Source organism: Nostoc sp. (genome assembly GCF_036917555.1).
Lineage (GTDB): Bacteria > Cyanobacteriota > Cyanobacteriia > Cyanobacteriales > Nostocaceae > Nostoc.
In genome coordinates this window covers 1-40,940 of the sequence record NZ_JBALDD010000010.1, presented here as the reverse complement: position 1 = coordinate 40,940, position 40,940 = coordinate 1, and the positions used below count along the sequence as shown (strand labels likewise).

The following is a 40,940-nucleotide window of genomic DNA, read 5'->3' as shown; positions in this document are numbered from 1 at the left end:
TTAATTTAAGCAAGAGCCTTTTTGGACGTTCACTCTCAGTAATATATATGTACTGTTAAATGGCGATCGCTGTGCCAGTTGCGTAAGTCCTGTAAATAAATACTTTAAGTCAATTTTCTAGCGATCGCTCTTAACTATAGCAATTCTAAAACTTTAGTATAAAATATTACATTTATCTTGTAGAGTAGAGATTGCAATTTGTCAGAAATATTGAACTAGTGGTGTATTGAAGTTAACAACTCTAAGATTTATGGTTGTAAAGCCTACTTATAAGTTATGATTTATGAGTTTTATTTTTAACTCCTAATTTCTAACTTTTTACCTGTACCGATCGTGAATCTACGCCGCCTGATTCCAATTTTTGATAGTTCAGTCTCCAACTGGGCATTAGAAGCGCGGTTGTTGCGCTGGTTAACCTTGATTTGGCTGTTCGTCGGCTTGATCATGCTATTTTCAGCATCATATCCTGTTGCTGATGCCCGTCAGAATGATGGGTTGTACTACTTTAAACGTCAACTGCTTTGGGTCTTAGTTTCCCTAATTGGATTCAATATTATTGTTAATTCGCCGTTGCAGAAAATTTTGGGATTATCCCATTGGTTTTTGTTGCTGTTTTTGGGGTTAATTTTTGTCACACTGATCCCAGGATTGGGAAAAAAGGCTTTTGATGCAGCGCGTTGGATTGCGATCGGGCCAATTCCGATTCAACCTTCAGAACTAATTAAACCCTTTTTGGTGTTGCAAAGTGCGCGGCTTTTTGGTCAGTGGGAACGAATTACTTGGCGGGTTCGCTTCGCTTGGTTAGGTGTTTTTGGTCTGGTACTTTTAGGAATTCTTGCCCAGCCTAACTTGAGTACAACAGCACTTTGCGGCATGACTATCTGGCTAATTGCTTTAGCAGCTGGCTTACCTTACAAGTATCTGGGAGGAACAGCAATTGGTGGAGTAATGTTGGCACTACTCAGTATTAGTATTAAAGAGTATCAGCGTAAGCGGGTGATGTCATTCCTCAATCCTTGGGCGGATGCTACGGGAGATGGCTACCAGTTGGTGCAAAGTTTACTCGCTGTCGGTTCTGGGAAAACTTGGGGAGCTGGATATGGGCTTTCTCAACAAAAGCTGTTTTATTTACCAATTCAAGATACCGATTTTATTTTTGCGGTGTTCGCCGAAGAATTTGGCTTTGTTGGCAGTATGGTGTTGTTGGTACTTTTAGCTACATTCGCCACTCTCGGATTAGTTGTGGCGCTGAAGGCTAAAAATATAGTACATAGATTAGTAGCGATCGGCGTGACGACTTTGATGGTAGGACAATCATTGCTCCACATCGGTGTTGCTACAGGTTCTCTTCCGACTACTGGCTTACCCTTGCCCATGTTTAGTTACGGTGGTAATTCCATGATTGCTAGCTTAATAGCTGCTGGGTTGTTGATTCGGGTAGCACGTGAGAGTAGTGAAGCTCAGGTAGTACCGTTGCGAAAACCTCTGCTTGAAAATGGGAGCAGACGCCGAGCTTTTCATAAAACCAGGAATTGAGTTAGCAAAAGCTACGATAGACAAAGTTTTACGCTCTTTGCAAGAATTGAATAGATTATGGAAGACTTAAAACAAGTAATAATCAGTTACTCTAGCACAGACCTCGAACAGCGCAAACATTGGTATTCTCCGGCAGCAGAAGCTTACAATCAGGCAAGACCACGTTATCCTCAAGATTTGATTCACCAAGTTGTGGAACTTGCTCAACTCTCTACTAACTCAAAAATTCTGGAAGTGGGATGTGGCCCTGGAACTGCAACAGTAGGCATCGCTCAATTGGGTTGCTCTATAATCTGCTTAGAACCCAATCCAGATTTTTTCCGGTTAGCTCAACAGAATTGTCAGCCGTATACCAATGTAGAGATACAGAACACATCCTTTGAAGAGTGGGAACTCAAGGCACTTGAATTTGATGCCGTTTTAGCCGCCAGTTCTTTTCATTGGATATCACCAGAAGTTGGATATCCAAAAGCAGCAAATGCCCTCAAAGAAAATGGCAACCTAATTTTATTGTGGAATAAGGAACTTCAACCCAGCTACGAAATATACCAAAGTTTATCGCAAGTTTATCAACTACATACTCCATCTCTTGACCGATATGAAGACCAAAAAACTCAAGAATATATCTTGAGGCAATTAGGAAATATGGCCATTGATTCGGGGCAATTCCAAAACTTGAGAACAGGACAAGTTATATCAAAAGTAACCTACACTGTCGATGAATATTTAACACTTTTGAACACTTACTCGCCATACATAAAATTAGATCCAGAAACTAAAAAGTCTTTATTTTTGGGATTGAGGCGTTGCATAGAAGATGATTTTGGAGGCAGTCTGCAACTTTCATATATTTCTGCTTTTCATATTGCCCAAAAAGTTATCTCTGAGATAAGGGAGTCTTAAATGGGCTATTGTTAGGTAGCAGAATATTATTTAAACCAACAGCAGCACGATTATTCTGTAATGGCATGAAGTGCAAGACTTCTACAGCGTCATCGGTAATCGCCATCAAGCCTTTGGGCTGTTGCAATTGATTGCAAGCAAGGGGCTGCCCAGCGTATCTTACTGTATCATCAGGGTCTAAGCTATCAGCACCAATTCTCCAAAGTCTTAAGGTGCAATCATCTGAGCCACTGACTACAGATAAACTAATGCCACTAAAACGCACTGAGTTGACAGAACGGGTATGTATTACACTTCTTGGTTGCAGGATTAATGCTAGGAGTGCGGCTAATAGTGCGATCGCAGCTAATTGTAGCTATAAAGGTATAATTTGTAGAGTCTTACTTCTAATGTCTGCGTAGCTATGTCTGTACTCCCTAAACGTTTTTTTCCATGCTATTATTTATAATATTTTTTTATATTTTGCATGACTAGCACTATTAAAAAATTAATGTCTCGTGAAAACGTGACAATAGCTTTTTTCCTTTAATTATTGAAATTTATATACTATTAAATATTGTGTAATAAATTGGCCAATTTATAAAAGTCATTTTCAAAGGCGATCGCTAACAGAGATATGAGCCAAAAAGAATATAGAAACGGTAATTGCTACCGTCTTTACAAGGGTTCTGGATAACGCATATTTAATTTCAGGATATGACCTCTCAGCAACGTCTTAACTCAAATTAAAATCGCTGCCCAATTCCTAGATGCACTTTGCTTTCTCCCTGGTCGTTAATACCATAGTCAGCCCGAATTAATCCTAGTGGTGAATTTAATCGCACTCCTGCCCCATAACCAAAACCATAACCTGGTTTATTCCGTACACCTGCCGGATCTCCTAATACAGTATCACCAGAGCCTAAATCTGAGGCGAAGTCGGCAAACAATACACCGCCTACGATTGGTAAAACGGGAAAGCGGTATTCTGCAGAAGCCAACACATAACTGCGACCACTGCCAACTTCTCCAGAATCGTAACCGCGCACTGAGTTGGAACCACCTAAGTTAAAGCTTTCGTAAGGCGGTAAATTCCCAACGACAGTACCAGCTTGCACATTCATCGCAAAGACTTGTGGCTGTTTGCTGTTAAATAACTGCACTGGTAAATATTGGCTGTAGTTAGCTTTGAGGCGATTGAGGGAAATATTACCTTCACCAATGGGCACAGATTGTTCTGTACTCAGACTCAAAACGGAACCTTGAGTTGGATTGAGGGGATTATCACGTTGGTCTTTGGTGGCGGTGAAGGATACGGTAGTTAGGTCGTCAATACCAGTTCCACTCGCAGATAGGGGATTGCCCTGAGCGTCGGTTGGGGTAATATTGCCTTGGCGATCGCGAATACTAGTTCGGGTATAATTTAATCCTAATGAGGTATTCCAGTCATCGATTGGTCGCTGCAAGCTGACACCACCGCCAATTTGACCTTCTCGCACTTTGTCGCCGTTAGCTAACGTAATCTTGTCATCAAAAGTTTCCGAAAGTTCCTGACTACGAAAACCATTTACAGTGTAGCCCAAGCGATCGGGGTTAGTTGTGCGATAAGGACTGGTAAATTTGGTATTAAACTGCAAATCTCGGCTACTTACACCAAGATTCACACCGAAAGTATCATTAATACCGCCGGCATTCTGATCTTGATAGTTGATTGTACCTACCAATCCCTGATCAGCATTGTAATTACCACCCAAGTTAACACCACGTGCCCCAGTTTCTTTGAGTTGATAGACTAAATCAAGTTTTGTCGCATCTCCTTCTAAGGCAACATTCACAGTCTCAAATAAACCGGTACGATATAGCTGTTGGATGTCTTGTTTAACGACATTTTCTTGGAAAATTTGACCGGGTTTCAACTTGAGTTGTTGTTGGAGGAAATCTACTTTGGTGCGTCCTCCAACGGGATTACCCTTGCTATCAACGCTTTTACCCTCATCGTTGACAAAGCGAAATTTGATATCACTCACCAAACCTTCAGCGACATTCACAGTGAGAATGCCTTGAGAACTGGGTTTAATTGATAGCACCCGTGCTAAGTTATAACCATTGTCGGCATACCACTTGTAAATTTGTGCTACTGCTTGTTGCAGTCCACTGGGACTAATGGTGGTTCCAATCTGAGACTGCAAACGTTGTTGAGCGACTTGATAGGTAAGTACTTTAGCACCAGATAATTGCAGCGATTGCACAATCACTGGCTGGACTTGGTATACTAGATTCAATCCAGCCTGTGTGCTAAAGCTATTTACACTGACACTGCTAAATAAACCTGTATTTAAAATTGCTGTTACATCTCTTTGTAGCTGGCTTTGACTGGTTTCTCCACCCACCTGGGTTTTAATTACCTGGCGAATGATTTGCTGTAATTCTTGATTGGCTCCCACCACCTGTACATCTGTAGCTCTGACTACCAAATCGCCTTCAATCGCAGGAGTTTTGGAGGATGAAGGGGAAAAAGAGGGAGTGGGAGGAAGCGTTACTGATGAATTTCCCTTGTCTGTTGATTTTAAGACTACTGGGGAATTTTTATTTGCACCTGTTTGCACGGTGACGGGATTTTGGGAAAATTGTTGTGCAACTATAGTTTCTGGGGAAGCAATTGTCTCTACCCGTGCAGGAGTGTCTTCAATTATCGGCACCACCAAGTTACCAGCTTTTGCAGTTGGAGTAACGGTTTTAGTAGGTGCAGCCGTTGCTTGCTGAGTAAAATTGCCAGTAGCTAAAGTAGCTAAAGTAAAAATTGCAGTAGCAGAAACTCGCATAAATATTTAACCTAATTAACTGGGAGTTAGTTGTAGAGACGCTAGCGAATAGGGATAATACTAACTTCCAGCTTCCTCATCGATTTCCCTATTTATACCTCTTACCCAAACAGACAGTTAATTTTGATATTTTGTTTCTTATGAGTAATTTATCTCGGTCATCCCTAGCTTCTAACTCCCAATCTGCAACTTCTCCTTTGCGGTTACTTGTATTAAGTAATGGTCATGGGGAAGATATGATTGCAGTTCGGATTTTGCAAGAACTCCAACGACAACCAAACCCACCAGAGATATTTGCTTTACCTCTGGTGGGTGAGGGACGTGCTTATGAACAGTTGGATATCCCCTTTATCGGTTCAGTCCTGACTATGCCTTCTGGCGGCTTTATTTATATGGATGGCCGCCAATTGGCGCGGGATGTACGCGGTGGTTTATTGCAACTTACCCTCAGCCAAATTAAAGCTATCCGCCGTTGGGTAAGTTCTCAAAAAAAATTAGGTAATAAAAGAGCGATTTTAGCAGTAGGAGATATTATCCCGCTGTTGTTTGCAACATTCAGTGGCGCTAATTATGCTTTTGTCGGTACGGCAAAATCTGAATATTATGTGCGAGATGAAGCTGGATTATTACCACGGAAATCTAAAGACGCAGGTTGGGAAAACTTTTCTGGTTCAGTTTACCATCCTTGGGAACGTTGGTTAATGAGTCGTCGCCGTTGTCAGGCAGTGTTCCTTAGAGATGCACTGACGGCGGAAATATTAAAACAATGGCCAATTCCAGCTTTTTCTTTGGGTAATCCCATGATGGATGGTCTAGAACCGACGTTTTCACGCCAACAATTTTATAGTCAGAATATCCAACAGCAAGAGACAGTTCGACCTTTTGTAGTGACTCTTCTTCCTGGTTCTCGTCTGCCAGAAGCATACACGAACTGGGAAACAATTATGATTGCCGTATCTGCATTGATGGCAAGCTTTCAACAGCGAGATTCAATCTTCTATACTTCTAACAAAGTAGTGTTTTTAGGTGCGATCGCTCCTGGTTTAGACTCTAATATTTTATCCCAAAGTGTGCAATCCCAAGGCTGGCGCGCTGAATCAGCATCTCCTATCAAACTTAGCGATCCAAATGTCTTGACATTTAAACAGAGAAATGCTTATCTGCTATTTACACAACAAGCCTACAATGATTGCTTGCATTTGGGAGATTTAGCGATCGCAATGGCAGGTACAGCCACAGAACAGTTTATCGGTTTAGGCAAACCTGCGATCGCTATTCCCGGTAATGGACCACAATATAACCCTGGCTTTGCTGAATCTCAAAGTCGTCTTCTCGGATCGTCTTTGATTTTAATCGATCAACCAGCAGAAGTAGTGAAGGTTGTACAATCCCTATTTAAAAACCCGGATAATTTGCAAATTATTGCTGAAAATGGTGGGCGACGCATGGGCAAACCGGGAGCCGCACTACGTATTGCTAATTGCTTGCGGGAAAAATTTGGATAATGGGGCATTGTGGCAGGTTATTCTCCTTATCCCCTTGTCCCCCTCATCTCCCTTGTCCCTAGTCCCTCACGCTACCAACCCAGAACGTAAGGCCCTCACAGCAGCTTGAGTACGGTCATCAGCACATAGTTTATTTAGAATATTACGAACATGGGTTTTTACAGTACCAACTGTAATATAGAGTTTCTCGGCAATTTGCCCATTACTACACCCAGCTACAATCAACTCTAGGATTTCCAGTTCCCGTTGAGTCAGAGGGTATGTTTCCAAAACTTGCTCGTATTCTGTTGCAAGTGCCTCAATTTTTACAGTCTTCGGCTTGTCAGAACCTTGACTTTCTCCTGGAATACCTTGGCGCATCTTCCGCAATACCACGTTGGCAATTGCCGGATCAATCCAAGAGTTACCGCCGTGAGTTGCTTGAATTGCCTCAGTTAATTTACTGATGCTGGTTTCTTTCATATAATAAGAATCAGCGCCAGCTGCGAAGGCTGCAAGTACAGCATCTTCTGTATGATCCATTGTCAAGATGAGAATCTTTGTAGTAGATTGCCCATTTTCAGCCTGGGAGCGTTTAAATTTACGAGTGAGTTCGATGCCATCCATGTCAGGCAAGCCGATATCTACTACCGCTACATCTGGCTTTGCCGTTTCTAAAAGTTTTAATCCTTGGGTAGCATTTGCGGCTTCCCCAATTACTTTCAATGCACTATGAGACTGTAATGCTGCTCGTAACCCCATTCGCGTTAAGTCATGATCTTCAATTAAAATAATACTAATCTCATTCATCGCTACACTCACTCTTGCGCTGTTTGCATCTTTCAAAGTATTGCCTTTTGTAACTATTATCTCTTATATCTCTTATTTTACCAAACTAAAGATAGATGATATTTTAACCTGTCTGCATCCACCGATAGAAATAACAAGTATCCCAAATTTTTATATTTAGATAGAGGACAAATCTAGCTGGAGATATATAGATACTTACACAAAAAGTATGAAATATTGAAACGAATGCCAAATTTCTCCTCCTTGCTGATAATTCAGCTTTGAGTTGCCATGTTCCATTCGTTAATTAGTATTATTTTGGATCAAACTTAAAAAAAGCTTACGAAGATGAAACAATTACAGCGGGTGAAAGTTGCTTTCTGAGAAAGTGAACGATGGTTTCGAGCGATTTTTAATCAAACCTTAGGATTCATCCGATTGATAGAGCCAATAGAGATCCTCATGGAAAGGAATCAGGTAGCGTTAAAATTTGGTGGAATCACCAACAGCAAAGTAATTCGTAGTTGTTGGTGGCGAACTTGTTCGTCTGACTTATCACAGGATATAATACCAACCCTCTGTGCGAACTTCTCCCCTTTTAGGTTTTGAATTTTTGCTTAACTTTTGTCGGGAACCTTTCTTCGGCATTAAGGTTTGGTGATTTGGCGAACATCTATAAGTTCGATATACCTCGATAAATACTAATACAGATGTGGCGATCGCTAATAAAATTGTTGAAATTTCAGGAGGTAGGATTACTTCAGATTCACAAATAGCTATAGATATTACTTTTTTATTTACCTGGTCTAACCAACCTGATAGGTAAAACTGTTCAAGCTTATGGTAGACGATAATGGGATGCAACTCTCACCAATGACTGACGACGGTGGCTTGTTCACTCATCTACAATTGTTTTAAGCTTGTTAAAGTATTTTATCTTACTTTAATATCAGCTGTGTCTGCTTGTTAATTACTAATTATTTGCAGGACATTGGTCATCTGCTATGAGTTTAGTTACCAAAGTCTGGTCAATTAACCAGATTGAAGATACAACAGACTGAATTCAACCCAACGAAAGTCCCGAAAGAGCGATAAACATATTACTAATGGAGGATAACAAAGTTGATATGATCAATGTCAAGTAGACATTAAAGTGGATATTATGCAAAATATCTTAATCAATCAAATTACAGGTTTTAGATATCCGAAAATCTTATATTCTTTAGTTGGATAATCTGAAAGAGAAAAAAATTATACATCAACATATGTTTGGCGGCGAAAATAAAAACCGATGGAAGAGACGCTGAAAATTTTGGTTGTAGACGATGACGAAGTAAACCGGATAGCAATCCGTTCGGCTCTGACTACAGCAGGTATTCAGATGGAACTGTCTGAAGTAGGCAATGGTAATGATGCGTTCTCTGTCTTAAGCATTACTGCTTACGATTGTGTTTTCCTTGACTATTGCTTACCAGATCGGGATGCACTAACCTTGATTCAACAGCTACGTTCTTTGGAAATTAAAGTTCCTTTAGTAATCTTAACTGGTCAAGGAAATGAACAAATTACTTTACAATTATTAAAAGCTGGTGCTACAGATTATCTCTCTAAGTCTAGAATATCCCCAGAAACTTTGTCGCAGGTTTTGCGGAATGTGATTCGGATTTATCGGGCGGAAATGCAGATACATTTGGCAAACCAGCAGATTAGAGAAACTCATGAACAACTCATTTGTAAGAACCAAGAATTGGAAAGACAACAGCAACAGATTCAAATGCAAAACTTCAAGCTATTGGAGGCATCACGTCTAAAATCACTTTTTTTAGCAACTATTTCCCATGAACTTAGAACGCCGATGAATGCGATTATTGGTTTTTCGCAAATACTCCTGCGTCCTAAGTTTGGTCAACTAACGCACCAGCAAGCAGATATGGTTGAGCGCATTTTGAATAATGGGAAGCATTTACTAATGCTACTCAATGAAGTTCTCGACTTTTCCAAGCTGGAGGGAGGAGGATTAGATTTAAAAGCAGAAATATTTGATATATCAAAGGTAATCAATCTCGTTGTCGGTGAAATGCGTTCCTTAGCTGAGGCTAAAAATCTTTCATTGTTAGTACAAACCGATTTGCAAAACCCTTTGGTATTTAACGATCCGGTTCGCGTTAAACAGATTTTGATTAACCTGCTTTCCAACGCCATTAAATTCACAGAGTCTGGTGAAATTTGGGTTGAGGTTAAGGAACTATCGGCAAATCGAGTAGTAATTATCGTTCAAGATACAGGTATTGGCATAGCCCCCAGAGATTTTAAACATATTTTTGAAGCATTTCGGCAAATCGATCAAACTATCACTCGCAAATATCCAGGTACAGGTCTGGGTTTGGCAATTACAGATTCGCTAGTGCGAATGATGGGCGGTAAAATCTTTCTTGAGAGTAAATTGGGGGTAGGTTCAATTTTTAAAATTGAATTGCCACGTCAAATTATATTACCGACTGTCGCAGCCAATGCTCCAGCTTCACAGTTAGATAACGACGATTTTTTTTGTCCGGCAAAAAATCCTCATCAGTCATCTTCTCAAGCCAGAAAAGCACCAATAGAATATCCTAAATTTAAAAATTACTTCCAAAAAAACTGATAAAAATTTATAAATCATGTCTGTAGTTGAAAATAATAAAATTTATCGGATCTTAGCAGTTGACGACACTCAAGATAATCTCATTTTGGTTCAAGCAATTTTAGAAAGTGAAGGGTATGAAATTGATTTGGCTTCAGATGGAATAAAGGCTTTACGGCAAATTGAGCAATCTCCACCTGATTTGATTCTGTTAGATGTAATGATGCCGGGGATAGATGGCTATGAAGTCACACGTCGGATTCGGAACAACCCTGCAATCTCTTATATTCCAATTCTGTTGATTACTGCCTTTCACCAATCCAGCGTTGTCGAAGGTTTGGATGCTGGTGCTGACGATTTTATTCGTAAACCATTTGATACTGATGAACTACTGGCAAGAGTGCGATCGCTATTACGTCTCAAGCACAGTCTGGACGAACAACAAAAAATGGCCCGCCAACGGGAAGATTTTGTTTCCCGTCTGACTCATGACTTGCGGACTCCCCTAGTAGCCGCCGATCGGATGTTGAATTTGTTTGAAATGGAAACATTCTGCAAAATTTCGCTGGAAATGAAACAGGCGATCGCAGTAATGATTCGCAGTAACCAAAATTTGATGGAAATGGTGAACACGCTGTTAGAAGTCTATCGCTTCGAGGCAGGTAAAAAAACGTTGAATTGGGAGGAATGCGATTTATGTGAGATATCTCAAGAAGTAGTCAGCGAACTAAGTCCTCTAACTAATGAAAAAGGCTTGACTCTGGAAATTGATACCCGTGAATTAGATCTACTGAGTCAAAACGCTGGTATGATCATGGGCGATCGTTTAGAATTACGGCGAGTGTTAAACAACCTGATTGCAAATGCCATCAAATTTACAGATACAGGAGGCATAATAATTCGCATTTATGAAACATCATCTAATCCAGGAGATCCAGATTCGGTAATAATTGAGGTACAAGATACAGGATATGGGATTGCGCCAGAAGATCAGGCAACAATTTTCGAGCGATTTCGCCAAGGCAGAAATAAACGCTCAGGGAGTGGCTTAGGACTACATCTATCCCATCGTATTGTAAAAGGGCACGCAGGAACTATCAAGGTCGTTTCTGAACTAGGTAAAGGTAGTTTATTTACTGTGCAACTACCTAAAAGCACTTAAGTTATTCTTGTTCACCACTGATTATTTTACGGATATCTCCCAAGAAATTACATTTAATTTTTGATCTATTTTTATGCTCCCAACAAAAATTAAATTAGCTTAAATTATATGGATTAATTACAGTATCATTTGAAGGTTAATCCAATCAGAATATTGCCAGATAATTTGGCTCTTCTAATATTTGTATACTCCCAACGACAGATGTCTTGATAGACTGAGATAACTAAATCTATTTTTGTATCATTCTATAGATAGTAGAAATAACTATTTTACAAAGTTATTATTCAACCTATTAATGCCTGAAAAACGTGTATGCACCCTGGAATCATAACCCAGGGTCTTTTTTATAAAAACCTAGATAATCATCGTTTTTTGATCGTTGACTACTGTCCATGTCCACCCTCAAATTTTAATAGGGTGGACATGGACAGCGGTTAAAAAGGATTATAGAGTAAACTAAAATACAGACCGTTTTCTTGTAATGTTCTCTCATCATTTGAGTTGACAGATACTAAAGGAATGCCCCAGTCAAGACGAACGGTGAAGCGATCGCCCTGTGCCCAACGCAACCCCAGACCAACAGCAGCTAAAGTATTATGGTCGGGATTGTCTTTACCAGAAGTATTCCAGCCAACACCAAAATCCACAAAGGGGATAACTTGTAAGGTGCTATCTATCTGGGGTAAGCGCAGAATCGGTATTTGAACTTCCGCAGAAACAAAAGTGCCATTATCTGTCAGCAGGTAATCTTGACGGTAGCCGCGAATGCTATCCTGTCCACCTATGCCAAATTGCTCTATAGGCAGAAGTTTTGTAGATGCTAGTTGCGTATTTAAACGTAATAACAATAAAGTTTCAGGAGCTAAAAGGCGTGCCCACTGTGCTTGCCCTTGCCAAGCAAAAAAACGGCTATCAGGAGCATCTTGATTAACTGTGGCATCCAACACATCTATGCCCAAACTGAATTGAGAGCGTAGGGCGATGACTTCACGACTGTTACGATTCGTCCATTCTTGAAAAAATCGCAACGCAGATACCCTAGTGCGTCCCTCTTCATCAGCACCAGGCGAAAGTTGCGGAGCGGGAACCCTATCTCTGTCTAGTATCCATGAGACATCGCTTTCGCGTCGGGAAGCTGTTAACCCCAGAGCGAATTCTTGTGTAGGAGTTTGAATTATTGGCTGGCGGAATGTCAGTTCGTAGTAGCGAGAAGCCGATTTGATATTTAGGAAGTCGAAAGGAGGTTCAATGACATTACTCGACGTAGTACCATAGTTTAAGCTAAGAGTTCCATTGCGGGGATTGAGAGGCAATGTGTAACTGCCATCAAAGGAGTTGCTACCATCAGTGTTAGTGTATCCTAAACTTAGACCATCTCCCAATCCGAGTAAGTTGGCTTCATTCAATCGTAATCCGCGTCGAAAACTGCCAACACTAGGCGATCGCCCATTATCAAGAACTATTTGGCTACTAAAGGTTTTTGCCTCGCTGACTTTAACTTCTAAAAGACTCGTACCCGTCCCTGATCCTGCTGAGAGTTCAGCAGTCACGTTTTGAATCAAAGGATTAAGTTGCAAAAGTTGCAGGGCTTCTAATAGACGCTGGCGATTCAGAGGTGGTGATGTTGCTATTGCTAATCGGCTGCGAACATAATTCCGATTCAGCCGCCGAGTTCCAGTTACCTGGATATCTTCTAATTTACCTTCGACCACCTGAATTTTGATCACACCGGATTGGATTGTTTGAGGTGGAATATAGGCACCAGAAGTAATGTAACCATTTTTAACGTATAAATCAGTGATTTTAGAACGTGCTTGATAGACTTCAGACAGTGAGATCGGTCGTTTAGTAAATTCAGCAGTGGCGAGGGCTAACTCTTGGGCACTGAAAACTGTGCTACCAACAACTTCAAAGCGTTCAACAACAATAGTTTGAGGAAAGTTGCTAGAGGGTGGTTCATCAGGTGTGGGAGTTGGGACAGAGGGTGGCAATATTTCTGCTGGTGGGGGGAGTGGCTGTGGCACTTCAGGTGAGGGAAGTGGCGTAGGTAAGGGTGGTTGGACATCCTGTGGTCGTGGAATTTGTTGTGATAAAATGAAATTACTAGTTGGTAATTGTGTAGTATCAACAGCTTGAGCTTTCAGTAGACTTAAAGATGTACTGCTGAGTAATAGAAGCATACTCAGCGGTAAGCAGGACACTATAAGATTTTGAGGGTATTTATCAATCATCGCACTGGACTATTTTTTGTCAGTAACTATGGGATTATAAAGGGACTGCTTCAGATGTGAATCTTACTTCATCTTTTGTCGCTAAAGTTGATATCTTGAGCAAATCTCAATTTAAAAGCTAAATCATCTGGTTATTGCAGACTTAAAAGTATCAATAAGATACAGCAGTTTTTTTTTGCATAAAGTACAAAGCTACGCATTTTGAGGCAGGAGGTAGGAACTCTTTATATCTGATGCGTGAGTCCTGCATTTTATACCTCAGTTACTTGTAAACTCCTGTCTCTTGTGAAATCAATTATGCGTTGCCCAAAATCCTTGGTAGGTAAAATTCATGTAGTCGAAGGTTTCCCGTTAGCGTAGCGTCTTTGTTAAGAGAAGGGTATTGTGCCTACGTCATTTTCAGTCCTATATCTCATTCTTCACTCCATACCGCTTTCCTTAAACATTCCCATCAATTTACGTTTACGAGCGTGGGTTTGCATCAAGTTTTCCCGATAGCTTAACCAGTCAGTTTTCTTCCCAGATTCCAGATAGGCATTACGCGCCTTTTTCAACCATTCAACCGCGTAATAGTAGTATTCGGCTTTACCTGCATCCATAATCTTTTCGGCACGGCGACGAGCATTAACAATCACCCAACCAGGATTATGAGGGATAGCAGCATCCATAACTCGGTGAATTAACTCTGAACGATCAGAACTTAGTTCATTAGCGATCGCAATTGCATCATCAATTAGCCCCTCATGCAAGAATATATCCACCTTGGCTAATTCTGTTCCCCAACCACTATAAGTACGGACAATTCTCAGCAGGTCTGTTTTGACACTTCCCCAGTTTTCCCCAGCCAATTCTGCCATCCTTTGGTAGTCCACAAAGGAGGGCTTCACTTGAAAAGCCGCTTTGATTGCTAATAAGGCAGCTTCACTATTACCCAACTCAATAGCTAAATCACTTGTCCAAATTCCTAATTCGTACTGACAATTACCCGATAAATTTAATCCACTCTGGGCTATATCTAGTGCTTGTTGTAATGCTCTCTGAACGCTGAGTGTTTTCGCTAGGGCAAAGGCTTCTTCCATTGAGTTCATCTGGCTTTGAGCAGCATCGACTGCTTCTTCTACCCTGCCTAAACGCCCCAACATTGTCAGATATTGCTGAGTTTGCCCTTCCGCTTCTGCTAAATACAGGTATTCTTGATAACGTTCTTGACGTTCGAGAATTTTCAGGCGAATTAATGCCAAATCATCAGCATAATCTGGTACGTCTTCTTCCCAAGCTCCCCTTTCAGTAATGTTACCCTGGAGAACTTGTAGCAATGGTGGATAATCCCAACCTTGGCGTAAAGCTTCCATAACTAGACCAAAATCAGCATTCCACTCATCTTGCCAAGCTTCTAAATTTATTTGAATATCAACTTTTTCTTCTGGAGTAAGTTCGGTGATTAGAATTGCTTCACACCAAGCATTATTTAATTCCCCGACAATTTCATCATTTTCAGCGCCGTATTCGGCAACATCATTCCAATTTTCGACACAGGTAGAAGTAATCGCTGACAAAATAGCGATCGCATTTTCACCTTCTCCTCGTTCGCTAAAATTTACCGCAGTTTGCACTACACTTAGCAAATCTTCACCAATCGGGTCTTCTTCGTACCCCTCCTCAAAGTAGCGCACAGTATCCTTGAGAATCTGCCGTACTTGCCGCCGAAACGGAGCGGGATCAAGAGTATTGCGGCGCACGAATTTTATGGTTGTTTGGTTGTCAGCAGGATTCGTCATCCAACTTACATGACGGTCAATTGCCTCAATTAGAGGGGGGTATTCTGCTACCAACTCTTGCAGCAGCCTTTGAGTTTGGATATGATCCAGGCGATTTAATAGTTCTTCAAGGGTGGGGCGCTGCTCAATATTTTCTGAGTTACGCGCACAAACGAGCATCGTCGCTACAATGTGTTTGCACCACCCTTCATAGTCGTAGGCACAGGTGCATTTTACTGAGGTTAACCCACTGCTATCGAAATTCAGGTTGACATGATAAGGTCTAGCTTCGGTGCCTACAACATCTGCCTGAAGCAGATGACCACGTTGGATAATGGCATTAACAGCACCAGCGTTATAATATGCCTCGCCCCGCTGGAAAGATTTGGCGTTGGCATGACGGCGGATAGTAAATTCACTAATTTGGGGAATAGACATCGAGCGATCGCCTGCGTAAATCAAATCTTCTGGATCAATCCTAAATCCAGCTTAGTGTTAGGCTAACGCGCTGTAAAGAAAAAGGTGTAGAAAGTGGAAAATGGGGAGTCTAGATGAAACAGCAATTTCTATTCATTAACTAGCTCAGAACTGGAATCAGCTTGAATAACAGGCAAATACTCACCTAATTTATTGTCGATTTTCTGGGAAAACCAACCCATATAATGAAAATATCCATATTTTCGCCAGAAGTGAGTGAATCATAATTTGAGTTAGCAATACCCGAACCTGAAATCAGTGAACAGTCAACAGTAAACAGTCAGGGTAATGTAAGGTGAGGGATTTAGAGGTCAGCGATAAAACTGATAACTGATAACTGTTAAAAGGGTTGCGCTGATTGTCGGTCAAGTTGAGAATAAATAGGCGAAGCACGCGGGGAAACTAACGTGAGTCAAGGATATGATTACGATTTAGTAATTATCGGCGCTGGTGTAGGCGGACATGGCGCAGCCTTACACGCCGTGAGTTGTGGTCTCAAAACAGCGATTATTGAAGCTGGTGATATGGGAGGAACCTGTGTTAATCGGGGCTGTATTCCTTCTAAAGCGCTGCTGGCAGCATCTGGACGTGTGCGGGAGTTACGCAATGCCCACCACCTCAAGTCACTGGGAATTCAAATTGGTAGCGTGGAATTCGATCGCCAAGCGATCGCCAATCATGCTAATAATCTCGTCTCGAAAATTCAAGGCGACTTAACCAACAGCCTCAAACGTCTAAAAGTTGATATTATCAACGGTTGGGGAAAAATCGCTGGGGCGCAAAAAGTCTCTGTTACCGGAGACGGGGGTGAAAAAACCATCACAGCCAAAGATATCATCCTTTCGCCAGGTTCAATTCCTTTTGTGCCTCCAGGAATTGAAATAGACGGCAAAACTGTCTTTACCAGCGATCAAGGCGTTAAGTTGGAGTCCCTACCAGATTGGGTGGCGATTATTGGTAGTGGTTACATCGGCTTGGAATTTTCTGATATTTACTCAGCTTTGGGGTGTGAAATCACCTTGATTGAAGCCCTAGATCAGTTAATGCCAGGATTTGACCGCGATATTGCCAAACTTGCCGAACGGGTGCTAATTACTCCCCGCGATATTGAAACGAAAGTCGGGATATACGCCAAAAAAGTCATTCCCGGTTCACCTGTGGTGATTGAGTTAGCAGATTTCAAAACCAAGGAAGATGTAGATGTCATCGAAGTAGATGCTTGCTTGGTGGCTACAGGACGCATCCCGGCGACCAAAAATCTTGGTTTAGAGTCAGTGGGTGTAGAACTCGATCGGCGGAATTTTATCCCAGTAGACGATCGCATGGCAGTGCTATCAGCTGGTGAAGTTGTGCCGCATCTGTGGGCAATTGGCGACGCTAATGGGAAGATAATGTTGGCACATGCGGCTTCTGCTCAAGGCGTCATCGCGGTAGAAAATATAGTTGGGAGGGAGAGAATAGTAGATTATCGCAGCATCCCCGCAGCGGCGTTTACCCATCCAGAAGTCAGCTATGTAGGCTTAACTGAAACAGCAGCGAAAGAGTTGGGACAAGCCGAAGGATTTGAAATCGCCACCAGTCGGAGTTACTTCAAAGGAAATTCCAAAGCGTTGGCAGAAAATGAAGCTGACGGTATTGCCAAGGTGATATATCGCAAAGACACCGGAGAAGTCTTAGGAGTCCATATTTTTGGACTGCACGCCTCAGACTTAATTCATGAAGCGTCAGCAGCGATCGCAAACCGTCAATCTGTCCAAAGTCTCGCACATCTAGTTCACGCGCACCCGACACTTTCGGAAGTCCTGGACGAAGCTTATAAACGAGCGATCGCAATTTAGTCATTTGTTCTTTGTCATTTGTCCTTTGCTAAAAAACAAGGACAAATGACCACCGATCAATGACTAATGACCAATGACTAATGACCAATGACTAATGACTAATTATGCAAATCCGTCGCCGTTCACCTAACCCTGCTATTTCTGTGTCCATATTACGTTATCAGGCTGCCGTACCTGATGCAGCGCCAAACAACATTTTGGAAGAAATTGTCTGGCATAAAGAAGTAGAAGTTGACCAAATGCGTGAAAGGCTGCCTTTACGGGAATTGCAACATCAGGCACTCTCCGCGCCACCAACCCGTGATTTTGTTGCTGCTTTGCGTCAAGGTAAGACAAAGCCAGCATTGATTGCCGAAGTTAAAAAAGCTTCACCGAGTAAAGGCGTTTTACGAGCAGATTTTGACCCAGTAGCGATCGCCCTGTCTTATCAGCAAGCCAAAGCTAGTTGTCTTTCTGTACTAACAGATGTCAAGTTCTTTCAAGGTAGTTTTGACAATTTAGCCAAAGTTCGGGCTGCCGTAGATTTACCATTACTATGCAAAGAGTTTGTCATTTATCCTTACCAGATGTACTTAGCGCGAGTTCAGGGTGCAGATGCTATTTTGTTGATTGCAGCTATCCTAGGCGATCAAGATTTGCAATACTTTCTCAAAATTGCTAATAACCTGAAAATGGCAGCCTTAATTGAAGTCCATAGCTTGGCAGAACTTGACCGTGTGTTAGCCTTAAATGGAGTCTCCTTGGTAGGAATCAATAATCGCAATTTGGAAGATTTCTCTGTTGATCTGCAAACTACTTGCCAACTTTTAGCTGCAAGGGGTAGTCAATTGCAAGAGAAAAACATCCTAGTTGTCAGCGAGTCAGGACTACACAACCCAGAGGATTTGAATTTGGTGTTGACAGCAGGTGCATCTGCTGTACTCATTGGAGAATCTTTGGTAAAACAACCAGATCCCGGCGCTGCAATCGCCCGTATATTACCGAGTAATTTTTGAAAGAAACACCCCATCTGCCCTAAAATGTGCAGGGCAACTGTACAAAAGAGTTGAACAATTGGACACACTATGCGTACACACGCAGCACTTTGCCATCAAATATCATCAATATTTTGCCAAATCTTCATTGCTAATCAAATCAAAGCCACAAGTAACTAGTTATTTAGTATGTAACAATTTATTCAAAAGAAACAAACTGTGACTAATACAAAATCCCAAATATGAAATCAAAATTTAACTTCATGGAGCAAATTCCTCTACCTTCGCCTATTCACTACGAACTTATACTTCAACTCTTAGAAAGACAAACTATGTTAGCAGTCAATGATAACCCAGATTTACGGAATCAGGTAAATCAGCTAATTATTACTCTCCGTAAAGCTGCTGTACAGCAAAAGCGACTAGAAGAAATTTGTGAGTTTTCCTCTGTAACTATCGATCACCGTTGGTCAATCAACCATCATAACGGTAGTAAAGTTGTTACTCCTGATTGAAAAAAGTTGTCATCTTTATAATATTTTAGTTCTGAAAAAGTTCATCTTGATTTAAACAAAACTGTAGATCGGTTAAAATAAAATATTGATGAGATTCTCTCTCGAATTTGACGAAAGATGAAATACAACAGCATTGATGAACTCCTCAGAAATAATCAGGCTTGGGTTGCCGAAAAGCTAGCTCTAGATCCAACTTACTTTCAAGAATTATCTAATGGACAAACACCACCTTTTCTATACATCGGGTGTTCTGATAGTCGTCTAGCATTAACAAAGTTTACCCGTACAGAACCAGGAGAGTTATTTGTACATCGTAATATTGCCAATCAAGTCTCTCTAACGGATATAAACTTTTTAGCCATTTTAGAATACGCAATTTTACACCTGAAAGTGGAACACATTATAGTTTGTGGTCACTACGATTGCGGAGGAATTAAGACAGCTTTAGAAGGGAGAACTATCGGAATTCTTGATAACTGGGTAAATCCGATTCGGGAACTGTATTTAGAGAAACAAGAAGAAATTGATGCCTTGCCAACAAGAGAAGAACGTCTGAATCGCTTGGCAGAAATCAATGTTGTGGCGCAAGTGAAAAATATTTACCAAACTTCCATCATGCGTCAGGTACTTTATGAGCGAAAAGCGCCTATGGTTCATGGCTGGGTACTAGATATACGCACTGGCTTAATCAAAGATTTAAAGGTTCCAACTGTGCAATGGCAATTGCACATCTGCCCCTTGCTTCTAGAGTTTAGACTCTATGCCATGTTAAAAACTTAGAGTTAATTCGGTATTTTCCGCCACACAAAAGCTTACATTAGAGACTTGATAAATATTGTTTTTACAACTTTTATTTAGATATCAGGTTTTATTGGGCAGTGTCTATGTATATTTCAAAAATAAAGTAGTATTCTTAGAGATTTTTGTTTAATTAAAGTTACGAATACAAAATAGTTAATCTTATGAACTTTATTATAGAGGCAATTCATGAATTGCCTCTATAATAATCACCAATACAGACATTGGTACGCTTAACCTACTTATACAAAAAATTATTTCTTAGCAATTATCCATATTGCATGAATAATCCCAGGAATGTAACCAAACAGCGTCAAAAGTATATTAATCCAAAAGTCTATACCAAAACCTACTTGTAAAAAAACTCCCAAAGGCGGCAGGAAAATGGCACACAGAATCCGAACTAAATCCATTTAAACCTCCTATTCATCTTAGAAAAGACAGCTTGTTGGTAAACTAATTTACCACTGTTCAAGCATATTTGTACCTCTCAAAGATAACATTCCCTCTTTTAATCTAGATAGCGGTTAAGATACGGTAAACCGCACTTAAGATTAGCCACCGCTAATTTTGGCTTTGTAACCTAGCTTGGTCAAAATCTCGACAATTTTCTGTTTGTGTTCGCCCTGAATTTCAATTTCGTTGTCTTTAAGTGTCCCACCTGTCCCACACTGGGTTTTCAACTGCTTCACCAAATCTGCTAAGGTTTCCGGTTTCGCTTGAAAACCGCTAACGACTGTGACAGTTTTACCTTTGCGTCCTTTGCGGGAAGCCTGTACTTTCAGATTTTGTTGTTGTGGGGGCAGTTCTGGAATTGGTCTTTCTGTGGCAGCGGAGTTATCGTTGCCAAATTCGCGGTAGACAAAGCTTTTGTTAGAAGATTGAGAATTGGAAGAAGCCATAAAATGAATGTTTAAGAAAATTTCAAAGGCAGTGGAAACTTCTACGCAACCATTCTGCTGGGATATCAATTTCTAGGCTAACATTAGACAATCCATACATCATAACCAAACTGACGTAATACTTGAGCTAATTTTCCTTCTGTGGAAAGTAGATTCAAATGGTTGAACTGATTCAGGAAAATGGCTTGTCTATATCTATAACTAAACATAATCTTACCTAAACCATCTCAAACTCTAATTGATGACTCTTGAGAAAATCATGGGTAAAATGATCCACCATATTTGTATCAGCTAGTTCCAAATTATAAAAATCCACAACTTTATGGTCAAAATGGGGTCCAGCGTGCCAAGTACCCTCATGTAGCTTGATAAAACAATTTCCCGGAATGCGGAAAGCAGCAATCTCTTCTAATGCTGGTTCATTCACATCATTCTGAGGAGGACAAACTGCAATTAACCAATCCTTCCCTTCCAAAGAACCCAGACATTGAGTGCATTGCACATGGCGAGTAATTTTGTGGAACTTTCGCCCTATCTTCTCCAACCGCATAACATAAAATCGTGGAATCCCATTTTGCAGGTTTAACTGGGCATCTTCCCCATCGTAAGTTTTGCCATCAAAACTTGCAAAAATCACCTGTCCATAACGCCGAAAGTTTTCAGAAGTCACCCATTGTACCTGCAATTGTTGCACTATCTTTGGTGTACTCATATCAAATCTTTAAGAGAGATTATTTAGGTTTATTTTCCCCCAGAATGACTGAATTTTATACAGCCATTATGGTGATTTCCTAAGTTTCAATGTCTTAAATTATGAAAAAATAACTTTAGCTAGCTAGATAACTACGTACTTGTTCCTTTTGGCGTCGGAGGAGACTGAGAGCTTTTTGTTCTATCTGACGCACCCGTTCTCGACTAATACCCATGCGATCGCCAATCTGTGCTAAAGAAAGTTCATAGCCATCCGTTAGACCAAAGCGCAGGGTTAATATTTCTCGCTGCTGTGGAGACAGCTTTGCCAATAAGTCTTGTAAGTCCTGGTGGAGAGATTCTTCAACAGCATAATCTTCGGGGGAAGGGCCATCATCCTCCAATATGTCCTGCAATTCTGTATCTTGTTGTTCACCAACTCGTGCCTCTAAGGAGAAGGGTTGACGAGCTAAGTACAAACACTCTCGAACTTGGCTAGGTGTCAAAGATAAGGCAGTGGCAATTTCAGCAGTAGTAGGAACGCGACCCAACTGTTGAGATAATTCTCGCTGCACCCGTTTAATTTTGTTTAGTTTTTCAAAGACGTGGATAGGTAAACGAATTGTACGTCCTTGTTGAGCGATCGCCCGTGTAATTCCTTGACGAATCCACCAGTAAGCGTAGGTAGAAAATTTATAACCAAGGGCAGGATCAAATTTATCCACCCCTCGTTCTAAACCTAAAGTACCTTCTTGAATTAAATCCATAAATTCTAGGTTCCGGTGCTGATATTTCTTTGCCACAGCTACCACTAACCGGAGATTAGCCTGAATCATTTTCTGCTTGGCCTGGTGTCCTAAATTTAGCTGTTGCTCTAGCACCTCTACACTTAACTCCACCCGATCTGCCCATTCTTGCAGCGCGGGTTCGTGGTTTAATTTCACAGCCAATTCTTCCTTAGCAGCTAATAAATTCATCATCTGCTGCACTTGTTGGGCAAAAATAACCTCTTGTTCGCGAGTCAACAAATCTACACGCCCGATCTCTTGCAGATAACTACGCACAATATCATCTGTAGCTCGAGGCTTTTTATCTGCGGCTAAACTTTTTTTCTTCGTTTTTTGAACTTCGGTATGTGGAGATGTTAAGTTGCTCATGGTTATTTGCTCCTCTGTAACCTCATCAATTTATTGGTATCAAGTCTAGATATTCAGACCCACAGCCATTTCATACTGCTAATCAATAGATATCTTGCGAAAATGCTTAATACCCCATCCCTTAATCTCCTTCCCGCTTGCAAGGAGGGGATACAAAGCTACGCTTTGGCGGTGTGGGGTTCTTAATTTGTAATTTATGCAAGAGGTCTAATCAATTTGCAACATTGATGAATTCTGGTCTATGATACATTACAAGTTAATTGTTGGAGATAATAAACCCAAAATCAACCCACCCCTTAATAATAACATCATCACTAGTCACAAATCAATTATCTAAAGTATCATTCGCATATCCTTTGAAGTAATTTCATTCCTTATCATTGATTTTTGCATATTTTAAAATACAATTAACAATTAAATTGAGTCTAGTTATCCAATGCGGTTACTGGAAAAAGTAAAAAATACCGAGCAACGATTTCATTATCTAAGAGATAAGTTATTAATATGAACTCTGAAAATATTACAAAAAGCTCATTTATTGAATTGTTCTTAGTCTGCTTATCAAGAGATGTAATCTCATTAAATAAAAACTTATTAAATATAAAATATCCATTTTTCACCTCATTTTTTGTCAGACAATCTAATCATATTAAGCCAGGTGCATAGCGGGCGATCATTAAACATGAAAGAAAGAACTTCTCCTGCTCCCCTTCTTTAATAACAGCTTTCTTTAAAAATCTGGTCAAATACTTAGTAATTGGGCGTCTGGTGAAATTAATTACGCGGTATCCAGAACACTTGCACAACAGACGTAGCACTCCTACATCTCTACATTCATTCTTACTCATATCTCTTTCCTGGGATTTAGGATAACCAAGAAGACGCAGATATCTGTGACAATTGCACTTGTGTCATAATTGCACGCAGACATCTGCACTGGATGTAGTATTATCAATTTGATTATTCCAAAAGACATTTTATGGACTAAAAGTACTAACAGTGGTAACACTAACATCAAGGATAATACTTGGCAAGACAGCAACACTCACGATCGCCCTAATATCCTCTTAAAGCGAAAAGATTTTTGTGTAAGGGTGCTTAGTTGATTGTTATGCACCATAGCTTGAAGAACAACATTCCCACTTTTTGGATAAGTCGGGAATAGTTTAAAACTCCTAATTAAGCAATATCTCACAGCTTTCTTGCTTACTAGTTTCAACTTTAAGTTGACACAACAGCATAGTTGTGAACTTATACAGATGATTGGCTTATTACAAAGATTTTTGGAAAAATTGTACTATATTAAAGTTTTAATCTAACTCTTCAACCATCACCTTAGTAGATATTGGTTAAGAAAAGCATTTACCTCATTGGCGCATAACCCGACATTAACTATCTTTCCTGCTTTTCTGAGAATGTCTAATCCTTTACCATTATTGCGGGGGTCTGAATCAAGTATAGATATATATATTTCATGTATCCGACGATCTTCAGCGATCGCTAAAGCACATGCAGGTGTGCGTCCATGAAAAGAACAAGGTTCAAGAGTTACATACATTTTCAAGAAGTTGAAAGCTTTGCCTTGAATCTGTTTCAGTGCGTCAGCCTCAGCATGGTGTTTTCCTAATGTTCGCGTGTATCCTTGAGCTACTATCTCTTGGCCATCTATGATCGCACAACCTACTGGTGGATTCGGCAAACATTCCGGCAAAGCTTTTCTGCTTTGAGCTAAAGCAGCCAGCATAAATATTTCATCCATGTTTGAGCGTAAATTATCTAGATAAATCACACTACCAAGAATTAGCTATCTATTGTTAAAAAAGTTCCTATATCAAAACTTAGTAACTGTTACACTAATACCAGAATCTAGTTTAGGAACCTTGAGATACTCAATTGGCTCACTACTTGGAGTCTTGGTTGGCTCCTGACATTGCTTAAAAAAAGCGCTTGGGTTTTGATGAACTCAATCAGGTTAATTTTTTAGCATCCTCGCTCCTGAATTAGCAAAATTGATTCAGCAGTTTGTTTTGGATTATTAGTGTGTCCGAGAAAATTTCTCCATGTAGTATTAATCATAGCTGGTTCTGTCAATAAAACTCCAGCCTGATTGCGATCGCCTATTGTTATGGGAACATTCTCTTGGTTAGCATAAGTACTCTGACTAAGAGTGAGTGCGCTAATCACAACGGCTAAGATAATAGAAGAAGATTTCATAATTCAATCTCTCAACATTTAATTTCAGTTTAATAATTACAATTGCCTAGATACAGAAAACAAGAAATAGTAGGCTAGCTTGAGTACTTCAGATTAACACAGGTATAAAAAATATAGCTAAACTTCATTAAAAATGTGGTTAAATCTAGTAAAATCAAGCGGAAGTTTGCCTACCTTGAATAAGTAGCTTGAGCTACTTGTCTAGTTAATTAAGATAGTAGCTGGATTTCTTGTCATGTACTAGTCTGATCTAGACCAATTTCTTGTTCTAATCACGTTGGCATTTGATACTCTCCTCTTAGGCTACATTAAATTAAAGCTGGATAGGGCTTCAGCTTCAATTTTGTGTAAATTAATTTTGTCTTACTACTTGTCTTCTAATTATTTGCGCCGACTTACTTACCTATACTAACAGGGTTAGCGCATCTCAAACCCTATTGACAAGCGGACTTGCATTGGTAATTGGGTTTGAAACAAAGTGGTATTATCCGAGCTAGAGAGCCAGTCCCCTAGAAATAGTTGACGTAAAACACAGGATATGGGTGTTGTTAAAATCGAGAATTTTGATGCTCTGTTTAAATGCGTAGGCGTAGCCCGTCGTAGACATCGTTAAAAACCAGACCTAAATATTTCGACCAGAATAGGCGTTTTATTCTTTTACACAAAGTTGAGTTTTTGTCAAAACCTTCTACTGGACTGGCGCTCTAGGGTAAGATTTAATCCATCTAGCTGCAACCTTACACAGAAATCGATTGCAAAAAAAATCATCGAAGCTGATGCTGATTATGTTTTCAGCCTCAAAGATAATCATCCTATACTGCACCAACAAGTGAAGAATTGGTTTGAAATAGCACAATCTCTTGGGTTTAAAGATGTTGATGTGAATATTAGTCAACGGGTATCTAAGGGGGATCACCGAATTGAAAACCGTCAAGTTTACCACGTTGGAATTTTCATACCTTAAGCCACATAAAAAAGTCTTTTACCAGACTGGGCAAATTAAACTGCTTGCGAGTTATTACAGACTCAATACTCAAATCATACAATTTGATGATTGCCAGTTCCGTATTATTACTAAAATTAACTATTTTCAGAGTCAGAATTAATTGTTACTAAAAGTTTGGAAGCAGCTTAAGTAAACATCCATTGAGTCTTTATAGGTCTCTCTTTTCACTGTACAAAGCCTATCTCTGAAGTGCTTCCATTGCTTATAGCTTATAGGCTGGCACAATTGTTCTATTCCTTACCCTGAAGCAATTAACTTCTTTCATCGTTTTAAAATTATCAAACCGACAGCGAATATATTAGTCTTTTATATAAATTTTTTGTAAAGTTCTCGAATTCAGTGTTCTCACATAATATGATAGTGATTGTTAGTTTACAAATCAATACTTGCATTAGTAGTAACACAAAACTAAGTTAACTAAAATTAAGCCCTAAAAATGGAAAGCCACTAAATCAGCGAGAAAATGGTGAGTTATCTGGTTTTTGCTGCCAGTAGAATATCAATCTAAGTTAAAATTGCGACTTGCAAAACTATTAGTTAACTTCAGATATTGAAGAATCTCAGCAACAAGGTATTAGCTAATAATCAAGGCGAATATTAATATCGTAAAGTAGATTACAGTACTACTGTATTACAAAATACTGAGAACAATCTGCTGTAAATAAATAGTCTTTTTTATAAAACTTTACATAATATTATGACGATGGAATCTTTACCAAACTTTGAAGAAGTAAATATTCAGAAATACTTAGAAGTTCTTCAACGGCGTTGGCTACCTCTAGTTGGAATTTTCGCCATATCTGTTAGCCTTGGATGCTTGTATGCATTTTCACTAAAACCTTCATACAAGGCAGAAGGAAGTTTGATGATTAAAACAAATCGCTCTTCCTCACTCACGGGCTTATCGGATGATATAGGACGCCTAGAAGCTTTGAATGTGAACGACAATCCCCTGGAAACTCAAGTGAGAGTTATTGGATCAAATCCAGTAATTGAGAAAACGATTAATTCCCTCAACCTTAAAGATAGTCAAGGCAAACTGCTCTCGATTCCCGACTTGGCAAAACAACTAAAAATAGAAGGAATTAAAGGCACTGATGTTGTACAACTTTCTTATAAAGGTGGCGATCCAGAACTAGCTGCCAAAATCATCAATGAAGTTATTGACAGTTATATCGATTTAAATATCAAGGCTAATCAGAATGAAGCGCGGACAGCCAAACAGGTTCTCGTAACGGAAGTACCTAAAGCTGAGGAAGTTGTCAGAAGAGCCGAATCAAAACTGCGGCTATTTAAAGAAACGAATAAAGTTGTTGTCCTGGAACAAGAAGCAGCCGCAGCAGTCGATACAATTTCTAAGTTAGGAAACCAAATTTCTCAAGCTTTAGCTCAACTAGATGATGTGAAGGGTCGTTTAGAACAGTTAAGCAGTGAAGCTCAGGTAGATTCACGGCAAGGTGTAATCGAATCTGAATTGAGTCAAGCACCTGGAGTTCAGAAAGTGCTAGCCCAACTTCAAGAAACAGAAAGCCAACTTGCACTAGAGCGTACCCGTTTTTCACCTGAACACCCTACAATTACTAGCTTAGAAGAAAAAGTCGCAGCTCTTAACAACTTGCTAAAAGAACGGACAGGACAAGTAGCGGGTAAAGCGCAGATAACACAGGGAAGTTTACAGGTTGGACAACTGCGACAAAGCCTAATTGCAGATATTACTCGTGCTCAGGCAGAACGCGTTGGTCTGGAGAGACAAATTGCCACACTCAAACAACAGCAAAATGCTTACATCAAACGAGCAAATAATTTGCCAAGGTTAGAACAGAGTCAACGAGAGCTAGAACGGAAACTGCAAGCAGCTCAAACGACTTACGAAACACTCTTAAAGAAACGTCAAGAGATTGATATTGCACAGAACCAAAAGATTCCTAATGCTCGTGTCATTTCCTATGCTTTAATCCCTGATAAAGCAGAAGGGCCTCGGAAAATGCTGTTTATTGTTGGTGGAGCAGGAGTTGGTTTCTTCTTAGGTATCATTGTTGCCTTTACTTTAGACTTGATAGACCGCTCAGTGAAGACCGTCAAAGAAGCCAAAGAAGTCTTGAGATACAGTGTTTTAGGAGTAATTCCTACACAAGGTAGAAATGGTAAAGATCATTCTTCTATAGCAGGACTGGATAGAGCTATTCCCAAAATTATTGGCAGAGATATTCCTTACTTCCCTGTTGGTAATGCATATCAAATACTACAAGTGAACTTGAAGTTCCTCTGTTCTGATAAACCGCTCAAAAGCATTGTAATTACAAGTTCCGTTGCCAAAGAAGGAAAGTCTGACGTATCTGCAAATTTAGCTGTAACTATGGCTCAGGCAGGGCGTAGGGTGTTGTTGGTGGATGCAGATATGCGTCATCCCATACAGCATCATATCTGGGGGCTAACAAATACAATAGGGCTAAGTAATGTCCTAGTTAATCAAGTTTCTTTAGATACAGTTGTTCAGGAAGTAATGCCTAATCTGGAAGTTCTTACTTCTGGAGTTTTGCCTCCCAATCCAGTGGCAATGCTAGATTCTCAACGCATGGCGACATTAATTAGTAACTTTGGGAGAGATTATGATCTTGTAATTTTTGATACTCCTCCATTGTCAGGAATAGCAGATGCTGCTGTTTTAAGCACCTTGACTGACGGTATCTTATTAGTCGTTCGTCCTGGGGTGGTCGACTTGAACAGTGCAAATGCAGCTAAAGAGTTTTTAACTCAATCAGGTCAAAAGGTATTAGGGATAGTCATCAATGGTGTGAATACTAAAAATGAACCTAATAATTATTTTCATAACACTAAAAAACGACAAATTGAACAAGATTTGGTATCTAGCAGCTTAACTAAATTTCGCAAAGAGCGTTAAGTTCTCTTATAAATTGTGAAAGCTACTATCACTATAACCATTTAAACCCAATTTTGTGAATGTAGGAATAATGAATAAAACTAAAATTAAAACTTCTTGTTTAATTAATAATTACAATTATGCTGAATTTCTTTCTGAGGCAATTGATAGCGCTTTAAATCAGACAGTTAAATTTGATGAGATTATTATTGTTGATGACGCATCCACAGATAATTCTGCAGAAGTTATCAATAATTTTACTCAATTAGCTAATGTTAAATCTATCTTGAAAGAAAAAAATCAAGGACAATTATCATCTTTTAATGAAGGTTTTTTAGCTGCTACTGGTGACATTATATTTTTTTTAGATGCCGATGATATTTATGAACCTCAGTATTTAGAAAACGCCCTAAATTTTTATAATAGACGCAGTGAATATGATTTTATATTTTGTGCGTATAAAAAGTTTGGAGCAGTAGAAGGGACATTTCAAGATGATGCAGTTGATTTAGATTTGGGTTATTCAGTAATTAGAACTTTATATAATGGTGAATGGATTGGTTCCATAACTTCAACATTATCTATACGTAGAGAGATAGTCAGAAAATTTTTACCTATTCCAAATATAGAAGATTGGCGTGTAAGGGCTGATGACTGTTTGGTATGGGGAGCTTCTTTGGTGGGGGCTAAAAAGTTTTATATGTCTAAACCTTTAGTGATGTATAGAATACATGAGAATAATCAATATCATAATAAGAACTTTTTAGATGTAGACAAAAACTATGAATATAAAAGATTTTGGAAACGCAATTCTCTCTTTAATTACATTCTGCAAAAAAACAATTTTAGTTCTCCATTATTCTTAGCTTTCACATCTATTAATGAGCTACAAACAATACCATGCCCAAAATATCAAGATTTTGTTACTTATTTGAAAATAATATTTTTATTTGAGCATAGTTTTTACTGGAAAATCAAGGGCATTATTTTCTTATTTAGCTATTTTTTGAAAACTTTGATTAGTGGTAAATTAAAACCCCTGTAGATGATAAATCATGTGAGTTACTGAATAAATACACTTTATTCTGTATTTGATGAAATGAAAAAGTTGCATGAGCGAGATTGATAGGTATAAAGAATGTCAGATGATTAATTCATAAAAATAATGTTAAGTAAATTAAAAATTAAAAACTTATCGAAATTTAAATCTCGTTCTGGACTGCGCGCAATTATTGCTAATACAGGTTGGTTATTTGCTGACCGCATTCTACGTATGGGTGCAAGCTTAGTTGTAGGAGTATGGGTAGCACGTTATTTAGGAGTACAACAGTATGGTTTATTTAACTATGCTTTAGCTTTTGTTGCCTTATTTAGCCCAATTTTTACTCTCGGACTAGACGACGTAGTAGTTCGCCATCTTGTTCGTCAATTATCAAACAAAGAGGAAATTTTAGGAACTACTTTTTGGCTAAAATTTTTGGGTGGGATTGCTTCTGTTTTATTGGCAGTTAGCACGATGTTTTTCTTAGGTGAGCATGAAACACTAAAGATATGGCTAGTTACAATTTTAGGAATAGCAGGAATTTTTAGGGCGTCTGATACTATTGAACTGTGGTTTCAATCACAGGTACAGTCAAAATACACTGTAATCGCTAAAAACACAGCGTTTCTACTAAATACTGTCATCAAAATCGCACTAATTTTAACAAAAGCACCATTGTTAGCTTTTGCTTTGGTAACATTAGCAGAATTTGCAATGAGTGCAATTGGCTTACTGATTGTTTACCAAATCAAAGGGTCTTCATTGTGGTTATGGCGTTGGAGTTTTGCTTCTGCCAAAACTCTTATGAAAGAGAGTTTACCTCTAATTTTTTCGGGGTTTGCCATCATGATTTTTATGAGAATAGATCAGGTGATGTTAGGTCAAATGATCGGAGATAGTGAGGTTGGAGTTTATTCTGCTGCTGTGCGTATTTCTGAAATTTGGTATTTTATTCCAGGGGCTATTGTTTCTTCTGTTGCTCCGGCAATTTATGCAGCAAAGGAAAAATCAGAAAGTCTTTACTATCAGCGAATAGGACAATTACTCAGTCTAATGACATGTATATCTTTAGGAATTGCTCTTCCAATGTCCTTTTTATCTGACAAGATAATTATAGTGATGTTTGGAAGTGGATATGCAGAGGCAGGAGCAATATTAGCAGTTCATATTTGGACTTCTTTGTTTGTATTTATGGGTCTTGCAACATCACCTTGGTTTATTGCTGAAGGTTTAAACCACGTTTCTTTAGGTAAGACTTTATTTGGGGCAATACTAAACATTATCCTCAATTTATTACTGATTCCTAAATATGCAGGACTTGGAGCTGCGATCGCAACAATAATATCTCAAGCCGCTGCTGCTTTTATATGCAACGCATTTGATTCAAGAACACAAAAACTCTTTAAAATTCAGGTGCAATCGCTTATTCATTTTTACAAATACTGATCGTTATTATTAAACTTTTATATCATGCAAACACCAGTAACTTTTATTATTTTTAAACGCCCACAAACAACAGAAAAAGTTTTTGAAGCTATTCGCAAAGCCAAGCCAATAAAACTTTTTGTAATTGCAGATGGTCCTCGGACTGAGCGCGAAGATGAGGCAGAAAAGTGTGAAGCAACTAGGGCAATTATTGAGAGAGTTGATTGGGATTGTGAAGTAATCAAGGATTATTCTGATATTAACTTAGGTTGTGCCAAACGGGTATCAAGTGGTTTAGATTGGGTTTTTAATAATGTCGAGGAGACAATTATTTTAGAAGATGATTGTATCCCTCACTCAACTTTTTTCAGATTTAGTCAAGAACTGCTGGAAAAATATAGAAATGATACTAGAATCGCCACAATCTCTGCTCAAAATCTTCAACTTGGACAAAAACGTACAAATTACAGTTACTATTTTTCTCGCTACAACCACTGCTGGGGTTGGGCAAGTTGGAGACGTGCTTGGCAACATTATGATTTGACTATCAAACTCTGGAAAGAGGTGCAAGCAGAAAACCTTTTACATGACATTCTTATAGACCAAAAAGCAGTAAATTTTTGGCAACGAATATTTCAGTCTGTTTATGACAATCCTACAGGTATAACCTGGGATTACCAATGGACATTTGCTTCTTGGATGCAGGGAAGCTTAAGTATTATTCCGAATGTCAATTTAATCTCTAATGTTGGTGTTGGTGCAGATGCAACTCATTTCACTTCAAATCAAGAATTTTCCTTCATCAATATGTCCATGCAGGCAATGGAATTTCCCTTAAAGCATCCACCATTTATTGTCAGGAATGTAGAAGCAGATAATTTTATACAGAAAACAGTCTATAAAGCAACTGTATTGGATATTTTTAAAGAGGAAGTAAAGAAAAGATTGAATTACTCAACGATAAAAAAATAGATAAATAAAATCTCAAAAATGAAAGTAAAATTAACAGAAAAAATATTAACTATCTTGCTATTACTGATTGCTGTAGGTGCATTAACAATACACCCCGCACAAGAAGTTTCCATGTCTACACTTGGAGGCAATAAGCTAGATACTTTGTTCAATATAGTTTCATATTTAATCCTATTTTATTTCCTAATTTTATACTGGAAAGGTTTTATTTATGTAATCACTAGAAGTCCATTACAGTTTTTTTTACTAGCAATAGTTATATTTTCTCTTTTATGGTCAGAAGACCTAAGTTCTAGTCTTACTTATCTAAGAGGTCTAATCCGAATATATTTTATTGCCATCTATTTAGCAATGCGTTATCCGCTTAGAGAACAAATTAAGCTGATAGCTTGGGCACTTGGCGTAGCTGCATCATTATCTATGCTATTTTCTGCATTCGTACCAGGTTATATTCACGAATCACCTGAATTACTAGGTATGTGGAGTGGAATTTATGGTCATAAAAATGAATTAGGTTACATGATGGCTTGGAGTGCAGGAGTTTTTTTGCACCTTGCTCTTAGTGGCCATCGATATCGCTGGTTGATGTGGGCACTATGTGGGATCTCTATATGTTTAATTATCCTCTCACGTTCAACAACATCTTTAACGATTTTGTTGACAATGATATTACTTTTACCTTTCTACAGATCCCTGAAGAAAACTAATTATAAATTACAAGTTATTATGATTACTTTAACTTTGATGTTACTAATGATTTCTTCAATATTACTTCTCAATAATGCCGAAACTGTAGTTGGTACTTCTGGTAAAGACCTTACCTTCAATGGACGCTCTGACCTCTGGGAGCTAGTGATTTCCAAGATTTTGGAAAGACCTTGGTTAGGTTATGGATTTTCAGGATTTTGGACTAGTAATGCTGCATCTAAGTTAAGAGCTACTTATGATTGGGCAAGTAATGCCCATAATGGTTTTTTAGAATTATTGTTAGAATTGGGATTCTTAGGTTTTTTGACTTTTGCAGCAGGGTTTGTCCGGTTTTTTGTAATGGCATTGACTCGAATTATTTCTGTCGCTAAAAAACCGGAAGATTATTGGCCAATGCAGATGCTACTTATCATAGTCATAGTTAATTTTTCAGAAGCCAGATTATTAACTCCTAGCTGGAATTGGTTAATGTATGTCACCACGTCATTATCTTTGACTGTTGAATATCAACGAAATCTTAAAAATCTTTTAGTCAATTAGTTTTTATGAAAGTTAGAAATAGTTTTAGTGATTATTAAGTGAATAAAAATGAAAATTTTACATATTAGTACTCATGATATTAGTGGCGGTGCAGCGAGGGCTGCATATCGTTTACACACAGGTTTACAAGATATAGGACTACAGTCACAAATGTTAGTTCAAGAAAAATATAGTAATGATAAAACAGTAATTGCACCTAAAATTAGACTGTTTCAGGGCATCGCTAAGGCAAAGTTGACAGTTGAAAGTTTGCCATTAAAGCTTTATCGTCAAAAGAGAAATACTCCATTTTTTACCCAATGGTTGCCAGATAGAGTTATTCCTAAAGTTGCTCAGATTAATCCAGATATAATCAATCTGCATTGGATTAGCGGAGGTTTTATGCAAATAGAAACCTTTGCTAAACTGAAGCGTCCTCTAGTTTGGACTCTCCATGATATGTGGGGGTTTACTGGAGGGTGTCACGTTACTGGAGAATGCGATCGCTACAAAGTATCCTGTGGGGCTTGTCCTCAACTCAACAGTAGTAATGAATGGGATTTATCCCGTTGGGTATGGGAGCGCAAAATAAAAGCTTGGAAAAATTTGAATTTAACTCTGGTTTCACCAAGTTCTTGGTTAGCAGAGTGCGCTCGTTCCAGTTCTTTATTCCAGAATTTGCGAATTGAGATAATTCCCCACGGACTAGATACTCAAAAATATCGACCAATTAATCAACATTTTGCACGACAAGCACTTAATCTACCCCAAGATAAAAAGCTAATACTCTTTGGAGCGATAGAAGCAACAAGCGATAGAAATAAAGGATTTCATTTGTTACAACCAGCTTTACAAGAATTGAGTAAATCTGGCTGGAAGGATAACTTGGAAGTTGTGATTTTTGGAGCATCTCAACCCGAAAATCCACCTGATTTGGGCTTCAAAACCCATTATTTGGGACACTTACATGATGCTATATCTTTAGCAACTGTTTACTCAGCAGCAGATGTGATGCTTGTACCCTCTCTTCAAGAATCTTTTGGACAGACAGCTTCGGAATCATTTGCTTGTGGTACTCCAGTTGTGGCGTTTAATTCTACTGGCTTAAAAGATATTATTGATCATCAGCAGAACGGCTATTTGGCTAAACCTTATGAAGTTGAAGATTTTGGCAAAGGAATTACCTGGGTTCTTGAAAATGAACAAAGGTTGCAAAAACTGTCATTTTATGCTCGTGATAAAGCCGAGCAAGAATTCACTCTGGAACTTCAAGCACGTCGTTATTCAGCCTTGTTTCAGGAAATATTGATGATAGCAAAGAAATCTTCATTGAGTAATTAACTTAGTAAATCAATACTTCATAATATGTCAATACCTATAGCTTTTATAATTTGTACAGAACCTGGTCGTTTAGAAGGTCAATCTTTGATGCTTGCACAAAGTATTCGTAAGTTCTGTGGCGAATTGAAAAATACACCTATATATAGTTTTCATCCTAGAGCAGGTGAACCGATATTAAAGCAAACCCAACAAGCGTTTGAAGCATTGCAGGTGATTCATCAACAAATTCCAATAAATCGAGAATTTCATGAATATTATTTAGCCAATAAACCCTTAGTTTGTGCCTATGCAGAACAAAATGTCAATGCAGAAATATTGGTTTTTTTAGACAGTGACAAATGCTTTTTTTCTGAACCAAAAGAATTTTTATTGCCAGTAGAGTGTAACGTACGGATGCGTCCTGAGTATGGTCAAGGAATTGGTTCTACAGGTCTGCAAGATCCTCAAGAATGGTATTGGCAAAAACTATATGAAGTGCTGGGAGTAAAACATGAGGTATTTATTAACACACCAATAGGTAATAAAAGAATCAGAGCCTACTGGAATTCTGGTTTGATTGCTGTAAGAAGAAGTGCAGGTATATTTACAACTTGGAAAGAGAACTTTGAAAAAGTAATGCGCTTGGATATTACTCCTCCTCAGGGCATTTATTTTGTTGAGCAGTCTGTTTTGTCTGTAACTTTATGTGCCTTGGAAGAAAACGTTGAACATCTTCCTCCTAATTATAGTTATCCATTACCTTTACATAACCGTTTATCAAAAGAAATACAAATTAAACATTGGGATGATATTATATCCATTCATTATTTCAACTTATTTTTTTATAACGATTGGAATGGTCAAATAAAAAGATTAAAAAAAATTAATAGCAATTCAGATAAATATCAATGGTTGTGTGAAGAGGTTGTTAGACTTAATATGCCTTGTGTATCAGTTTGGCATCGATATCTGTTGGGAGTCAGAAGAATGGAACAAAAACTAAAAAGCTTTGATTTAGATATTAATTTCAGTGGTTGGATAGAAAAGATGGTTAAGTTTTAACCTGATATAACAATATATTGAAAGCAAAAATTTGATAATTTAGATTATAAATAAAATCTGTCAAAATTGCGTATAAGTTTATTGTTTTAATTAATCATTTCTGTACATATTATATTGAGGCAAATAAGATGAAAAAAGCAAATTTAGCTGTAATTATGACATGTTATAACAGACGTAATACAACTCTTGCCTGTCTAAATGCTTTATATCAGCAAAAAAATCATTGTGATGTTTATTTAACTGATGATGGAAGTTCTGATGGTACTACAGAGGCTGTTAAAGCAGAATATCCAGAAGTACAAATTCTTCAAGGTAATGGCAATTTATTTTGGGTTGGAGGAATGCATTTCGCTTTTAGTGAGGCAATAAAATATCAATATGACTATTATCTATGGTTGAATGATGACACATTTCTGGAAGCCAATGCTGTGAGTAGACTATTGCAGGTTCATCAAAATTTGACGGAACTTGGTTATCCAGACTCAATTGTAGTTGGTTCAACTAAAGACTTAATTACAGGAAAAGCAACCTATGGAGGAGCAGTAAAATCTAAAAAGTGGTATTCTAATAAGTTTGAATTTTTAGAACCAAGTTCCGTTATCCAAAAATGCGATGCTATGTATGGTAACTGCGTGCTAATTCCTAAAAGTGTTACCGCTAAAGTTGGCAATATTGATACAGCTTTTGTTCATAGTTTAGGAGATTTAGATTATGCCCTGAGAGCGTGTAAATTGGGTTGTAAAATATGGGTGGCTCCTGGGTATATTGGTACTTGTACCAAAAACTCTATCCACAATAGTTGGGCAGATACCAATTTAAATCTATTGGAACGCTTAAAAAAAGTACTACAAATTAAAGGATTTCCATTAAAATCATGGACTATATTTTGTAGCAGACACTCTGGACCATTCTGGATACTTTACTGGTTCTTACCCTATATCAGAGCAGTTATTGGTTACAAAAATTTGGCAACCTCCCCCACATTTTCTGAGGATATCAATCAAACTAACTCATAAGTTTAATACTTGTATGAGGTCATGAGTGGATGATATTTGGATAAGTTAGAACTCTCTAAAGAATTTGACAAATGTAGTTTCAAACTATAAAATAATAATCAGCAATCATTTTATGGGTAAACGCTTACTGATTGTCTCAACCCTCGATTCTAGTCAGCCATTTGGTGCATTTACTAGACCTTTTTATTTAGGACAATATCTTACTAAACATTTTGATGTTTTTCAGCTAGGTTTGGATTGTTCATCTGTTAATTATGCACCTTCTCTTTCTATTGGATCAAGAAGCTTGAAGTCATATATTCAATCCATAGAAAAGTGCATAGACGAGTTTTGTCCAGACATTGTGTATGCTCAAGAAACATTACCTGGTTTGGCTGCTCTAGTTTCACTAAAGCTTAGAAAATACAGTAGTTCCTCTCTTGTCTTAGATTTTCATACATTTTCGCCTTATGAATACTGGATGCGCTTGTTTTCAGTTGCCAATCCTTTCAAAGAGTTTGCACAATGTATTAAGACATATATTGCTCAGGGAATTTTAATATTCTCTGGTAGTCCAATTATTGCAGCAGGTGAATCAATTCCTAAACTAATTTTCCAATGGTATGGAAAAACTCCACAGCAAATTTATTTTATCGGGAATGGAGTGACTGAAGACTTACTCAATACTGAAGTTTTTCCAGATAAAGACCCCTATCAAGTATTCAGACCAGCTAAAATAGTGGTTATTATTGCTCCCAAAACATTTCAATTTCCAACTAATGATATGTCTGTATCAATGGCTATCGAGGTTGCTAAATCCCTTGAAAGTCATCAAGAAAAAGTACATTTTGTTGTGATTGGTAGGGATAGTAATGATATTTCAGAAACAATACCCTCTAACATTTCTTTTCTAGGCTTTTTACCTAAAAGAGAAGATTTTGTCGCCCATTTGAAATATGCAGATATTGCTTTATTGCCATTTTCAAAACAAGCAGTAGCAGGTGGTGCTCGTAATAAAGCACTAGATTATTTTGCTAGTAAAAAATTAGTTGTATCAACACCAGAAGGCTTGCGAGGTTTAGAAGAATTTCGCAACTTAGAACATCTGTTGGTAACAGGATACTCTAGCGAAGAAGTCGCTAACACAATACTTGATGCTGCTTCAAATCTTGATAAATATCAATCACTTGTAGAGACAGCATATACTTTAATTACAGAAAAGTATTCCTGGAATGCAAGAGCACAGAATATTGCGGAAATCCTCATGAAACCAAATGTTTTTTAGTTAGATTTAGATAATAATTTTTAACTAAAAAACTTAACTATTTCAATATTTCAGTACTTCAGTATTGAAATATTGCTAATTAATTTTACAATACTCACCTTTACATTGAGATAACATCTCAATATTTATCAAAATAAAAACAAAATATGAAAAAGCGATTTTCTTATAAAGTTATTGGTGCTCAAGTGGATGCACTCTCTATCCTTGACTTAAATTTATTGATTGAGGAATCTATTGATCGGGATGAAAAATGGATTATTGCTAATCATAACTTACATAGTCTTTATCTCTTCCATAACGATCTAAAAATGCAAGCTTTTTATTCCAAGGCAGAATATACCCATATTGATAGTATGCCTTTAGTATTTATTGGAAAGCTGTTGGGTTTTCCAATTAAACGTGAACAAAGAGTAACCTATGCCGACTGGGTATGGCCTCTGATGGCAGAAGCTGCTACTAAAGGTTGGCGTGTATTCTATTTAGGTTCAAAGCCAGGAGTTGCTGAAAAAGCAGCAAATATTTTATGCCAGAAATTCCCTGGTTTACAGATTGCTTGCGCTCATGGCTATATTGATATAGATAAAGATAGTCAAGAAAATCTTGCCACTGTAGCTGCAATTAATGCTTACAAACCCCATATATTAATGGTGGGGATGGGTATGCCACGCCAAGAGTATTGGGTTTACGAAAATCTTGAACATCTTCATACCAACACTATTTTGACTAGTGGAGCCTGTATGGACTACATAGCAGGAGCAATACCTACTCCTCCTCGCTGGATGGGAAAGGTGGGGTTAGAATGGTTGTATCGTTTGTTATCTGAACCGAAAAGGCTTTGGAGACGTTACTTACTTGAACCTTGGTTTGTTGGCACATTATTTTTACGAGAAATTTGGAGTATCTCAAGTAAACGAAAAAAAAATAACCTGCTGGTATTTCTAAGCACGAAATTTCACAAGTTCGTAGCTTGATTGAGTCTCTCAAAGCCTTACCAGTAGGTTGCTCAATTCGTCACGAATTTATGAAATGTTGTACTAAGGTTTAATGATTAATTAGTAAAGTAAGTCTTATTCAACTTTCATAATCGTGAATAGCGAAAAATCTCTCCATCTATTTTGCTTAGAATAATACTTAAAAGTACTATAGCAGTTCCCGACCGAATAAGGTACATTTTCAAAGTTACTAAGCTTGGTAAACAAGATTTGGGTGTACCTCAGTTGCTGAGGAAATGCTATATTTACGCCTGGGTGGAGTATTAAGTTGATTCCTGAAAAGCCTGGGCTATAGCATTGCGGGCTGGTTTAGATTGCAAATTGTCATCGAAGGGAAGCGGACGCAGAAATTTCCAGAGACTTGGATTGTTTCTAAAGGTTTTTCTTGGCATCCACTCGGTATGACGTATCCAAGTATGACGGTCGGTAAGTCCCCATGTAATCACAGTATCGACTTTAGCTCCAAAGCACAGGTCAAGATATCGCTTGTAACTGTCGGCTACCATTTGGTCTAGGCTTTTGATACTATTGGGTAGTGGGGTATCAATGATAATATCTAATTCCGTGATTATTGGTTTAACTTCAAGATCGTTAAGCCGTTTTAAAACGGAATTAAATCCTTTCTCGTCAAAACTATAGGCAGTAGAAAACCATAGATGTGACTGGATACCTGCCCCGTCAATTTTAACGCCACTATTCTTCAGATATTCGACCATTCTTAAGAAACGTTCTGATTTCCATGTAGTGCCTTCAATACCAAAATCGTTTAGGTAAAATTTCTTGCTGCTATCAACTGAAGCGGCAATTAAAAACAAGTCTCGAATCAATTCTGGTTTTACCCCTTTACGCAAACCGGTTGTTGGGTTATCAGTTTCATTTTCACTATCAGCGATAATTTCATTGGCAATATCCCAAGACTTTAAAACGGGACTATTGTGATAATGCCCCATGACTCCTTTAACATGGCGTTCGATCATCTTAAGTGTGGGAGGATAAGGAACCCAGTCTGGTTTTCCCATGTGCCAGAAAAGGGTATGCCCGTGCATTTCTATCTTATGTTTTTGGCAGAAATCAGCGATCGCATCTGCTGACTCAAAGGTAAATTTTCCTGGCTGTGGTTCAGTAGCATCCCATTTTAATTCACCATTCGGTGTCACAATCGAACATTCACGAGCCATCAGGTTAGCGTAATCTTTCTCTGTTTGCAAAAATTCACTAGAAATTGCTGCGCCATAACGCTTTCCTTTGGCGGCAGCTAATTGTCGAAGGGGAGAATTTAAATTTTTGCTTGTATGATTTGCTACAGATGCATTCGTACCTTGGTCTTCTTTTTGGTCATCCTTTTGTAAAAACCCCATAGTTAATAAGGCAGAAAGGGTTGTGTATCCTGCTCTCCTTAAAAAATTTCTCCGATAAGGCATAAATTGTATTTAATACAAAACATATAAGATTATTATATTACATAATAAGTTTTGATACTTTTGGAGGTGTAGTAATGATTACCACAGTCATTGCACCCAAAAAGACAAAGTTACCGTTTGTCTTACCCTTGCGTAATTTTTTGTATGAAATGCTACGCATTTACTAATACATAATTACAAGTATTTATCAATCTTCACCCAGATATACAGGGTTTTTTCCAAAATCAAGTCACAGTCTCATACTTAAGCGGCAAAGATGAAAATTGACATTGGCCCAAGAAATATGTGAGCAAGATTTAAATGCAGCATTGGCTGAATTAGAAGGAGCACAAACACTAGAAGAGGGAATGGAAGTACTAGGAAGATATCTACAGGACTTACGCAACTGGCACAGCGATCGCCATTTAACAGTACATATATATTACTGAGAGTGAACGTCCAAAAAGGCTCTTGCTTAAATTAAT

General features: G+C 38.5%; 35 protein-coding genes. 21 read left to right on the top strand and 14 right to left on the bottom strand.

Going from position 1 to position 40,940, the window contains the following annotated elements:
• The first annotated feature begins 333 nt into the window (after positions 1-333).
• On the top strand, positions 334-1,536 hold the full coding sequence (locus V7K60_RS04165; RefSeq protein WP_334923173.1) for an FtsW/RodA/SpoVE family cell cycle protein: 1,203 nt from the start codon (positions 334-336) through the stop codon (positions 1,534-1,536).
• Positions 1,537-1,593: 57 nt separating this feature from the next.
• Positions 1,594-2,439 carry a class I SAM-dependent methyltransferase gene (locus tag V7K60_RS04160; RefSeq protein WP_334923171.1) on the top strand — a complete coding sequence of 282 codons (846 nt, stop codon included), beginning with the start codon at positions 1,594-1,596 and terminating at the stop codon, positions 2,437-2,439.
• Here V7K60_RS04160 and V7K60_RS04155 read toward each other — a convergent pair.
• Complete coding sequence (locus V7K60_RS04155; RefSeq protein WP_334923169.1) at positions 2,414-2,704, bottom strand: hypothetical protein; 291 nt, start codon at positions 2,702-2,704, stop codon at positions 2,414-2,416. The two genes, V7K60_RS04160 and V7K60_RS04155, sit on opposite strands and share 26 nt — an antisense overlap.
• Before the next feature lie 460 nt (positions 2,705-3,164).
• Positions 3,165-5,240, bottom strand: a complete 2,076-nt coding sequence (locus V7K60_RS04150; RefSeq protein WP_334923167.1) for an outer membrane protein assembly factor — start codon at positions 5,238-5,240, stop codon at positions 3,165-3,167.
• Positions 5,241-5,380: 140 nt separating this feature from the next.
• Between V7K60_RS04150 and V7K60_RS04145 the strand changes: the two genes are divergently transcribed.
• Positions 5,381-6,745, top strand: coding sequence for a lipid-A-disaccharide synthase-related protein (locus tag V7K60_RS04145; protein WP_334923165.1), 1,365 nt, complete (start codon positions 5,381-5,383; stop codon positions 6,743-6,745).
• A gap of 66 nt (positions 6,746-6,811) precedes the next feature.
• On the opposite strand, the gene V7K60_RS04140 is transcribed toward V7K60_RS04145, so the two are convergent.
• Positions 6,812-7,534 (bottom strand): response regulator transcription factor, encoded by a 723-nt coding sequence (locus tag V7K60_RS04140; RefSeq protein ID WP_104908003.1) that lies wholly within the window; start codon positions 7,532-7,534, stop codon positions 6,812-6,814.
• Positions 7,535-8,068: 534 nt separating this feature from the next.
• A complete protein-coding gene (locus tag V7K60_RS04135; RefSeq protein ID WP_334923163.1) occupies positions 8,069-8,377 on the bottom strand; it encodes a hypothetical protein in 309 nt (102 codons plus the stop codon).
• 427 nt (positions 8,378-8,804) lie between these two features.
• On the opposite strand from V7K60_RS04135, the gene V7K60_RS04130 reads away from it, so the two are divergent.
• Positions 8,805-10,154, top strand: coding sequence for an ATP-binding response regulator (locus tag V7K60_RS04130; RefSeq protein ID WP_334923161.1), 1,350 nt, complete (start codon positions 8,805-8,807; stop codon positions 10,152-10,154).
• Positions 10,155-10,170: 16 nt separating this feature from the next.
• Positions 10,171-11,295, top strand: a complete 1,125-nt coding sequence (locus tag V7K60_RS04125) for a hybrid sensor histidine kinase/response regulator (protein ID WP_334923159.1) — start codon at positions 10,171-10,173, stop codon at positions 11,293-11,295.
• A gap of 434 nt (positions 11,296-11,729) precedes the next feature.
• Here the strand turns inward: V7K60_RS04125 and V7K60_RS04120 are convergent, their stop codons facing one another.
• Positions 11,730-13,475, bottom strand: a complete 1,746-nt coding sequence (locus V7K60_RS04120; RefSeq protein WP_442944333.1) for a ShlB/FhaC/HecB family hemolysin secretion/activation protein — start codon at positions 13,473-13,475, stop codon at positions 11,730-11,732.
• A 470-nt stretch (positions 13,476-13,945) separates the two neighbouring features.
• Positions 13,946-15,721, bottom strand: a complete 1,776-nt coding sequence (locus V7K60_RS04115; RefSeq protein WP_334923156.1) for an SWIM zinc finger family protein — start codon at positions 15,719-15,721, stop codon at positions 13,946-13,948.
• Between the two features lie 446 nt (positions 15,722-16,167).
• Here V7K60_RS04115 and lpdA point away from each other — a divergent pair, with 446 nt between their 5' ends.
• From lpdA to V7K60_RS04095, 4 genes are all read left to right on the top strand, one after another.
• Entirely contained in the window at positions 16,168-17,598 is a 1,431-nt protein-coding gene (lpdA, locus tag V7K60_RS04110) for a dihydrolipoyl dehydrogenase (protein ID WP_334923154.1), read from the top strand.
• A 104-nt stretch (positions 17,599-17,702) separates the two neighbouring features.
• Positions 17,703-18,593 (top strand): indole-3-glycerol phosphate synthase TrpC, encoded by an 891-nt coding sequence (trpC, locus tag V7K60_RS04105; protein WP_334923152.1) that lies wholly within the window; start codon positions 17,703-17,705, stop codon positions 18,591-18,593.
• A 242-nt stretch (positions 18,594-18,835) separates the two neighbouring features.
• Positions 18,836-19,087 (top strand): DUF5340 domain-containing protein, encoded by a 252-nt coding sequence (locus V7K60_RS04100; RefSeq protein WP_334923176.1) that lies wholly within the window; start codon positions 18,836-18,838, stop codon positions 19,085-19,087.
• Positions 19,088-19,204: 117 nt separating this feature from the next.
• The gene (locus tag V7K60_RS04095) at positions 19,205-19,867 is read left to right on the top strand and encodes a carbonic anhydrase (protein WP_334923150.1); all 663 of its coding nucleotides are present in this window, start codon (positions 19,205-19,207) and stop codon (positions 19,865-19,867) included.
• A gap of 272 nt (positions 19,868-20,139) precedes the next feature.
• Here V7K60_RS04095 and V7K60_RS04090 read toward each other — a convergent pair whose 3' ends face one another.
• From V7K60_RS04090 to V7K60_RS04060, 7 genes are all read right to left on the bottom strand, one after another.
• Complete coding sequence (locus V7K60_RS04090; RefSeq protein ID WP_334863801.1) at positions 20,140-20,298, bottom strand: YqaE/Pmp3 family membrane protein; 159 nt, start codon at positions 20,296-20,298, stop codon at positions 20,140-20,142.
• A 141-nt stretch (positions 20,299-20,439) separates the two neighbouring features.
• Positions 20,440-20,787: a translation initiation factor gene (locus V7K60_RS04085; protein ID WP_292784886.1), complete on the bottom strand. Its 348-nt coding sequence runs from the start codon at positions 20,785-20,787 to the stop codon at positions 20,440-20,442.
• Between the two features lie 83 nt (positions 20,788-20,870).
• On the bottom strand, positions 20,871-20,996 hold the full coding sequence (locus tag V7K60_RS04080; protein WP_334923147.1) for a hypothetical protein: 126 nt from the start codon (positions 20,994-20,996) through the stop codon (positions 20,871-20,873).
• An 8-nt stretch (positions 20,997-21,004) separates the two neighbouring features.
• On the bottom strand, positions 21,005-21,499 hold the full coding sequence (locus tag V7K60_RS04075; RefSeq protein WP_334923145.1) for an ureidoglycolate lyase: 495 nt from the start codon (positions 21,497-21,499) through the stop codon (positions 21,005-21,007).
• 115 nt (positions 21,500-21,614) lie between these two features.
• The gene (locus tag V7K60_RS04070; RefSeq protein ID WP_334923143.1) at positions 21,615-22,634 is read right to left on the bottom strand and encodes an RpoD/SigA family RNA polymerase sigma factor; all 1,020 of its coding nucleotides are present in this window, start codon (positions 22,632-22,634) and stop codon (positions 21,615-21,617) included.
• 1,330 nt (positions 22,635-23,964) lie between these two features.
• A complete protein-coding gene (locus tag V7K60_RS04065; protein ID WP_334923142.1) occupies positions 23,965-24,393 on the bottom strand; it encodes a bifunctional diaminohydroxyphosphoribosylaminopyrimidine deaminase/5-amino-6-(5-phosphoribosylamino)uracil reductase RibD in 429 nt (142 codons plus the stop codon).
• Positions 24,394-24,614: 221 nt separating this feature from the next.
• Positions 24,615-24,848: a hypothetical protein gene (locus V7K60_RS04060; protein WP_334923140.1), complete on the bottom strand. Its 234-nt coding sequence runs from the start codon at positions 24,846-24,848 to the stop codon at positions 24,615-24,617.
• A gap of 667 nt (positions 24,849-25,515) precedes the next feature.
• On the opposite strand from V7K60_RS04060, the gene V7K60_RS04055 reads away from it, so the two are divergent.
• From V7K60_RS04055 to V7K60_RS04005, 11 genes are all read left to right on the top strand, one after another.
• Positions 25,516-25,812, top strand: a complete 297-nt coding sequence (locus V7K60_RS04055; protein ID WP_334923138.1) for a hypothetical protein — start codon at positions 25,516-25,518, stop codon at positions 25,810-25,812.
• A gap of 739 nt (positions 25,813-26,551) precedes the next feature.
• Positions 26,552-28,756: a GumC family protein gene (locus V7K60_RS04050; protein ID WP_334923136.1), complete on the top strand. Its 2,205-nt coding sequence runs from the start codon at positions 26,552-26,554 to the stop codon at positions 28,754-28,756.
• A gap of 70 nt (positions 28,757-28,826) precedes the next feature.
• On the top strand, positions 28,827-29,780 hold the full coding sequence (locus V7K60_RS04045; RefSeq protein ID WP_334923134.1) for a glycosyltransferase family 2 protein: 954 nt from the start codon (positions 28,827-28,829) through the stop codon (positions 29,778-29,780).
• Positions 29,781-29,900: 120 nt separating this feature from the next.
• Complete coding sequence (locus tag V7K60_RS04040; protein WP_334923132.1) at positions 29,901-31,223, top strand: flippase; 1,323 nt, start codon at positions 29,901-29,903, stop codon at positions 31,221-31,223.
• A gap of 24 nt (positions 31,224-31,247) precedes the next feature.
• Positions 31,248-32,174: a glycosyltransferase family 2 protein gene (locus tag V7K60_RS04035; protein ID WP_334923130.1), complete on the top strand. Its 927-nt coding sequence runs from the start codon at positions 31,248-31,250 to the stop codon at positions 32,172-32,174.
• 18 nt (positions 32,175-32,192) lie between these two features.
• Positions 32,193-33,422, top strand: a complete 1,230-nt coding sequence (locus tag V7K60_RS04030; RefSeq protein WP_334923128.1) for an O-antigen ligase family protein — start codon at positions 32,193-32,195, stop codon at positions 33,420-33,422.
• Positions 33,423-33,470: 48 nt separating this feature from the next.
• The gene (locus V7K60_RS04025) at positions 33,471-34,742 is read left to right on the top strand and encodes a glycosyltransferase family 4 protein (protein WP_334923126.1); all 1,272 of its coding nucleotides are present in this window, start codon (positions 33,471-33,473) and stop codon (positions 34,740-34,742) included.
• 24 nt (positions 34,743-34,766) lie between these two features.
• A complete protein-coding gene (locus V7K60_RS04020) occupies positions 34,767-35,783 on the top strand; it encodes a hypothetical protein (RefSeq protein WP_334923124.1) in 1,017 nt (338 codons plus the stop codon).
• A gap of 128 nt (positions 35,784-35,911) precedes the next feature.
• Positions 35,912-36,799, top strand: coding sequence for a glycosyltransferase family 2 protein (locus V7K60_RS04015; RefSeq protein ID WP_334923122.1), 888 nt, complete (start codon positions 35,912-35,914; stop codon positions 36,797-36,799).
• Between the two features lie 112 nt (positions 36,800-36,911).
• Entirely contained in the window at positions 36,912-38,063 is a 1,152-nt protein-coding gene (locus V7K60_RS04010) for a glycosyltransferase family 4 protein (protein WP_334923175.1), read from the top strand.
• A 146-nt stretch (positions 38,064-38,209) separates the two neighbouring features.
• Positions 38,210-39,034 carry a WecB/TagA/CpsF family glycosyltransferase gene (locus V7K60_RS04005; protein ID WP_334923120.1) on the top strand — a complete coding sequence of 275 codons (825 nt, stop codon included), beginning with the start codon at positions 38,210-38,212 and terminating at the stop codon, positions 39,032-39,034.
• Positions 39,035-39,318: 284 nt separating this feature from the next.
• Here the strand turns inward: V7K60_RS04005 and V7K60_RS04000 are convergent, their stop codons facing one another.
• Positions 39,319-40,413 (bottom strand): endo-1,4-beta-xylanase, encoded by a 1,095-nt coding sequence (locus V7K60_RS04000; RefSeq protein WP_334923118.1) that lies wholly within the window; start codon positions 40,411-40,413, stop codon positions 39,319-39,321.
• A gap of 326 nt (positions 40,414-40,739) precedes the next feature.
• Here V7K60_RS04000 and V7K60_RS03995 point away from each other — a divergent pair, with 326 nt between their 5' ends.
• Positions 40,740-40,904, top strand: coding sequence for a hypothetical protein (locus tag V7K60_RS03995; protein ID WP_334923116.1), 165 nt, complete (start codon positions 40,740-40,742; stop codon positions 40,902-40,904).
• Positions 40,905-40,940 lie beyond the last annotated feature (36 nt).

Bases quoted from the DNA above. Each gene is read 5' to 3' on its own strand.
- V7K60_RS04090 (WP_334863801.1), bottom strand. From the start codon at position 20,298: ATGGATTTAGTTCGGATTCTGTGTGCCATTTTCCTGCCGCCTTTGGGA.
- V7K60_RS04120 (WP_442944333.1), bottom strand. From the start codon at position 13,475: ATGCTTCTATTACTCAGCAGTACATCTTTAAGTCTACTGAAAGCTCAA.
- trpC (WP_334923152.1), top strand. From the start codon at position 17,703: ATGCAAATCCGTCGCCGTTCACCTAACCCTGCTATTTCTGTGTCCATA.
- V7K60_RS04025 (WP_334923126.1), top strand. From the start codon at position 33,471: ATGAAAATTTTACATATTAGTACTCATGATATTAGTGGCGGTGCAGCG.
- V7K60_RS04050 (WP_334923136.1), top strand. From the start codon at position 26,552: ATGACGATGGAATCTTTACCAAACTTTGAAGAAGTAAATATTCAGAAA.
- V7K60_RS04040 (WP_334923132.1), top strand. From the start codon at position 29,901: ATGTTAAGTAAATTAAAAATTAAAAACTTATCGAAATTTAAATCTCGT.
- V7K60_RS04075 (WP_334923145.1), bottom strand. From the start codon at position 21,499: ATGAGTACACCAAAGATAGTGCAACAATTGCAGGTACAATGGGTGACT.
- V7K60_RS04125 (WP_334923159.1), top strand. From the start codon at position 10,171: ATGTCTGTAGTTGAAAATAATAAAATTTATCGGATCTTAGCAGTTGAC.
- V7K60_RS04020 (WP_334923124.1), top strand. From the start codon at position 34,767: ATGTCAATACCTATAGCTTTTATAATTTGTACAGAACCTGGTCGTTTA.
- V7K60_RS04140 (WP_104908003.1), bottom strand. From the start codon at position 7,534: ATGAATGAGATTAGTATTATTTTAATTGAAGATCATGACTTAACGCGA.
- V7K60_RS04145 (WP_334923165.1), top strand. From the start codon at position 5,381: ATGAGTAATTTATCTCGGTCATCCCTAGCTTCTAACTCCCAATCTGCA.
- V7K60_RS04030 (WP_334923128.1), top strand. From the start codon at position 32,193: ATGAAAGTAAAATTAACAGAAAAAATATTAACTATCTTGCTATTACTG.
- V7K60_RS04035 (WP_334923130.1), top strand. From the start codon at position 31,248: ATGCAAACACCAGTAACTTTTATTATTTTTAAACGCCCACAAACAACA.
- V7K60_RS04015 (WP_334923122.1), top strand. From the start codon at position 35,912: ATGAAAAAAGCAAATTTAGCTGTAATTATGACATGTTATAACAGACGT.
- V7K60_RS04085 (WP_292784886.1), bottom strand. From the start codon at position 20,787: ATGGCTTCTTCCAATTCTCAATCTTCTAACAAAAGCTTTGTCTACCGC.
- V7K60_RS04095 (WP_334923150.1), top strand. From the start codon at position 19,205: ATGAAATACAACAGCATTGATGAACTCCTCAGAAATAATCAGGCTTGG.
- V7K60_RS04115 (WP_334923156.1), bottom strand. From the start codon at position 15,721: ATGTCTATTCCCCAAATTAGTGAATTTACTATCCGCCGTCATGCCAAC.
- V7K60_RS04130 (WP_334923161.1), top strand. From the start codon at position 8,805: ATGGAAGAGACGCTGAAAATTTTGGTTGTAGACGATGACGAAGTAAAC.
- V7K60_RS04045 (WP_334923134.1), top strand. From the start codon at position 28,827: ATGAATAAAACTAAAATTAAAACTTCTTGTTTAATTAATAATTACAAT.
- V7K60_RS04065 (WP_334923142.1), bottom strand. From the start codon at position 24,393: ATGGATGAAATATTTATGCTGGCTGCTTTAGCTCAAAGCAGAAAAGCT.
- V7K60_RS04005 (WP_334923120.1), top strand. From the start codon at position 38,210: ATGAAAAAGCGATTTTCTTATAAAGTTATTGGTGCTCAAGTGGATGCA.
- V7K60_RS04070 (WP_334923143.1), bottom strand. From the start codon at position 22,634: ATGAGCAACTTAACATCTCCACATACCGAAGTTCAAAAAACGAAGAAA.
- V7K60_RS04150 (WP_334923167.1), bottom strand. From the start codon at position 5,240: ATGCGAGTTTCTGCTACTGCAATTTTTACTTTAGCTACTTTAGCTACT.
- V7K60_RS04080 (WP_334923147.1), bottom strand. From the start codon at position 20,996: ATGTTTAGTTATAGATATAGACAAGCCATTTTCCTGAATCAGTTCAAC.
- V7K60_RS04060 (WP_334923140.1), bottom strand. From the start codon at position 24,848: ATGAAATCTTCTTCTATTATCTTAGCCGTTGTGATTAGCGCACTCACT.
- V7K60_RS04010 (WP_334923175.1), top strand. From the start codon at position 36,912: ATGGGTAAACGCTTACTGATTGTCTCAACCCTCGATTCTAGTCAGCCA.
- V7K60_RS04160 (WP_334923171.1), top strand. From the start codon at position 1,594: ATGGAAGACTTAAAACAAGTAATAATCAGTTACTCTAGCACAGACCTC.
- V7K60_RS04100 (WP_334923176.1), top strand. From the start codon at position 18,836: ATGGAGCAAATTCCTCTACCTTCGCCTATTCACTACGAACTTATACTT.
- V7K60_RS04000 (WP_334923118.1), bottom strand. From the start codon at position 40,413: ATGGGGTTTTTACAAAAGGATGACCAAAAAGAAGACCAAGGTACGAAT.